Source organism: Aquibacillus sediminis (genome assembly GCF_005870085.1).
Classification (GTDB): Bacteria; Bacillota; Bacilli; order Bacillales; family Amphibacillaceae; genus Aquibacillus_E; species Aquibacillus_E sediminis.
Map to the genome: position 1 here is coordinate 57,672 of NZ_SZNM01000004.1, position 57,671 is coordinate 115,342.

The 57,671-nt window shown below is 37.5% G+C and carries 53 protein-coding genes and 4 pseudogenes (1 of these 57 only partly in view); 39 read left to right on the forward strand and 18 right to left on the reverse strand.

The features are described from left to right. Positions 1–705, reverse strand: the 5' portion of a protein-coding gene (locus FCI53_RS05510) for a CAP domain-containing protein (RefSeq protein WP_138416657.1). 426 nt of this gene lie to the left of the window's left edge; the window shows 705 of its 1,131 coding nt (coding positions 1–705); its start codon is at positions 703–705; its stop codon lies off the left edge, out of view. A 372-nt stretch (positions 706–1,077) separates the two neighbouring features. Between FCI53_RS05510 and FCI53_RS05515 the strand changes: the two genes are divergently transcribed. Continuing rightward, complete coding sequence (locus FCI53_RS05515; RefSeq protein WP_138416659.1) at positions 1,078–1,449, forward strand: putative zinc-binding protein; 372 nt, start codon at positions 1,078–1,080, stop codon at positions 1,447–1,449. A gap of 148 nt (positions 1,450–1,597) precedes the next feature. Here the strand turns inward: FCI53_RS05515 and FCI53_RS05520 are convergent, their stop codons facing one another. Together FCI53_RS05520 and adh are read right to left on the reverse strand one after the other, a co-directional pair. Next, positions 1,598–1,963: a DUF779 domain-containing protein gene (locus tag FCI53_RS05520; RefSeq protein WP_138416661.1), complete on the reverse strand. Its 366-nt coding sequence runs from the start codon at positions 1,961–1,963 to the stop codon at positions 1,598–1,600. 64 nt (positions 1,964–2,027) lie between these two features. Continuing rightward, entirely contained in the window at positions 2,028–3,548 is a 1,521-nt protein-coding gene (gene adh, locus FCI53_RS05525; RefSeq protein WP_138416664.1) for an aldehyde dehydrogenase, read from the reverse strand. 372 nt (positions 3,549–3,920) lie between these two features. On the opposite strand from adh, the gene FCI53_RS05530 reads away from it, so the two are divergent. Beyond that, positions 3,921–6,656 (forward strand): GTP-binding protein, encoded by a 2,736-nt coding sequence (locus tag FCI53_RS05530; protein WP_138416666.1) that lies wholly within the window; start codon positions 3,921–3,923, stop codon positions 6,654–6,656. A gap of 54 nt (positions 6,657–6,710) precedes the next feature. Here FCI53_RS05530 and FCI53_RS05535 read toward each other — a convergent pair whose 3' ends face one another. Both FCI53_RS05535 and FCI53_RS22290 read right to left on the reverse strand, forming a co-directional pair. Then, the gene (locus tag FCI53_RS05535; RefSeq protein WP_138416668.1) at positions 6,711–6,965 is read right to left on the reverse strand and encodes a DUF6198 family protein; all 255 of its coding nucleotides are present in this window, start codon (positions 6,963–6,965) and stop codon (positions 6,711–6,713) included. 131 nt (positions 6,966–7,096) lie between these two features. Beyond that, positions 7,097–7,463 (reverse strand): annotated as a pseudogene (locus FCI53_RS22290) (DUF6198 family protein). 184 nt (positions 7,464–7,647) lie between these two features. Here FCI53_RS22290 and FCI53_RS05540 point away from each other — a divergent pair. The 8 genes from FCI53_RS05540 to FCI53_RS05575 all read left to right on the forward strand — a co-directional run bounded on the left by FCI53_RS05540 (position 7,648) and on the right by FCI53_RS05575 (position 13,172). Next, entirely contained in the window at positions 7,648–8,595 is a 948-nt protein-coding gene (locus FCI53_RS05540; RefSeq protein WP_171038073.1) for an alpha/beta hydrolase, read from the forward strand. A 116-nt stretch (positions 8,596–8,711) separates the two neighbouring features. Next, on the forward strand, positions 8,712–9,050 hold the full coding sequence (locus FCI53_RS05545) for a DUF3139 domain-containing protein (RefSeq protein WP_138416672.1): 339 nt from the start codon (positions 8,712–8,714) through the stop codon (positions 9,048–9,050). Positions 9,051–9,174: 124 nt separating this feature from the next. Beyond that, positions 9,175–9,357 carry a hypothetical protein gene (locus FCI53_RS05550; protein WP_138416674.1) on the forward strand — a complete coding sequence of 61 codons (183 nt, stop codon included), beginning with the start codon at positions 9,175–9,177 and terminating at the stop codon, positions 9,355–9,357. An 82-nt stretch (positions 9,358–9,439) separates the two neighbouring features. Then, positions 9,440–10,360: a TIGR01777 family oxidoreductase gene (locus FCI53_RS05555; RefSeq protein WP_138416676.1), complete on the forward strand. Its 921-nt coding sequence runs from the start codon at positions 9,440–9,442 to the stop codon at positions 10,358–10,360. Between the two features lie 6 nt (positions 10,361–10,366). After that, the gene (gene kynB, locus FCI53_RS05560; protein ID WP_138416678.1) at positions 10,367–10,999 is read left to right on the forward strand and encodes an arylformamidase; all 633 of its coding nucleotides are present in this window, start codon (positions 10,367–10,369) and stop codon (positions 10,997–10,999) included. A gap of 44 nt (positions 11,000–11,043) precedes the next feature. Then, on the forward strand, positions 11,044–11,328 hold the full coding sequence (locus FCI53_RS05565) for a hypothetical protein (RefSeq protein WP_138416680.1): 285 nt from the start codon (positions 11,044–11,046) through the stop codon (positions 11,326–11,328). Between the two features lie 229 nt (positions 11,329–11,557). After that, positions 11,558–12,157, forward strand: a complete 600-nt coding sequence (locus tag FCI53_RS05570) for a hypothetical protein (protein ID WP_138416682.1) — start codon at positions 11,558–11,560, stop codon at positions 12,155–12,157. 106 nt (positions 12,158–12,263) lie between these two features. Then, complete coding sequence (locus FCI53_RS05575; protein ID WP_138416684.1) at positions 12,264–13,172, forward strand: cupin domain-containing protein; 909 nt, start codon at positions 12,264–12,266, stop codon at positions 13,170–13,172. A gap of 640 nt (positions 13,173–13,812) precedes the next feature. Here FCI53_RS05575 and FCI53_RS05580 read toward each other — a convergent pair. After that, positions 13,813–14,934, reverse strand: a complete 1,122-nt coding sequence (locus FCI53_RS05580) for an NADH-dependent flavin oxidoreductase (RefSeq protein WP_138416686.1) — start codon at positions 14,932–14,934, stop codon at positions 13,813–13,815. 171 nt (positions 14,935–15,105) lie between these two features. Between FCI53_RS05580 and FCI53_RS05585 the strand changes: the two genes are divergently transcribed. The 5 genes from FCI53_RS05585 to FCI53_RS05605 all read left to right on the forward strand — a co-directional run bounded on the left by FCI53_RS05585 (position 15,106) and on the right by FCI53_RS05605 (position 20,130). Next, on the forward strand, positions 15,106–16,107 hold the full coding sequence (locus tag FCI53_RS05585; RefSeq protein WP_138416688.1) for an LLM class flavin-dependent oxidoreductase: 1,002 nt from the start codon (positions 15,106–15,108) through the stop codon (positions 16,105–16,107). A 258-nt stretch (positions 16,108–16,365) separates the two neighbouring features. Further along, entirely contained in the window at positions 16,366–16,857 is a 492-nt protein-coding gene (locus FCI53_RS05590) for a MarR family winged helix-turn-helix transcriptional regulator (protein WP_171038074.1), read from the forward strand. A gap of 32 nt (positions 16,858–16,889) precedes the next feature. After that, complete coding sequence (locus FCI53_RS05595; RefSeq protein ID WP_138416691.1) at positions 16,890–17,375, forward strand: CBO0543 family protein; 486 nt, start codon at positions 16,890–16,892, stop codon at positions 17,373–17,375. Positions 17,376–17,486: 111 nt separating this feature from the next. Beyond that, positions 17,487–19,199, forward strand: coding sequence for a methyl-accepting chemotaxis protein (locus tag FCI53_RS05600; RefSeq protein WP_138416693.1), 1,713 nt, complete (start codon positions 17,487–17,489; stop codon positions 19,197–19,199). A 379-nt stretch (positions 19,200–19,578) separates the two neighbouring features. Then, positions 19,579–20,130, forward strand: coding sequence for a nitroreductase family protein (locus FCI53_RS05605; RefSeq protein WP_138416695.1), 552 nt, complete (start codon positions 19,579–19,581; stop codon positions 20,128–20,130). A gap of 156 nt (positions 20,131–20,286) precedes the next feature. Here FCI53_RS05605 and FCI53_RS05610 read toward each other — a convergent pair whose 3' ends face one another. The 3 genes from FCI53_RS05610 to FCI53_RS05620 form a co-directional block, all read right to left on the reverse strand. After that, on the reverse strand, positions 20,287–20,580 hold the full coding sequence (locus tag FCI53_RS05610) for a hypothetical protein (protein ID WP_138416697.1): 294 nt from the start codon (positions 20,578–20,580) through the stop codon (positions 20,287–20,289). A gap of 137 nt (positions 20,581–20,717) precedes the next feature. Continuing rightward, positions 20,718–22,022: a D-serine ammonia-lyase gene (locus tag FCI53_RS05615; protein ID WP_138417217.1), complete on the reverse strand. Its 1,305-nt coding sequence runs from the start codon at positions 22,020–22,022 to the stop codon at positions 20,718–20,720. A 474-nt stretch (positions 22,023–22,496) separates the two neighbouring features. Beyond that, on the reverse strand, positions 22,497–23,924 hold the full coding sequence (locus tag FCI53_RS05620; RefSeq protein WP_138416699.1) for a hypothetical protein: 1,428 nt from the start codon (positions 23,922–23,924) through the stop codon (positions 22,497–22,499). Between the two features lie 349 nt (positions 23,925–24,273). Between FCI53_RS05620 and FCI53_RS05625 the strand changes: the two genes are divergently transcribed. Next, on the forward strand, positions 24,274–25,308 hold the full coding sequence (locus FCI53_RS05625; RefSeq protein WP_138416701.1) for a multicopper oxidase domain-containing protein: 1,035 nt from the start codon (positions 24,274–24,276) through the stop codon (positions 25,306–25,308). Between the two features lie 38 nt (positions 25,309–25,346). Here FCI53_RS05625 and FCI53_RS05630 read toward each other — a convergent pair whose 3' ends face one another. Both FCI53_RS05630 and FCI53_RS05635 read right to left on the reverse strand, forming a co-directional pair. Continuing rightward, positions 25,347–26,843: a sodium:solute symporter family protein gene (locus tag FCI53_RS05630; RefSeq protein WP_138416703.1), complete on the reverse strand. Its 1,497-nt coding sequence runs from the start codon at positions 26,841–26,843 to the stop codon at positions 25,347–25,349. Further along, on the reverse strand, positions 26,840–27,028 hold the full coding sequence (locus FCI53_RS05635; protein WP_138416705.1) for a hypothetical protein: 189 nt from the start codon (positions 27,026–27,028) through the stop codon (positions 26,840–26,842). Before FCI53_RS05635 ends, FCI53_RS05630 begins: the two co-directional genes overlap by 4 nt. Before the next feature lie 277 nt (positions 27,029–27,305). Between FCI53_RS05635 and FCI53_RS05640 the strand changes: the two genes are divergently transcribed. Together FCI53_RS05640 and FCI53_RS05645 are read left to right on the forward strand one after the other, a co-directional pair. Continuing rightward, complete coding sequence (locus FCI53_RS05640; protein ID WP_138416707.1) at positions 27,306–27,773, forward strand: SRPBCC family protein; 468 nt, start codon at positions 27,306–27,308, stop codon at positions 27,771–27,773. A 168-nt stretch (positions 27,774–27,941) separates the two neighbouring features. Then, positions 27,942–28,889, forward strand: a complete 948-nt coding sequence (locus FCI53_RS05645) for an MBL fold metallo-hydrolase (RefSeq protein WP_138416709.1) — start codon at positions 27,942–27,944, stop codon at positions 28,887–28,889. A gap of 107 nt (positions 28,890–28,996) precedes the next feature. Here the strand turns inward: FCI53_RS05645 and FCI53_RS21765 are convergent, their stop codons facing one another. The 3 genes and pseudogenes from FCI53_RS21765 to FCI53_RS21655 form a co-directional block, all read right to left on the reverse strand. Continuing rightward, a complete protein-coding gene (locus FCI53_RS21765) occupies positions 28,997–29,548 on the reverse strand; it encodes a peptidoglycan-binding domain-containing protein (protein ID WP_246050034.1) in 552 nt (183 codons plus the stop codon). Continuing rightward, a pseudogene (locus tag FCI53_RS21770) lies at positions 29,525–30,037 on the reverse strand (peptidoglycan recognition protein family protein); the annotation flags it as partial. The gene FCI53_RS21765 and the pseudogene FCI53_RS21770, both read right to left, overlap by 24 nt. Before the next feature lie 201 nt (positions 30,038–30,238). After that, on the reverse strand, positions 30,239–30,649 hold the full coding sequence (locus FCI53_RS21655) for a hypothetical protein (RefSeq protein WP_210238482.1): 411 nt from the start codon (positions 30,647–30,649) through the stop codon (positions 30,239–30,241). A gap of 108 nt (positions 30,650–30,757) precedes the next feature. On the opposite strand from FCI53_RS21655, the gene FCI53_RS05660 reads away from it, so the two are divergent. Beyond that, on the forward strand, positions 30,758–31,414 hold the full coding sequence (locus FCI53_RS05660; RefSeq protein WP_138416713.1) for a ribonuclease H family protein: 657 nt from the start codon (positions 30,758–30,760) through the stop codon (positions 31,412–31,414). A 495-nt stretch (positions 31,415–31,909) separates the two neighbouring features. Further along, on the forward strand, positions 31,910–33,124 hold the full coding sequence (locus tag FCI53_RS05665; protein ID WP_138416715.1) for an EAL domain-containing protein: 1,215 nt from the start codon (positions 31,910–31,912) through the stop codon (positions 33,122–33,124). Between the two features lie 80 nt (positions 33,125–33,204). On the opposite strand, the gene FCI53_RS05670 is transcribed toward FCI53_RS05665, so the two are convergent. Further along, a complete protein-coding gene (locus tag FCI53_RS05670) occupies positions 33,205–34,653 on the reverse strand; it encodes an MDR family MFS transporter (RefSeq protein ID WP_138416717.1) in 1,449 nt (482 codons plus the stop codon). A gap of 118 nt (positions 34,654–34,771) precedes the next feature. On the opposite strand from FCI53_RS05670, the gene FCI53_RS05675 reads away from it, so the two are divergent. The 3 genes from FCI53_RS05675 (at position 34,772) to FCI53_RS05685 (ending at position 36,815) form a co-directional block, all read left to right on the forward strand. Beyond that, entirely contained in the window at positions 34,772–35,656 is an 885-nt protein-coding gene (locus tag FCI53_RS05675; RefSeq protein WP_138416720.1) for a LysR family transcriptional regulator, read from the forward strand. A gap of 104 nt (positions 35,657–35,760) precedes the next feature. Then, complete coding sequence (locus tag FCI53_RS05680) at positions 35,761–36,129, forward strand: CidA/LrgA family protein (protein ID WP_138416722.1); 369 nt, start codon at positions 35,761–35,763, stop codon at positions 36,127–36,129. Beyond that, positions 36,129–36,815, forward strand: coding sequence for an LrgB family protein (locus FCI53_RS05685; RefSeq protein ID WP_342774171.1), 687 nt, complete (start codon positions 36,129–36,131; stop codon positions 36,813–36,815). Before FCI53_RS05680 ends, FCI53_RS05685 begins: the two co-directional genes overlap by 1 nt. A 68-nt stretch (positions 36,816–36,883) precedes the next feature. Here FCI53_RS05685 and FCI53_RS05690 read toward each other — a convergent pair whose 3' ends face one another. After that, positions 36,884–37,549 carry an FMN-dependent NADH-azoreductase gene (locus tag FCI53_RS05690; protein WP_138416726.1) on the reverse strand — a complete coding sequence of 222 codons (666 nt, stop codon included), beginning with the start codon at positions 37,547–37,549 and terminating at the stop codon, positions 36,884–36,886. 221 nt (positions 37,550–37,770) lie between these two features. Between FCI53_RS05690 and FCI53_RS05695 the strand changes: the two genes are divergently transcribed. Continuing rightward, complete coding sequence (locus FCI53_RS05695; protein WP_138416728.1) at positions 37,771–39,051, forward strand: SpoIID/LytB domain-containing protein; 1,281 nt, start codon at positions 37,771–37,773, stop codon at positions 39,049–39,051. Positions 39,052–39,258: 207 nt separating this feature from the next. On the opposite strand, the gene FCI53_RS05700 is transcribed toward FCI53_RS05695, so the two are convergent. Beyond that, the gene (locus FCI53_RS05700; RefSeq protein WP_171038075.1) at positions 39,259–39,645 is read right to left on the reverse strand and encodes an SLAP domain-containing protein; all 387 of its coding nucleotides are present in this window, start codon (positions 39,643–39,645) and stop codon (positions 39,259–39,261) included. Between the two features lie 424 nt (positions 39,646–40,069). Here FCI53_RS05700 and fabI point away from each other — a divergent pair, with 424 nt between their 5' ends. From fabI to FCI53_RS05730, 6 genes are all read left to right on the forward strand, one after another. After that, positions 40,070–40,849, forward strand: coding sequence for an enoyl-ACP reductase FabI (gene fabI, locus FCI53_RS05705; RefSeq protein WP_138416732.1), 780 nt, complete (start codon positions 40,070–40,072; stop codon positions 40,847–40,849). A 240-nt stretch (positions 40,850–41,089) separates the two neighbouring features. Then, positions 41,090–41,512 carry a DUF1801 domain-containing protein gene (locus FCI53_RS05710; protein ID WP_138416734.1) on the forward strand — a complete coding sequence of 141 codons (423 nt, stop codon included), beginning with the start codon at positions 41,090–41,092 and terminating at the stop codon, positions 41,510–41,512. Between the two features lie 107 nt (positions 41,513–41,619). Then, entirely contained in the window at positions 41,620–42,537 is a 918-nt protein-coding gene (locus FCI53_RS05715; protein WP_171038076.1) for a ketopantoate reductase family protein, read from the forward strand. A gap of 191 nt (positions 42,538–42,728) precedes the next feature. Continuing rightward, positions 42,729–43,163: an S-Ena type endospore appendage gene (locus tag FCI53_RS05720; protein ID WP_171038077.1), complete on the forward strand. Its 435-nt coding sequence runs from the start codon at positions 42,729–42,731 to the stop codon at positions 43,161–43,163. 113 nt (positions 43,164–43,276) lie between these two features. Continuing rightward, the gene (locus tag FCI53_RS21775; RefSeq protein WP_246050027.1) at positions 43,277–44,476 is read left to right on the forward strand and encodes a hypothetical protein; all 1,200 of its coding nucleotides are present in this window, start codon (positions 43,277–43,279) and stop codon (positions 44,474–44,476) included. A gap of 172 nt (positions 44,477–44,648) precedes the next feature. Further along, a complete protein-coding gene (locus tag FCI53_RS05730; protein WP_138416740.1) occupies positions 44,649–45,311 on the forward strand; it encodes a hypothetical protein in 663 nt (220 codons plus the stop codon). Positions 45,312–45,366: 55 nt separating this feature from the next. On the opposite strand, the gene FCI53_RS05735 is transcribed toward FCI53_RS05730, so the two are convergent. Beyond that, the gene (locus FCI53_RS05735; protein WP_171038078.1) at positions 45,367–47,097 is read right to left on the reverse strand and encodes a glycosyltransferase family 4 protein; all 1,731 of its coding nucleotides are present in this window, start codon (positions 47,095–47,097) and stop codon (positions 45,367–45,369) included. Between the two features lie 159 nt (positions 47,098–47,256). Between FCI53_RS05735 and FCI53_RS21780 the strand changes: the two are divergent. From FCI53_RS21780 to FCI53_RS05770, 9 genes and pseudogenes are all read left to right on the forward strand, one after another. Further along, positions 47,257–48,333, forward strand: a pseudogene (locus tag FCI53_RS21780) (tetratricopeptide repeat-containing glycosyltransferase family 2 protein); the annotation flags it as partial. Positions 48,334–48,405: 72 nt separating this feature from the next. Further along, positions 48,406–49,443, forward strand: a pseudogene (locus tag FCI53_RS21785) (polysaccharide pyruvyl transferase family protein); the annotation flags it as partial. 18 nt (positions 49,444–49,461) lie between these two features. Then, positions 49,462–50,643 (forward strand): GT-D fold domain-containing protein, encoded by a 1,182-nt coding sequence (locus tag FCI53_RS05745; RefSeq protein ID WP_138416743.1) that lies wholly within the window; start codon positions 49,462–49,464, stop codon positions 50,641–50,643. Positions 50,644–50,872: 229 nt separating this feature from the next. Continuing rightward, a complete protein-coding gene (locus FCI53_RS05750; protein ID WP_138416745.1) occupies positions 50,873–51,928 on the forward strand; it encodes a M42 family metallopeptidase in 1,056 nt (351 codons plus the stop codon). Between the two features lie 632 nt (positions 51,929–52,560). Continuing rightward, a complete protein-coding gene (locus FCI53_RS05755; protein ID WP_138416747.1) occupies positions 52,561–53,895 on the forward strand; it encodes a cytochrome ubiquinol oxidase subunit I in 1,335 nt (444 codons plus the stop codon). A 10-nt stretch (positions 53,896–53,905) separates the two neighbouring features. Then, positions 53,906–54,919, forward strand: a complete 1,014-nt coding sequence (locus tag FCI53_RS05760; RefSeq protein ID WP_138416749.1) for a cytochrome d ubiquinol oxidase subunit II — start codon at positions 53,906–53,908, stop codon at positions 54,917–54,919. 30 nt (positions 54,920–54,949) lie between these two features. Further along, entirely contained in the window at positions 54,950–55,036 is an 87-nt protein-coding gene (cydS, locus tag FCI53_RS22175) for a cytochrome bd oxidase small subunit CydS family protein (RefSeq protein WP_425457157.1), read from the forward strand. A gap of 66 nt (positions 55,037–55,102) precedes the next feature. Beyond that, positions 55,103–56,089, forward strand: a complete 987-nt coding sequence (locus tag FCI53_RS05765; RefSeq protein ID WP_171038080.1) for a DUF4003 family protein — start codon at positions 55,103–55,105, stop codon at positions 56,087–56,089. Between the two features lie 123 nt (positions 56,090–56,212). Continuing rightward, on the forward strand, positions 56,213–57,433 hold the full coding sequence (locus tag FCI53_RS05770) for an MDR family MFS transporter (RefSeq protein ID WP_138416753.1): 1,221 nt from the start codon (positions 56,213–56,215) through the stop codon (positions 57,431–57,433). The last annotated feature ends 238 nt before the right edge of the window (positions 57,434–57,671 follow it).

Sequence of the window (57,671 nt, forward strand, 5' to 3'; positions counted from 1 at the left end):
CGTTTCGAGATCACCACTAATAATTTGCAGAGCTGTTACAGTGTTATTTTCGTGTTTATCATAAAAAATGGTCACATAATCTTCATCAACGAGATAGGTGTCATGTTCTTGATTGTTTTCAATTTGATAGTTAACAAGCCCTTTACGGATACTAGTTAAAGGTTCTCCTAGTGCATCACGAACGGATGCTTTTGAGCTACCATATTCAATTTCGTTTGTGGCTGTGACCAGATCTTGATTGGTGTACATTCCCGCCACTTGGTTTTGCTCATTATACGCTACCATGAAAAAATTTTGATAATCTTCGTGATAGCTCACCCAATTGACGCCATACTCATTCAAACTAGAGCGATTGGGACTACCGACCGATTGTTCCACCTCTGACCTGTCATCACCAAGTTCGATATTATAGACAGAAAAAACTTGGTTACTTGGAGCATCAAGTGTTGGTTGTTCGGGCTCCGTTTGTTCGGTTTGTTGTTCGTCTTCGAATGTTTCGTCCAACTTGGATAGGAGGCCTTGTAGTTCATGGTGGAGATAATTGGCCACTTGGGCTACTTTCGGATGTTCCTTGATGGCATTGACATCATCGCCAATTTCTGACACGACTCCCCGTGCACCTTGTTGTTGAAACGTATTACCATAAATGAGCCAAAAAACCCCAACAATAAAAATGATCCCAATGAATTTACGGATTTTTGACAAAAAAGACACTCCTGTCTTGTGTTTCTATTTATCCCGCATGTAACCGGCTTGTCTCCCTCACTTCAATCTACGTGAAACCAAACAAGATAAGTGGAGGGCGGGATGCCAGTAAATGTTCGATTTTATTCAAGGCCTGCGGGTTTCTACTTGCGGTACTAACAACCAACGGGAGTTGGAAGGAAATCCCACTGATTGAAGTTTCACTTAATTGTAGCAAGTTTTACCTCAGGAGGCAAAATGATCATTCGTTATGTTATGAATATGGATAAAAAGCTTCAGAAGTGATCCTGATCACTGAATTTTCTAAATTTATAAACTATAGTGGTATTACTTCGTAAATGGAAGCTAAATAGGGAGAGGAGAAAAAAACAGATGCGAAAAAAAGACCTACCTATCGTTTATTCATGTTCGGGCTGTTCATCAGCTGCCCAAACAGCAAATCAAGTAGCGATCAAAATGGACCGAGCAGACATTGCCGAAATGTCTTGTATTGCAGGGGTGGGGGGCGATGTGAAACCACTCGTTCGAACGGCAACTTCTGGCCGTGAAATTATTGCCATTGATGGTTGCCCATTGTCTTGTTGTAAACATTCATTAGCAAGACATGAGGTGGAACCAACCCATCATTTTGATTTATCAAAATTTAATGTACCCAAGCGAAAGGGTGTCGATCCGGATCCAACATTGGTAGAAGATGCTTATGAACGAATAGTCGAATTTTCAAATAGGAAAGCACAAGTATGATTCATTAGTAGTTGTAAAAGAATCGTCATCATGGATAAGTTTTTATACATCAACGACTTCTATTACAATTACTAGATGTATGTAATCAATTAAAAACTCCCATTCTAGTAATATTATACGAATATACTGGAATGGGAGTTTACCCTAGCTACTTAGATCGCAACTGCCGGATTTCCTCATCCGAAAAGGCGCGAGATCTAGTTAAGAACCTTTTTCCCTCAACACCTTCAAGTGAAAACATACCACCTCGACCATCAACGACATCAATAATCAGTTGGGTATGTTTCCAGTACTCATATTGGTTCGCATGTATATAAAATGGGGCACCACCAATTTCGCCAAGATGAATATCTTGTTCCCCAATGAATAAATCATCTATTGGATAACACATTGGCGAACTACCGTCACAACAACCGCCTGATTGATGAAAGAGTATGTCTCCATGCTTGTTTTGTAAATACTTGATTAATTCCAGTGCAGCATTTGTTGCGGTGACACGTTTGACTGTCAACACGATCACCTCTTTTTACAAACTAAGTGATATGGTTGGCCTTCAACTTCAAATTAAGGCATCTGTTTTAGAAAAAGCCAAGTTTTTGCGGGCTGTAACTAACAAGTAAATTTTTAGTTTGTTGGTAGTGCTCAAGCATCATTTTATGGTTTTCACGGCCAATACCGGACATTTTATAACCACCAAATGCTGCGTGTGCTGGATAAGCATGATAGCAATTTGTCCATACGCGTCCAGCTTCAATTGCTCTACCAAACCGATAGGCTTTATTAATATTTCGCGTCCAAACACCTGCACCTAAGCCATACAAGGTGTCATTAGCAATATCTAATGCTTCTTCGTCTGTTTTAAATGTTGTGACAGATAATACCGGACCGAAGATTTCTTCTTGGAAAATTCGCATCTTGTTGTTTCCTTTAAAAATAGTAGGCTGAACGTAATACCCGTCGGCATAGTCGCCACCGAGTTTATTCTGCTCACCACCAATTAAGCATTCAGCACCTTCTTGTTTACCGATATCTAAGTAAGATAAAATTTTCTCTAACTGCTCACTGGATGCTTGGGCCCCCATCATCGAGTTAGGGTCTAACGGATTCCCCGTTTGAATGGCTTTTACCCGCTCGATTACACGTTCCATAAAAGCATCGTAGATATCTTCGTGAATTAATGCTCTTGAAGGACATGTACATACTTCGCCTTGATTTAAGGCAAACATGACAAGTCCTTCAATTGCCTTATCGAGAAAATCATCGTCTTCATCCATCACATCTTTGAAGAAAATGTTCGGTGATTTACCACCTAATTCTAATGTTACCGGGATTATGTTTTGAGAAGCATACTGCATGATCATCCGACCTGTTGTTGTCTCCCCAGTAAAGGCAATTTTTCCAATTCGAGGATTGGAGGCAAGCGGTTTGCCGGCTTCTAAGCCAAACCCATTCACAATGTTGAGAACACCTGGTGGAAGTAAATCTTCAATTAATTCCATGAATAGTAAAATCGAAGTCGGTGTTTGTTCTGCTGGTTTTAAGACGACACAGTTACCAGTTGCAAGTGCTGGAGCTAATTTCCACGTTGCCATTAATAATGGGAAATTCCACGGGATAATTTGTCCCACAACACCAATTGGTTCATGGAAATGATATGCAATCGTATCTTCATCCACTTCTCCAATAGAGCCTTCTTGCGCGCGAATGGCCCCAGCAAAATAGCGAAAATGATCGATCGCTAGAGGTAAGTCGGCATTTAATGTTTCACGAACAGCTTTCCCATTGTCCCAAGTTTCGGCAACGGCTAACGTTTCTATGTTTTCTTCGATTCGATCGGCGATTTTATTTAAAATGTTTGCACGATCTGCAACAGAAGTTTTGCCCCAAGCGTCTTTTGCTGCATGGGCAGCATCAAGAGCAAGTTCAATATCTTCCTTGGTGGAACGCGGGACTTCACAGAATACTTTTCCCGTAACTGGAGTGATGTTCTCGAAATATTCACCATTTATTGGTGCTTTCCATTCGCCGTTAATATAATTGCCATAACGTTGTTTAAATTGTACCTTTGATCCTTCTGTGTTCGGAAATGCATAAACCATTCTACGATTCCTCCCTGAATATAAACTGACATGGACTTATCCGATGTCGATCATGTAGTTAGTTGATCAGTGATGTCTAACTAATAGGTATGCCTTAATCTAGTTGAATATGAAAAAACTATGAAAACTTATGGAGGGAAATCTATTTTTTTCTGAGCAGGGAAGTTTTCCCATTTGTAGCCTTGTAAACGAAGACGTATAAGTTTGACTAGTATTTACGTGTACTATAATTATGATAGAAAAAAAGAAGGGATATGACTCATGTCCCACAATTGATAGAAAAATGAAATATTATGTAAAACAAAATTTTGATACAATAGATAATAGATATGACTATTTTGAAATGGTATAAAATGACTGTGGGGGATGAAGATGACGATCGAACAACAATTAATTCATAAAGGATATTATGAACTGTATACAAATGGGATCGACAACATGCATCCTATTGAAATATTAGCGCAACAATTGATAGAGGAAAAAGAGTGGGATGAGGGAGACTTGTCTACCATTCGCTTTGCCCAAGGTGAGGTATATTTTCAATTCAAAGACTATGAATCTGCTATGTTTAAATGGGAGCAAGTGACTGGTCAGTTAAAACCATGGGCACAGAAAAATATAGCCGATGCCTATTTAGAACTTAAACAGTTTGACAAAGCAGAGCAAGTATACCAGCAAGTACAAATGGATGGCGATGTTTTACAAATAGAAGTGCTTTTACAACAATTCTCATTATACATACAAATGGACAGACAGGAACAAGCGATCGAGTCGATTAAACAAGCTGTTGCATTAAACCCTGATTATCCTGATGTAACAGAGATGGCTCGTGCCTTTTTTGAAAAGATACAAGCGGATGACCATGCAATAGAATTGGCCGTAAAAGAGGCAGTTCGTACGGAACAAAAAGAATGGTTTGCAGTGCTTGAATCCTATGTCAACCAGGGGATTACCGCAACATGGGAACCACGAGCTTTTACAGACGTGCTTACAACATTACAAACATTGAACCCGACTCGATTTGAAAGATTAGCGGTTGCTATGTGGAAGAGTTATCAACCAACGCCTTTTTATTTTTCCTGGTTAGAAGAGATCAATCAGCATGCCTTTGATTTACCGAAAGGAAACGCTTATGCATGGAAGGAATTATCTTCCCAATACAAACAAGCTTATTTCCATTTAATTGATGGTCGGTATTTGCTTAAAGATTTTACCTATATTATTCCGGAGCTTTTAGCTAATTGGTTACAACTAGCAACAACAATGGACCGAGCGATTGTGTCCACAGCCATCTTGGCATGGAACGACATGTTCCCATCACAACTTCAAGCATCGTTAATAGAAGAAGCAGAGCACATGTTAGATGACGCTATCTCTTATCCAACGATTATGGAAGATGGACTGAAACTATTTGAGTCAATTAAAAAGTGGGCAACGGCTAACGGGGTGCCAATTAGTGAACGTTTGCAGGCGATGGTTTATGAATTAATGGATTTAAATTATTATCATTTACTGATTGCAGGAACAGCGACGAGTAGTAAATCTTCGTTTGTCAACACGTTACTAAATCAAGAACTTTTAGAAGGTCCAACATCCGCAACAGTGCTTTTCAAGGATAGCTCAACTACAGATATGAACGTGGTCACGGATAAAGAAAGTCTACCAATTGATGATTTTCATGAATTTCAAGATTATGCGAAAAACCAGAAAAGCTTGATTCGGTGCCAACACCCATTTTCCTTTTTGAGAGACAATCAACTGGCACTAATTGAAACATCGGGCTTTGCCGGTCAAAGTCAACATGTGTTTGAATCTCTATATCTAGCTGATGGCGTGCTATTTGTGTTAAGTGCTGAATCCATTCTTACTGGTAAAGAGCTAGACATGGCAGTGAAAATAAAGGAACAAGCACCATCTATTCCAATTCACTTTTTATTAAGCAATGTTGATCGAATTGCCAGTAGCCAAGAGACGACTGAGTTAGTGGACAAAACGACAGATCGAATTGCTTCCTATTTTCCAAATGCAAAAGTATTTACTTTCTCAAAGAATGATCAGAGCAATCAACTTCTAGAGGAGTTGGCAACATTATTAAGATCCGTTCATGGAGAACACTTACAACAAGTGCGCACAACAAGTATGCTTCATTATATAAAAGAATCGATTACTTTCTTATTAGAACAGCGTGTGGAATATGAACAATCGTTAATTGATACGATTGAGTGGAATGATGAGATGGTGACCAAGTTGCAAGGAACGATTTACCAACTTCGAGACATTGAAGAGGAAAAAACAAGAGAAATCAAGCAAGACTTTATGGATAGGAAAGAAGAAGTTAGACAAGAATTACTTGAAGCGATCCCACAAGTTTTACGGGATAGTGCCGACATTATTACGGAAGATAGTGATTTTGCATCGATCAATCGTTCGATAAATCAAGAGATGAATCATCGACTAACAACGTATATAAATGAAATGGTATTACCGAATTTCCGAAACAGTATGCACCGTTGGATTGAAGATAGCCGACAGACATTAGGGGAAAGCAAAACCTTTTTACAAGAAATGAGTGAAAGTTTCCACCAATTATATGGAGATGAAAACATCTTGTTACGCTGTGATGAGCGAATGTTTGCTGATTGGAATCGGGATGTCGATCGATTAACGTTAGGGACTGTACAACTACCGGAAGTGAATGTTCTCATGCATTTTAATCCTTCACAATTTTTATTGCAAAGCGTTGGAAAACTAGCCGGTTCGATTAAACAGAATACCAACATGCTGAAACAAAAATATAAGCAGTATGTTAACAAAAAAGATTATCACCCTATTGCAGAATCTGTCGCGGACTCGTTTATGCACCAGTTTGAATTATTTGAAAATGGGTTGGAACGTGACATTCATTTATTTTTTGCTGATTCGTTTGATTCGTTAGAACAATTGGTAGAAGAATCGCAGGAAGCAATTGGAAATTATCAAGAAGTGTTAGCCAATATGCATGAAAGTCCTGAGCTGTATCGTGATCCATTGACATTGTTTGAGTTAAATTTACGCCAGTATCAATGGATGGCACAAACAAAGGGCCGTGCTGTGAAATCTTCATCATGATCGTAATCTTATTAAAACAAGGCTACCAAACAGGTAGCCTTGTTTAGTAAATCTTTACGCTGTAAAGCCTTTTTCCATGTTCATATGTTTGCTAAATAATTGGTTAAATTGTTTGACCATATAGCCGACAAGAAATGCGGAAAGGAGTGTTCTTTCTCGTACACCTTCCACTGTATGAAAGGCAATAACTGAAAGGATGACCGCACTAAGTACTAAGCTCCAATCAAAGACTATTTTAACAATCCCAAACTCTTTCCTTAACTTCAGGGCAATGACTTTGACTACCCCTTCGCCATCGATACATCGCATGAAGAAAAGTGTGCTTTATTTTTGAGGATCTTAATACTTACATTCGATATTTAAATTTGATTATCTCCCAAAATTCTCAAAGCATAATGCCAGCGAAGGAAAAACACGGAGACTCCTATGGGAGGAATGGCCTAGGTGAGACCCCGCAGTGAGGGACGAACGAGGCTCATCAGCCACCCATGGAAAGCGTAGTGTATTTCCGTAGCGGTAATAATACCACTCATTATAGTAAGAATGGTAGGAATCTTGACAAAAGCAAAAATAAACATCCCTAAATCAGTAGACAGACCGAAAAAAGAACCGACGATGATCTGTAAATAATCAAATCGGCGAAAATCCTTTCTTAACAAAGCGTTTTGTATGACTACCCACAATATAGCTAATCCAAGTGAGTTGCTCAAAGCTAAGTGGTGTTAATAAACTGACGACATAGGGTAAACTAGAAATGGGAGAGGTACCTAAATCTGACTTTACGGTTAAGGCAATCCCTAACCCCATAAAAAAATAATCCAGTCAAAAAAATAAGGTAACGCTTTGTGGTTTCTGCAGTAATGATGATCATCTCTTTCATCGATTTTTTAATAGCATAAGTATATCATATTTTTTGAAATAGATTAAATTTTCTAAAAATTATAATTCGGCCGCTTTATAATCATGTAGTATGAGAAGGAGTCGTTTAACAATGGTGCAATCAGAAAAAATGCAAAACGTGATCAATCGTTTAGCTCGCAATAATCCAAACCTAGATTTTCAAACACCGGTTACAATTGATGAAGATCTACAACGCTATTTGCAATTTTATGAGTTGGATCATGAGCAAGTCGACCTTTACTTTGGAAAAATAGAAAGGGATCAAACGGAGATTACCGTTCAGACATTTGCTCCCAAACAGAGTAAAGGAACGGTTATATTGTTGCATGGCTACTTAGATCATGTTGGGAGCTTAAAACATATTATTCGGTATTTAAATGATCATCACTATACGGTAGTTAGCTATGATTTACAAGGGCACGGGTTATCAGGAGGAGAAATTGCTTCGATTGACCAGTTTGCAGACTATGTCTCAACATTGGAATTTTTGATGGAAAAAGTAAAGCAGGAAATGCCAAGTCCTCTTTATGCGATCGGACACAGTACAGGTGGGGCGATTGTAGCTAATTATGTGTTAAAACATACGAACCATGCCTTTGAAAAAGTGATCTTGGTTGCCCCGGTCGTTCGGTCCAATTTTTGGTGGTTAACGAAGCTTGGTGTATTTCTGGTTCAAGCTTTTCCATTTATTCGCAAAGTAAAGCGTCAATTTCGACAAAACTCTTCCAATCGTGACTATTTGGATTGGGTACGGAACGATCCATTGCAACCTGAAAAAATTCCTCTAGATTGGACCAAAGCATTGATTGCTTGGAATAAAACAATGCAAACATTTCACCCTGTAGCAACTAAAACTTGTATCATTCAAGGAACTGCTGATGATACAGTTGATTGGAAATATAATGTATCATTCTTAACGAAGAAATTTCCTGATTCAAAAGTTGTATATATTGAACAGGGTAGACATGCGTTATTTAATGAATCAAAACCAATTCGGAATCAAGTATGTGGGTATATACATGAATTTCTAAATGAGTAATCCTTTGACCGACGTGTATTTAATAGAAAACAGTTTCGATAAGGATTGATTATACATTCACTTTATGCGAACCTATATTGAAGGAGACGTAATGATTAGTAGGAGTGGCGAGTAGAATGAAAAAAAGGACGATTGTGTATATCTTAACCATCATCGCTTTATTATTTGTTGGATTAAGTCAAATCTACATAAAAAAGCAGCAAGATCAAGCGTTAATAGATGATACATTATCCTATTTAACAGAAAAAGGTTATGAGGTAAACTCTGAAATTGCCGATATCTCGGTTGTTGATGTCGGTGGTGAAGCTCGAGATGTACCTGCAACAGTTGTTACATTTACGGATGAGCCGAGTGTGACCTATTTTTATAGCTATAAGCAAGATTCAAATCAAGTGATGCAAGTAGATGTTGTAAATGAAGAAGGCAATCAAACGCCTAAACATCAAGAATTTTAACAAACCTTAACGATCTAAACTCCTCTTTCTTAACTGTTTAGTACCGAACTTGAAGGCACACTTTGGGCGCATATCGAATAGGATGTACTGTAACAACATAATGAAGGAGGGAGTTACTTCGATAATGGGTGCCAGCGAAAGAGGTGTCTCCAAACTTTACCGGAAACTTGTTACCTCAAGTGATGTCAAAGCATTTTTGATTTTTGAAAAATGTGATGAATCAACCAAACAAATACTTAAAGAAAAATTAGCGAAAGCAAACTCCACCAATGCACAAGACATATTAAAAAAAATACAAAATGTATAAGACGGCCGCTATGACCGTCTTTTTTCTTCAAATAAATGGACATGCCCCTTTGTGCGCATGTCATTCAAGGGGAGCGATTTAAGTGAGGATTGTGATTGCTGGTGGTTCTGGTTTTATTGGTAGAGAACTGTCGGATTATTTACTGAATCAAGGGCATGACGTGGTGGTTTTGACACGAAAACAGAGGCAAGCATCAAGGGAAGGTGTTACCTATGTACGATGGTTACAGCAAGATGCTGTGCCGGAGAAGCAACTTGGTCAGGTGGATGTGTTTATTAACTTGTCAGGAGTTTCGATTAATAAAGGGAGATGGACGGCTAAACATCAGAAGCAAATCTATCAAAGTCGGATGGAAGCGACCGATGAATTGATTCGATTAATACGTGCAATGCCTAATAAACCATCTGTCTTCATTAATGCGAGTGCAATTGGTGTTTATCCTGCATCTCATGAAATGGTTTATACTGAGTCTTCGAAGCAAGTAGCAAAGGATTTTCTTGGTAAAACAGTAGTAGATTGGGAACAAAAAGCAAACAGCTTACAAGCAGATGGTATCCATGTTGCCTTGATGCGGTTTGGTGTGGTATTAGGACAAGAAGATGGCGCCCTACCATTAATGGCGTTACCTTATAAACTGTTTGTTGGTGGTACGGTTGGTTCGGGGAAACAGTGGGTATCTTGGATTCATGTGACAGATGTTGTGCGTGCGATTACATTTGCTATTGAAACAGATGAATTACAAGGACCTGTTAATCTGACCGCGCCAACTCCAGTAACAATGGAGACGTTCGGAAAAACCATAGCTAATGTTTTACATCGCCCTCACTGGTTTCCAGCTCCTGCTTTGGCAATGAAGCTAGCACTTGGACAAAAAAGTAAACTAGTACTAGAAGGTCAACACGTATTACCAGTTAAATTGCAGCAAGCAGGATTTGAATTTTTATTTCCTAGTCTCGAACAAGCTCTATCTAATCTATTTCAAAACAACAAAAAAAGTAGGTGATCATACATGCAACAGAACAGGTGGATCGATATCACCATGCCTCTTACCAATGATATGGGCGTATGGCCTGGTGATACTTCTTTTACATATCAATTAACGTATAGTTATCAACATAATGGACTCGCAAATGTTGGGGAGTTCACAACAAGTGTTCATGCTGGAACCCATCTTGATGCCCCGTACCATTATGATCCGAATGGCACAACGATTGATCAAATGGATGTATCTTTGTTTATTGGTCCAGCTCTCGTAGTCGATGTACGAGGGCATAAAACGATTGGACGAAGTGAGCTCGAAACATTTGATCTTGATGGCGTAACTCGTTTGTTATTACGTTCCTTTGACCGTGTTGACCAGCAATTTCCTGAGTGGTATCCCGTTTTAAGGGAAGATATAGGTCCCTTTTTACAAGAGAAGGGTATCCATTTAATTGGTACGGATTGTCCGTCAGTTGATCCCGTAGAAAGTGAGTCATTAAGTGCCCATCATTCTTTACATCATCATGGTATTTATATTATGGAAAATTTGATACTAAAAGATGTGGAGGCGGGCAACTACCAGTTGATTGCTTTGCCATTATCAATTGCTGGTGGGGATGCTAGTCCTGTTCGAGCAGTGCTTAAAAAGACTGACGAATAGCTCACTTGGGAGTAACTGGCGAGCAAATGAGAGGAGTTGATGGTTTGAGTTCGGTAAGAAAGATTATTTTTTACTTAGGAAACATCTTAATTGGAGTACTATCCTTTTATGCATATATTTATTTATGGGTATTGATAAGTTGGGGGGAACCATTTCGGTTTCAATGGTTAGAAGCATTGATTACGATCGCATTTACTAGTCTTATATATAGTGGGTTTAACTTCATCCTTCTAAAAAACAACCCAAAAGCAAAACAAAAATGGTGGACTGGTGGGATCTTAGTTTTATTAACGTATGTCGTTATAGTGCTCATTGTTGAGTTATCATGAGTTTGCACCAGTTACGATTGTGTTCAACACCACATCCTATGGCTTTTAATCATTGACAATTCTTCCGTTCTATGGATGTACTTACTTTAACAATCAATCGAAAGGATGACACAACTCAATCAAGTAGGCTGTAGAGAGTAAGAAAATAATAGTTATTCCATTTTCTGTAACTTTTTTCATCTGTTTTCGTCAAGTTTAATGACTGATGAAGCAGAAAGGGATGACCGATATGAAAATAATTTGGTATGTTATCATTGCCCTAGCTATTCTTTTAGCAGGCTGTGGAAGCAATGAAATGACAACGAACGAAAACACGGAAACCGATGACTATGAAGAACAAGGACAACAAACGGATACGACCAACGAAGAAGAATCAGATTTGCAAAAGAACAAGCTTATGGAGATGGAGATTGAGGGGACAAAGGAAGAGATAAAAGTTCATCTTCATCATCATGACGAGTTAGAATTTTCAACCTATGTACCAGAAGACATGCTTGTGGAATCCGATCCAACATCCTTTATCGCATATACGAATTTTGCGGACCAGCCAAACCGAAAAGCTCGATTGTTTATCACGAAACAGGACAAACAAACAATCATGGATGATCTAAAAGCAGAAGGATTCACCGTTACGGAACTTGATTCAAATAGCTATGATTTTTCTGAAGAGGAGTTACAAGTGAGTAAAGATGGTTTTACTGGACGTTTCATTAGATTTTCAAAAAATAATGATAGTTACTCGATCGGCTATTATTATCCTAGTGAATATGCGGATGGTTTTAGTGCTCGAGCGGCTGTCATCATCGATGAAATCGTGTGGCATCATTAAACTATGTACTGTAGGTGATTTTTTATTTGGGCTTGGTATTCCACTTACACTTTAAAGTTGTAGGCATATGATAGGTCTATAGGAAACTAGAAAGGAAGGATTTATCATGTACTACGATCCAAATATGTATCAACAACCTTATTATGCCGGGCAATCCATGTATCCACCACCATTTATACCAAGAGGTGGGCATGACACTACGCAACAATTAATCGAAGAACTTTTGATTGGATTACAGCATCAAGCATCTGCGTTTGACTCTTATAGTAGATTAGTAGCAATAGCCCCAAATGAAGAACATCAGGAAGAATTAAAAACAACGTTACAAGATAAGCAATTACACTTACAACAATTAACAGAAGCGTATATAACACTGACAGGACGTCAACCTGTCTATCAATATGAACAACGAGCATACCAAACGTATAAACAAGGATTGCAAGATGTATGTAAACTAGAACAAGAGATGAATGAAGTCTATCAAAATCATTGCATGCGTTCCCAATACCCGATGGTTCGAGATATATTTTTACAAATAACAGACAAAGCTAATGAGCATATGACACGAGCCGAAAAGTTAAATCAAGATGTTCTAGAATTAACAGATTATGGGAAACAACCATTTGTAGTTAATATAGAAAAAGCAACTAAACAGAATAAAAACTTTCGTACGGCACTATGGACAGGAGATCATTTACAAGTAACCTTGATGAGCATTGGTGTAGGGGAGGACATTGGCTTAGAATTACATTCTGATGTAGATCAATTCTTAAGAATTGAACAAGGAAAAGGGAAAGTGCAGATGGGAGATCAACAAGATCAATTAGATTTTGAAAAACATGTAGAAGATGATGATGCGATTATGGTACCTGCAGGTAAATGGCATAATTTAACCAATGTAGGTGATGTTCCGTTAAAACTGTACTCCATTTATGCGCCACCTGAACATCCATTTGGAACGGTTCATGAAACTAAAGAGATTGCGATGGAGGCGGAAGAACATCACGACCATTAAGTAAGAAAAGCATGTTAGTGGCATTGAGCCATATAACATGCTTTTCTTATTAAGGGGTATCCCGTAAAATTTTTCTTGTTAGTGCTGGATAATTCGAGGAAAAGCCGTAAATAAGCAGGATCCATCGAAAAAGTGCTGGATCATGTAAGAAAAAGCTGTAAATAAGCAGGATCTAGAGAAGAAGCGCTGGATCATGCAAGAAAAAGCCATAAATAAGCAAATCTAGAGAAGAAGCGGCTGGATCATGCGAGAAAAAGCCGTAAATAAGCAGAATCTAGAGAAGAAGCGGCTGGATCATGCGAGAAAAAGCCGTAAATAAGCAGAATCTAGAGAAAAAACGCTGGATCATGTGAGAAAAAGCTATAAATAAGCAGGATCTAGAGAAAAAACGCTGGATCATGCGAGAAAAAGCCGTAAATAAGCAGGATCTAGAGAAAAAATGCTGGATCATGCGAGAAAAAGCCATAAATAAGCAGGATCTATAGAAAAAACGCTGGATCATGCAAGAAAAAGCTATAAATGCCATCCTATCGACAAAATTTCTAAATACACATTATCTCGACTAAGCATCAATCAAAAAACTATTATAAATGATAGTGCACATAATACAAATTATGTGCACTACCAACAAACTTATGAATTATATCCCCGGAAACCATCCTGGTGTACTGGTAATGATGTTCCATAATGGATCAGGGACAACGAGTTGTTGTTGTTTTGTTTTATCTAGTTCGGTAACAATTTCGTCATCTTTTCCTTCTGCTACTTTTTGTACCCAGTCTGGATCAATAATTAACTCACGACCTAGCGCAAGTAGGGGGATGCCTGTTGCAAATGCTTGGTGTGCATCATCCGCAGTATAAATCGAACCTACTCCAATTAAAGGTACACGGTTGTTAATTGTTTCCATTAAGTATTCGATACGGGTTTTTTCAGTATTCTCTACTCCCCGTCTAGGTTTTGCGTAAAAGTCGCTCAGTGACACGTGTAAATAATCTAACCCTTTATCAGCAAGTGTATCAACTAGGGAAAGTGTCTCGTCCATCGTTATGCCTGGTGTTTCTGGTTCCTCTGGTGAAAAACGATAGCCAACAATAAACTCATCGTGACCGTGTTTATCCGCGACTCGTTTTACTTCATCGACAATTGCAAGAGGGAAAGTCATCCGATTTTCCAGACTACCTCCAAAACGATCTTCTCGTCGGTTGGAATGTGGAGAGAAAAACTGTTGGATTAAGTAGCCGTTTGCTCCATGTATTTCTACCCCGTCGAAACCAGCCTCAATGGCTCTACGTGTTGTTTCACCAAAAGCAACTATAATATCGTTAACTTCTGACTCCGTTAAGGCTCTTGGAACTGTGCTTCCATCTTGCTCTGCAGGTACATTACTAGCACTCACGACTTCCCCGTTAGGAATTTGATCTGGTGGACACATTCTACCACCATGAAAGATTTGTAAGATAGCTTTAGCACCTTGTTCTTTAATGGTAGTAGCTAATCTAGTTAAGCTAGGAATCATCTCATCAGTATCAGCACCAAATTCACCAGGAAATCCTTTTCCATTTGCTGTTACATACGCACAAGCAGTGATCACCATGCTGACACCAGCAGAACGTCTAGCGTAATAAGCTAATTCAGCATCACTTACAGTACCATCTGGATTTGATGAAAAGTTGGTCATCGGTGCCATCACCATTCGATTCTTTAACGTAACACCGTTTGAAAATGTATATGAAGAAAATAAGGCTTGATTGTTCGTCATGTTGTGTTAACCTCCTTTTTTAACAGTAGTCATCATACCTAATTGAAAAAACATTGTACATATTTTTGCTCACCGATAGCTAACAATGCATGCATAAGCATTTATGTTTGTTTTGTTTGCGCAAGTTGATACTATAGTATTGTAACTTCAGCAAGAAAGGATAATGCAAAAATGACAAATATAAATATACCTGTGTCAGTATTAAATTTGGCACCAATTCGACAAGGGCAAGGACCAAAAGACGCAATTGACGCAATGGTTGATTTAGCGCAAGCGACTGAAGAGATGGGTTATACCCGCTATTGGATCGCGGAGCATCATAACACACCAACATTAGTCAGCTCGGCGACCTCACTATTAATAAAACATACACTCGAACACACGAACCATATTCGAGTAGGTTCTGGAGGGGTAATGCTTCCAAACCATGCACCATTAGTAGTTGCTGAACAGTTCGGCACAATGGCGACCATATATCCCGATCGACTTGACTTAGGTTTAGGCCGTGCACCTGGAACGGATCAATTAACAGCAAGTGCATTAAGACGTTCGAAAAGTGATACGGTAAATACATTCCCACAAGATGTTCAAACATTACTAACATACTTCGGACCCGAAGAAGATCAAAGTTTTGTAAAAGCATATCCTGGTGTTGGGACAGAAATACCAATTTATATTTTAGGATCGTCTCCAGACTCCGCGCATTTAGCAGCGAAATTAGGCTTACCATATGTATTCGCTTCGCACTTTGCACCGCGCTATATGGAGGATGCGATCTCGATTTACCGTCGAGAATTCCAACCTTCTCAGTATTTAGATAAACCGTATATGATGGTTTGTTTAAATGTGATCGCGGCAGAAACAGATGAAGAGGCTGATTTAGAATCAACAACCATGCAGCAATTTTTCCTAAATGTTGTCCGTGGATCACAAACACCGTTAAGTCCGCCGGTAGAAGATATGGATCAGCTATGGGGCTTACAAGAAAAAATGGCTGCACAATCAATGTCGAGTGTAACCTTGCAAGGAAGCAAAGATTCCATCCGTGAGCAATTAACAAGCTTCCAAGAAAAGTATAATGTGGACGAATTGATGGCAGTATCTTACATTTATGATCCCGCTAAACAAAAACGTTCCTATCAAATATTAAAAGACGTTGTGGATGGGAAGTAAAATTTTTTCTGAAAACAAAAGATGATTTCTCGATACAATCAATAAATTGAAGAAAGAGGCTGGGACATATATCTTTGTCCTAGCCTTTTTATAATGTAGCGTTCAGTACCGACTAGGATGTTGGACGTCTGTTCTTAATTATATCCAGTACAATGTCCTCGTAACATTTATTTAAATACTTGGATGTATAAGTTGCTTAATCCTTGTTAATCCTAGCAATTGTATATGCAATTGTACTTACAAGTGAGGAGGGTTCATATGGATGTTAAGATCAGACAGGAATTAACATTGATGATAAGAGCACTGTACTTTTGTGTGGAAAATCGATGGGGGGAAATTGGTAAAGCCGTAGAACTTTCCACGGCACAACAGCATTTGCTTTTTTTATTATCAACAAATGAAAATGCACTGACGCCTACAGAAATCGGGAAACTAGGCTGTTGGCATGTGTCAACCGTTACAAGGTTAGTGAAAACTCTACAAAGTAGAGGGATTGTTGAGGTGAACAATCATCCTAATAAATCACGGTTTAAACTGGTTTCAATGACAGATGATGGGAAAGATGTACTTCGCCAAATACATCGATCCTTTAGACAGATGGATCAAGTTCCATTTGAATTAGAAAGTCTGTCTGAACAACAAATCAAAGCTTTTATACAAACTGGTCAAAAATTATTAGATGTACATAAGGGAGAAGAGTATCGATCCAAGGTAATAAATGCACACATTAAAGAATCTGATCTTGCTTAGATAACAAGTTATGAGGATGAAAAGGTGGTTTTATGTCTAGGAATAAAGGCATCCTATTAATAATTTGGACAATCACGGCGTGTCTTCTTGTCATTTTAGTACCTAAATCTAAAGTACGACACGCAGTAGTAGCATTTTTGTTTAAACAAGCAATAACCTGGCTTTTTGGCTTATTAGTTTCTGAAAAAGGGTTGATTAAATACCCTGTTCGATTCTTTAAGAAGGCCAACAAATCAAGTTTTTCATTCGAATATTTCATCTATCCTTCCATGTGCGTCGTCTTTAATTTGTATTACCCAACATATAAACATCGAGCTGTCAAACTTCTCTATTATGTTTGCCATGCTGGGTTTATCACGATCTCAGAAATCTTGGCGATGCGGTATACGAATTTAATTAAATATGTGAAATGGAAATGGTATTGGAGTTTTATCACGATTAGTATGACGTATTACTCCTCGCATTTGTTTTACCGATGGTTTTTTAAAAAGGTACAAGTTGTTAATGATAAAGTCTAATTGACATTTTTGGTTGAATTTTACTCATTTGCCACATATACTCGAATTATGTATCGTTTAGTCGAATCATTTTGACTGAAGATAGAGAGAGAAGAAAAGAGGGGGAGTTATGTGAAGAAAAAAGGATTTACAACTACATTTATTTTATTTTTTTCTATTGTTATCTTAGTTTTTATGGGGATCTTGTACACAATTAATCAGCAATCAACAGAGAAAAATGTTAAAACCGCAGCTGGAATGGAGTTAATAGGGTGTGCCAATATCACAACCGGTATTATTAATCCAGAAAATTTGGAAAGCGCTTTAAACGGAAACGGGACAGCTGTGTCAGAATTAAGTGAGACAATTGATTGGACCATTTCAAAAAAATCTATTTTTGAAAGGCATTACGTCCTACATACAGATGGATCCATGTTTATTCCTGATCAGAATACGAATGCTAGTTCTGGCGAGGAATACCCACATAATGAGGCGATTTTGCAAAGTGTGTTAGAAACAGGGGAAGCACAATATACCGATCTTTATCAAGCAGGTGATCAAGTGGTCATGACAGGATATGCTCCGATTTATGAGGATCATGATCCATCAAAAGAAATCATTGCCATTAATGCAATTGATTTTGAGGAATCTATCATAACAGAAAGAACATGGGAAATGATGAAACCAACTGTATTAGCACTCATTTTCTTACCATTTTTAACTGGATTGTTTGCATTTATCTTTGTTAAGAAGGTGATTAACCCAAGGTTGATTCAACCAGTAGCTGATATGAACGAACGTGTTCATAAAGTTGCAAACGGAGATTTTACGGTGGAACAGGTTAAAGTGAAATCAAATGATGAAATGGGACAATTATCTAATAATTTTCATGCGATGATTGAGAAGTTAAGGGAAACGTTAGAAAACGTCCGGAAACACACGGATGAAGTTAGTTCCACTAGCCGTGATGTAACGGTCCATACAGAAGAAAGTAAGCAAGTAAATACGGAGATGGAGACTGCGATTCAAGAAATAGCTGCAGGAACTCAAAGCCAAACAGGAAAATTAACGTCATCGACCCAAACAACAACAAAAATCTCTAATGAGATGAATGAAATGGAAAGTACAATAATGGTGATCAATGACAAAGCGAAACATGCAACAGACATTGCCAATCAAGGGGAAGAGGTAATCTCGAAATCGGTCACTTATATGAATCAAGTAGGAAATCAAGCATCAGAAATGGCCAATGTGGTAGGTTCTTTGAACAATCGTTCGAGTGAGATTGGCCGAATTATTTCTATGATTCAAGATGTGACAGATCAAACCAATTTACTTGCTTTAAATGCATCCATCGAAGCAGCGCGAGCAGGTGAACATGGTAAAGGATTTGCTGTAGTAGCAGAAGAAGTGCGTAAATTAGCAGAACAATCAGGACAAGCTGCATCTGAGATCGATCAACTCATTCATGAAGTCCAAAACGAGACAGCACAAGCGGTTCAAGTTATGGAAACAACCGAAGAAGTAATCAAGGATGGTGTTTCGTCTGTGAAAGAAGCAGGAAACTCATTTGAACAAATTCACCAATCGGTAGGGGAGGTAGAAAAACAACTGAATGATATGACGGATTGGGTGAAAGGGATAAACCAGGAAGTACAATCTGTTACCGATGCGTTTGCCGAAATTAATATTATTTCGGAAACAACCGATAGTCAAACACAGGAAATGGCGAGTGCAACAGAACAACAAAGTGCATCGACCGAAGAAATTTATCAGTCGATGAAAAAACTATCAAGTATGACTGAGGAATTAAAACAAATAATTAATTATTTCCAATTAAAGTGATCCATGCAAGGTCCACTTCTTAGAGAAGTGGACCTTGATTTTTTGTCTCCTGTAGGATTTATTAAAAGATTGTTGTTACTCAGAAGCTATATGAATAGTAAACTTGCTTTCACAATAAATACTGAAAATTTTAATAACTAACTTGACAGCTTTTTCAAAGGATAGTAATCTATAAATAATCTATATGAGAATGATTATCATTTTTAACAAAAGTCATTACTAAGAAATAATAATGCGTTCAAACTAGGATAAGGTAGGCCATTACGTGTTAAAAGTTCATTTGTTAGCTAAATACTAGGATTGACTCCAACTAATATATATCTATTACGTTAAATAAATATAAAACCCATAAAGTTGTAAGAAAGCGAGGAGAATTAGGATGAAAAAAATAACTACTCCCGTAGCTAAAGTGATCCGTGAGCGACGATCAATTAAGGATGGCTATTTAGATAAACCTGTGTCACAGGAACTTATCATTGAATTATTAAATGATGCAAAATGGGCTCCAAATCATGGAGTGAGAGAACCATGGCGGTTTATTTTTGTTCCTACAGATAAAAAGGAAAAGTTTGTTGAAGATATCGTGCAAACGTACCCAGAAAATATGCATGATAATCGAAGGGAATATTTGAGTAAACCAGCAGCATTTCTCATAGTGGTGATGAAGGAAGAATCTATACCGAAAAAATGGGAAGAAAACTTTGGGGCGGTTAGCTCACTCATTCAAAATTTCCAATTACTCGCTTGGGAACAAGAATTAGGGGTTGTTTGGAAGACGAATCCACATATTTATGACACGAACGTACATCAGCTTCTAGACTTAGAATCGGATGAGAAAATTATCGGATTTTTACATCTAGGTTATTTCGAACATCAACCAGAATCGAAACCACGTACCCCGATAAAGGAAAAATTTACCGTTTACTCCTAAATCGACAAGGGGCTAAACATAATAGGCCCCATTCTTATGTTATTGTATTTTGTTTAGTGACTAATAAAGTAGTCAGTATAGTGAAGGTTAGCGTTAACGCATTACCAGTATCAAAGTCTGTTTACAATGTTCCAGTTTTATTTTACGAACGGATCTTTATGCAACAGGATTGATTGAAATCGTTTGTATATAAGTCGTTTTAACTTTAGAAGGCAACCTTTTCTTCAGTTCATCATAGGCATAACTATTATAATCAAGTAATGTTTTACATTGATATTTTTCTTGCATGCGAAGCGAAAACTTGATTTTCATTTGATGTTGATCACAATGGCTCTGATGTTCAAGGATTTGATACTGCTTAAAATTGCGTTTGAAATGATAGTTTATATCAGAAATAAATGTGTTTTGACTATTAAAATAAATATCGGTTACCCCATCGATTTGTATCATGTTTTCATCACCCTGTGTAAGTATAGCATGCCAAAACATTCATGTGTATGTGTTTGCACAAGAATTTAAACAAATTTGAAAAACCAGGTAAACTGTCTTTGTTGGACAGTATCCTGGTTTGTGTTTAGTAAATGCGGTTAAGTGTTTTCAATGGACAAGTATTTTTTTCCTTTTTGTAGGTCCTCAAAGAAATAGTTAGCAGGTACAATCCCGCCTCCAGTTGACCAAGCGATATGGGTGGCTTGATCAGAAAGCTCCACTGTTTTAGGTAACATAGTAGGTCCAAGTAATGAAGCGGAAGCGGAAAGTTCAAGCCTATCATCTAAACCACTTTTAGTTAATAGTGCAACTAGTTTGTATAACTCTTTATCTTCAATAGTGTAAATACCATCGACAAGGTGATCGGCTACGTTTGAAGCGAATCGGGACGCTCTACCAACTGCGAGACCGTCTGCTGCTGTGATACCGTCAATTCCAAAATCGTTGACATGTACTTGATGATGGGCACCTGTTAATAAACCTAATAACATGGATGGTGCATGGGTTGGTTCGGCAAAATAACAATGAACATGCGGACCGAATACTGATTTTAATCCAAACGTAATCCCACCGGGAGCTCCACCAACACCACACGGTAAATACACATATAACGGGTTTTCCTCATCAACACGAATCCCTTGTTCAGTTAATTGTTCCTTTAGTTGTAAAGCAGCTGTACTGTAACCTAAGAATAGATCGATAGAATTTTCATCATCAACAAAGTAACCATTCGGATCTTGGTTTGTCAATTTCCTTCCTTCGGCAACTGCTTCATTATAATCCCCGGCAGATTCAACGACATTCACTCCCTGTTTGCGAAGTGAGTCTTTTTTCCATTGTTTTGCATCCTTTGACATGTAGACATTTACACGAAAGCCTATTTTTGCACTTATGTATCCTATACTAAGTGCAAGATTTCCGGTTGAACCAACACCTATCGTGTACTTACTAAATAAATCTTTGAATCGAGCTTCGTTTAAGACTTGGTAATTGTCATGTTTGGTCAAAAGCTCATGTTCAATGGCTATTGTTTCGGCGAATTTCAATATTTCATATATGCCACCTCTAGCTTTAATCGAACCAGTCAAAGGAAGGAAGTGGTCACATTTTAGAAAAAGTCGACCAGGAAAATCTTGTTTATAATGGTGGATCAGTGCTGTTTTCATTTTTGCAATTTCTTTTAATGATGAATCAATTTTCCCAGCTGTCTTTTTAACGTCTTGAGAAATGGTGCTTAAAAAAGGGGCAAATCGTTCCCACCTGGCCATAGCATCCGTTATATCGTCTTGTTTTACTGGTATATCATGTAAACTTTCAACGGTTGTATGAGGATTCGCCCATGTCACTTGATGATAGGAGAGAATCTCTTTCAAAATTGGGTAGTCAGACACCCATTGTGCCATCTCTTTCTGAAGCGGCTTCAAGTTTGTGTTCACCTGTTCATGCACCACCTTTTATCTTTATTGTGAAGGGAGTAGGATGACTTGTAAAGAGGGGGCTTGGTCATTTACAAACATAAATTTTAAATACGGTTTTTGTAAATTGAACAATATCATTTTTAAAGCTGTTTACTGCAAAGATTTTGTTTTTTCCTAAATAAGATAGGCTGTTCGTATTTCCAATGTACTGGAGTGGGTAGATAGTAGAATGTTTTTTCTTACATGGTCGAGGAAAATTTACACTAGATAACGTATATTAAAGGGCTTTTCTTACATAATCGGAGCGTCATAACTCTAGTTCACCATAATCGTTTGGTGGTTAACAGTATAATCCGCACATAGAGCTTCTGTGCAACATCTTACAGGTGCGAATCACATATAGAAGTTATTTCTAAAAACCGGCACCCTCCAAATGAGAATGTGCCGGGGTTTTTAGGTTTAAAATAGCAACAATGCACAAACAGTAGTGATGACTAGACCGATAACGACAGGTATGAAACTTCTACGAACGAGGTCAAGGACGGAAATTTTAGCAAAACCAGCAATCGCAATAATTGGTGACCAAGCGACTAATGTACCGCCACCAACCCAAATGGCACCAATTTGCCCGATCGATGCAAGTGTAACAGGGTCTATACTAGTGGAATTTGCTAGGGCTTCTGATAACGAACCGATCAAGGGTAAAGCAGAGAACCCTGAACCATCAAGCCCGGAAACCATGCCAAGTAGTAACACACCAAAAGCCGTAATAAAAGCATTGTTAGGGATAAACGATTCACTTGCTTTCACTAAATCAAATAGAAATGCTGGGGTGTGATCAGGGTCAGTTCCAAAGATTTGTCCTGCTAATTCGCCACTACCAATGAAGAAGAAACTTGCAACCGGAATGACTAGCCCCATCACTTTAAAAGCAAACACAAATCCATTGACGATATGATCGCTGACTTCTTGCAGTGTTTTACGATAGTTTCGGAAGACCGAAATAATCATGATAAGAATTAACGCTGTTCCACCGACTAAAGAAGAGCCTGCTCCATCTTCTATCGACGGCACGAGATTTGAGAAGGTAGCAATGACCACATAAGCAACAATGGTCGCAAAAATGGTCGGTACAAGAATCGCAAAGATAGGGCTGAATTTACCTGTTCGTACATCTGTTTTCTCTGTATTTAATTTCATGTCATCGGAACCACTGTTTTCCCAGTCTGTTAAGTTTTTAGCTGCCGGTTGTTTAATTGATTTTCGTATTGTTAGATAAGCAATGACAAGGGAAATAGCACCTGCAATCAGTGATAATATTAACGTTTGCTCACCAATTGCACTAGCTGTTAACACGCTGCTACTAGATGCTGTTAACTCTGGTGCAACCTTTAAAATGAAGTCTGACGATAGTGCCATCCCATGCCCTGCAAGTGAGATTGCCAAAGCTGTTCCAATTGGCGGTAAACCCGCCCGAATCGCAACAGGAATGAGCAGTGCACCAATAAGTGGAACAGCAGGTGCTGGCCAAAAGAATAGCGATAAAAAGTAGGTAATAACAACAAGAACCCAAAAGGCAATATGTCCATTTTTCATTACTTTTTGAAAGGGCATCACCATTAATTCGTCCGCGCCAATCGATTTAATTGAACGTAATAGTGAAGTCATAATCGCAATAATTAAAAAGATATTAAAAAGCTCCGTTGCAGCAGTTAAATTTGCGTTAAACATAACCTGAATGCCTGCGATAAATGAATCAGTAAATGCCCATCCAACAAAAAAGCTCATGACTAATGCTGGTACGACAACATTTTGTCTGAATAGCATCGTTAAAATAATCAGGATCGTTCCTGTAAGATACAACCAATGTGCTAAGCCTAGTTCCATCTCTTCATTCTCCTTTTTTAAGAGAGTGTGGAATTCAATTGCTATTGTATGTCGAATGATAGGCTGGTGTGTAAGAGGGGTAATAAAATGATTGCGAACTTAGCGGATGTAGTAACTGGCAATTAACAACTGACAAAATCCAGTGTCGGAATAGTCATAAAATCGCCTTTTTTGAAGGGGGTAAACAATTGGCGATCTACTGCGCTTTTTTTATCAGTGTCATGAGTTGTTCAAAAACAAAAGAAATAAAGTGATTTGAATCACTATTGTAAACGCTTACCCAAAATATGATAACAGTGAAACAACCTGATTTAAAATATGTTCGCAAAAAAAGGATGAGGTGAATGTTATGAAGAGGACAAAATATGTGTTTTTAAAAGTTATGTTAGTTGTAATGGTGACACTGATTTTATCTGCTTGTAATAATGAAAAGAATCAACCAAACGAAACAGAAACCTCCACTCCAAAGAATACAGTTCATGCAGAGGAAAATGAAGTGATTGAGGCCCACCAGGGATTAAACCAAGAACCTATCCCAATTCAAATCGAACGTGACGGTAATGACGTCTATGTAGAAATGACTTCGCAAATCACTGATATAGAGGTGGAAGAGGGGCAAATGTATAAAGCTTGGACGTTTAATGGAGAAGCACCTGGACCGCTTGTTGTTGTGGATCAAGGAGATACGATACATTTTACATTAAAGAATATCGACCCTGCGATTCCCCATAGTATGGATTTTCATGCAGTCCATGCAGCCCCAGACAAAAAATTTGCTGATGTGATGCCAGATGAAGAGGAGACATTTGTTTATGAAGCAGCTTCACCAGGTGTTTTCATGTATCACTGTGGAACTTCTTCTGTTTTAGCTCATATCGCCAATGGAATGCATGGAACGATTATTGTAAGACCAACCGATGGTTATCCTACAGATGATGAAATCGATAAGGAACATGTGTTGATCCAAAATGAATGGTATAAATATAATGATTTAGACGATATGACAAACGGTGAACCTTCGCAGGTTGTCTTTTCAACGAAAGCTATGGAAGAAGGACAGCTTAATACGAACGGAGTCGTAGGTGCGATTAAAGAAAAGCCACTTGAAGCAAATGTTGGTGACAAAGTGAGGCTTTATGTGAATAATGTAGGACCAAATGAAATTAGTTCATTTCATGTGGTTGGAACTATTTTTGATGATGTATATATCGATGGGAATCCTGCGAATCGCATGAAAGGTCTCCAAACAGTCATCTTACCAGCAAGTGGGGGAGCGGTTGTAGAATTTACTGTGAAGGAAGAGGGTATGTACAAAATGGTTACTCATCAGTTTAACCATGTAGAAAAGGGAGCTGCTGCTTTGCTAAACGTTACAGAAAATTAGTGAAGGAGGGGACAGATTTATCTGTCCCCAATCCAATTCTATGATACGTTACGTTTTGACTTGCTTTTCTTTAAGGTATTCATTTCTGTCTTAAGATAGTTTAAAAATTCATTTGCTTTTTGTTTAGGAGCTGTCGTAGCAAAACTAACACTGACAAATAGAAGTGATGCTAGGAGGATTCCCCAAATTCCTGATCCAAGTCCTAAAGGAGTCGTTTGGGTGAATTCTAATAAGATAACCATTACCCCACTGATGCTCACGCTCGCCCACACAGCTGGTGCGGTTCCTCGTCGCCAGAAAAATGCCCCAATAATGGACGGAACAACGACAATCAATCCCGCCGAAGCAGATACAGATAAAACTGCAATTAAATCTAACTCTAATTGTGCAAACAGATAAGAAAGAACGGCAATGATTGGAATGATCACTTTACCTACAGTTAATTGTTTTCGATCGTTTGAACCTTTTTTAATGTTTCCATATACATCTCGTGCAAATAGAGATGATAATGTTAGTAAAATCGAATCGATCGTGGAGATTGCAGCTGCCATAATCCCCACCATGACAATCGCACCTAAAATAGGTGGGACTAGTTCAGATGACAATAATTTCGGTGTAGCAAGGTCTGCGTTTTCAAGTCCTGGAAACATAATAGATGCTGAAAATCCCCATACAACTGAAACAACGGTATAAATAAAACCAAAAATTAAGAATCCCATTAACATTTGTCTTAGACTCTTCAATGATGCAGGCATAAACAAGCGTTGACTAACTTGTGGATTCGAAATACTAAAGAAAAACCAAGGGATCGTTAAGCTTAGAAAGGAAGTAAAGCTAAAGAACCCATTTCCTGGTACGGTTAATGATTCGGGTTGGTTCGTCTCTAAAGCCCCAAAAAAGCCTCCAAGTCCTCCTAATCCACGGATGATAAGAATGACAACTACTGTTGAGGTTAGTACCATCATCAAGGATTGTAGAGAATCTGTCCATGCAACAGAGCGCATTCCTGCAATATAGGAGAATACGATCGCAAGCACGGTTGCAATGATCACCCCAGTTGTAAACGGGATTGCATCATTCGTAACTCCTTGTAATAGATACCCAACCCCAGCAAGTTGAACAGCACTGTACGGTATCAAGAACACGCAACTAGAAATCGATACAACAATTGCAACTGCTTTGCTGTTATATCGATCCCCCAACATTTCAGATGGCGTGACATAGCCGTATTTTTTTCCAACTAACCAAAATCGTGGTCCAAACAAAGCGACTAAGGATACACCCATAAAATAAATAATTTCAAAACCAAATGCACCGACACCGCCATTATAAGTTAAACCGGCTAAGCCAACTAACATAAAAGCACTATATGTAGTGGCACTATAGCTCAGTGCTGATACAAATCCATTTAATTTTCGATCTCCAAGAAAATAACTAGCCATATTTGTCTGTTTTCCACTTCTTGATAGATAGGCAATCACTAATGCGATTACGATATATATACTAATAATTGTCCAAACCATGGTTGTGCTCACTCGTTATCCCCCCAATCCCTCGTTAATAAATAATTAATTATTATAATGACAATTGCTGCTATTGACCAAAACAAGAAACTCCCGTACCATGACGCAACATGCGAAAGCATCATATAAGGGATGATATAGCTTAGTAAAACAATAATAAGAAGAACTATTCCTAATTTTTTTTCATGTGATGTCAAATGAATCACCTCCTAATATAGGTTTTGTCAAGAAACAATCAGTATGCAGTTTGTTTAGATTACACCGATTTTAAGTAAATTACTTCCATCCCTATTATACACAAGAATTAACAACTGTAAAGACAGGTGATTTCACATTTTGAAAAGGATTCCTTAACAAAGAAAAACATATAGTTTTTCAAAAGGAGACTTTTCAACTGTACCTGCATTGCTAGGCATATTTTCTGTCTATGTACGTATGTTTATATAGATGTGGATTAAATGAGGAGGGGTTTTTGTGCCAAGTGGAACACATACAGTTGAACTAGAACTTCCAAACCGTACGATATGGAATTTTGTTGCTGATATGGATCGCTGGGCTCCATTAGTACCAGGGTATATTGAGCATGAAATTATTACCGATAGACAGTCAACATGGAAGTTTAAAGGGGATGTTGGCAAATTCCAAAAAACGATCCACCTAAAAATTGATATCACCAAGTGGCAAGAACCTAACAAGGTGACATTTGATTTGACAGGATTAAACGAAAAGGTGTTTGGTAATGGTTATTTTGAAGCTGTAGCTGTATCTGATCATAAAACAAAAATGACTGGATACCTTGACATTACAGCTTCTGGCCTAATCAAACCGATGGCAAATCCCATCCTTAAAAAGCTCGTCCCAGAAAATGTCCAACAATTAACCGAAGCAGTTGCAGACACAGTAACGGAAATAAATTCAGTGTTTAAAGTGAAAGCAAAATAAATACTTAAAAAATCAGACATACGGTACCGTATGTCTGATTTTCTTTTGTCCGCCTTAGAAGTTAGTAAGCTCTCCGTTGATGGAAGTTTTCACTTAATATTGAATAAATAAAGATAGCGCTGTATAGTTGAATTATCATAGTCTCGAATAAAATAAGGAGTGTAGTGGATGAGTCAATTATTGGATTTAGGAAAAAATATACAGTTAATTGATGTGATGGATTTACGGTTACCTAAGCGAACAGGTTCTTATATTTTGCCAGAACAAGAAGTAACGATTATTGAAACAAGTGCAAGCCCATCCATTCCATATTTATTAAAAGGTTTAGAGCAATTACATATAAATCCAGAACAGGTGGCATACATCATTGTGACACACATTCATTTAGATCATGCTGGAGGTGTTGGACTTTTACTAGAAAAGTGTCCAAATGCTAAGGTGATTGTTCATCCAAGAGGCAAACGTCATTTGGCTGATCCTACTAAATTGATCCAAGGGGCAAAAGCAGTGTATGGGGATACGTTTGGTACTTTATTTGATCCGATTATACCGGTGCCAGAAGAACGGTTGCTAGAAAAGGCTGATGGAGAAACATTAAAAATAGGAGAAAATCGTACCTTAACCTTTTATGACACACCAGGGCATGCCAAGCATCATTTTTCCATTCATGATTCTTATAGTAATGGTATTTTCACTGGAGATACGATTGGGGTGTTGTATCCACAAATAAAGGCAATCGAATTTGTGCTTCCATCAACATCACCAAATCAATTTGACCCAGAGGCAATGTTGGCGTCGTTAGAACGGATCGAACAGATGAATGTCGATCATATCTATTTTGGACATTTCGGTAAATCCGATCACCCAAGTGCTGTTTATCAGCAAATAAAGGATTGGTTACCTAAATTTGTAGCAGTAGGGGAACAGGTAATCAAAGAAAACGAACAAGCAACGGCAAATGAACTAACTGTTGCAGTGACAGAAGGTTTGTTAGAAAGCATTCGTGAATTTTTAGAAAAACAAGGGGTTCATGCAAATGATGATGTCTATCAGTATATTAAACTAGATGCAAATATTTGTGCACAAGGAATAATAGATTATTTAATGAAAAAGTGATGAAGACTTAAGGGATATTCAATAAAGTAATCGTTGACTTGTGTTTTTTAAACAAAAATAGGATCAAGCCACTACATTATGAGTAGTCTTGATCCTTTATAATTCGTTTAATTATCTAATTCCAGTTGAATATATCTCCGTGTATTTGGACCATATATACCATCATTTTCCAAGGCATAATACATAGATTGAAACCTTGTTACGGCATCTTCTGTTAATGGTCCATAACTTCCATCAATCATTTGTGGATCAAAATTAATTTCTTTTAAAGCACGCTGCAATTGACTTACTTCAGGCCCTGTATCTCCACGTTGTAGAGTCGTATTCGGAAGGGGGAATTCATCTACACGACTACTACTATTAACGGCTTCTTTTAGTTTATCAAGTGTTTGTGGTCCTACAAGTCCATCAATAGTTAGGTTGTATGCCCGTTGGAATCGCATTACAGCACGCTCTGTTTCAGGACCAAAGCTTCCGTCAGCGCCATGAATTGGAAAATTGAAGCCAGCTTTAATGAAGTCTTGTTGGATTTCCTTAACAAATTGTCCAGTGTCACCTCGTTGAACAGGTAAATCTACAGAAGCTCCTTTAACAGCAGGTTCTGAAATATCTTCGTTTCCATTAAAATATCGTTCATAAGCAGTTTGGACGTCATCAATAAAATCATTCCAAGAAATTCCATGCCGATTTAGTGCATTTTGAGGATCGCTTCGACGGGAGGGGTCCAGTGTACTGTGTGCGACAATGTCCTCACTTGGATTTAAATCAAAACGATCAACTAGGTATGCGTGGTACCAAACATACCGTTTATATGATTCTTCAAAATCGATATTTCCACCGTAGCACAACTCCACACCAATCGCCGCATCGTTAGCATCTTCCCCGTATCGTTGGTTATCAGCATCAACATTGTAGCGAACATGCCATGCTTTTTCATTTAAAGGGATGATTTCTAAAACATGCCGATCATCAATAAAGGTGTGTGCTGATGCAGTCGGGTCAGTATTTTCAAAGTAGTTACGGTTGGCATAAGCCGTTGAACCAGGATTGCCCGTATCGTGACTAACGATAAATTGTATATTTTGTATTTCCTGACCAGGTCGCGCATTACCAACTGTAATATAATCTTGAGTAATATCGTATTCCATGCTTTCACCTCATTTGTTGTTTGTCACCCAGATTGAAGTAGGGATTAACACGGATGATGAAAAGCGAAAAAGGTAAACATAAAAAAAGATAATGAATTGTATTTTACTGAATATAAATTAATTTTTAAAAACAATATAATCCGGATAAAATAGGAATAATATTTACCCTGAAAACTGAATCAAAACCACCTGTATGGTTGTTTATGATTTCCTAGCACTAATACGTTGTTCGGTGGTATTGTCAGTGTTTGTATTGGTCGTGTTTATTTGTTCATTTGCCCTAGTAGTATGTCGTTGATTCCTATTGGAAGCATCTGTAGTTTGATCATTTGTGTTGTTGTTGTTTGACGTATCAACTGCAGCTTCGACCGCTTTTCTTGGCTTTACTTGACTGTACACACCACTTGCAGTTAATCCAATAATCAATGCGGTAAGAATATTATTCAATAAAAAATCTGGAAGGAATACTAGGATGAAAGCTACAAGAATGGCTAGTAATGATCGATAATTGGTTGGTAAATTAAAAGCGTTTCCTACAACAGTTACTAAGGCGGCAACAATAGCTGATACGGTTGCTAAGTTACCAGGATCTAATTGAGTCATATCAATCATGGTCATTCTCCTTTTTCAAGAGATGATTTAAGATATGCGTAAAATGTCGATTTAGTTTGAAGGGAATTCTTTACCCTAACACTATATAATGCAGAAGGTGGCGATCATGTGAATGTTCGAATGGAATGGGAATATCGAACTAAAAAGGGGACGGGAACAACTTTTCGTTCTGATATCATGCAAGTGGAGCAGGCTTTACTTTTGGTAGAAGACATGGAAAAGACTGGCCGGATGAAACAAATAGTATTTATCGATGATCGCGATACAGTGTGGAGTATGAAAGAGTTAAAGGAATGGAAAAAGGGGATCGAAACAGAGCCGCACAACGTTACAGTATATTTTGATGGAGGGTTTGATCATCATACGAATACCTCTGGCCTAGGTTGCGCGATATACTTTGAGCAGAATCAACAATCATACCGAATTCGAAAAAATGCTTTAGTGGAAGAACTAAATACGAATAACGAAGCCGAATATGCTGCCTTTCATTTAGCCTTACAGGAGTTAGAATTGCTAGGTGTTCATCATTTGCCTGTAACATTTATAGGAGACTCACAAGTTGTGATTAATCAGTTGAAGGGGGAGTGGCCATGTATCGAGGTGGAGTTAAACAGGTGGGCCGATCGAATTGAAGCAAAAATGGATGAATTAGGCATTACACCAGATTATCAAGCCGTGTCACGAAAAAAGAACCGAGAAGCGGATCAACTTGCCTCACAGGCTTTGAAGAAAATTGAAATATCAAGCACGATTGAATTGGATTAATCGAATTGGATTTGGTATTTCTATTGACCTAAAGTGAAATCAACACTTGTAGCGGATAAGTGTTGATTTTTTTAACATAAGAAAGCATGAATTATTGTTTATCCACATGTAACTGGCTGTAAGCCCCCACTCCTACGAGGTAAAAGCAAATAAGATAAGTGGGGAAGAGCGTGCGGTTCTTTCCTTAAGGTACTAACAAATCATTAGGAAATGAAAGAGGACCTCACTGATTGAAGTTTCACTTAGGGAACAATGTTCACTATGGGGGGTGCACAGAACTTTAGATGCGTCTAAACAGACACAATCTTACAAAACTTTCAGGGAACTTATGACTTTAAATTCCAAATTTCTCCAAATAAATGCATTAACATACGTAAAAGACATGGTATAGTAATAGTATAGCTTTTTCTTTAAAAGGAATTTTTGTTATATAGTAAACTTTTATAAGAATTAGTAAATCAATAAATAATTGAAACTGAAGCAAGGGTGATACGAATGGATCCATTAGATATTGTCAGTAATTTACATAACATTAAGCCTGTTTATCAACCAGTTGTTAGTGCAATAACACACGATGTAACGGGATACGAAGTGTTGGGACGTTACTATACGGGAAAGGAATGGATTAGTTTAGGTCCATTTTTTCATGATGATGATGTCCCAGAAGAATTTAAGGTAGAAGTTGACCAACATTTACTAGAAATTGCCTTGACAGACATGGTTGCTAGTAATCAAGAAACCTATTTATTTATTAACCGTAATGCAAAACAATTGATGGTAAACGATGGACAAGATTTACTAGATACATTAATACGCTTTGAGCAAAAAGGTGTCTCGATGGGGCGCATCATTTTAGAAGTTACAGAACATGACTTTGATGAAGCTTTCGATTCTCTGCACCATCTCCTACTTTACTATAAAACGTATGGAATACAAATTGCAGTCGATAATGTAGGAGCGAAGAGTTCCAATATAGATCGTATCAGGCAATTAAAACCACATATTTTAAAAATCGATACTAAACTAATCCGCCGTCATAATGAGGATGGATTTCAAGATATTATGTATTCGTTGTCGATGCTAGCTCGTCGCATTGGTGCTGCATTGTTATTTGAAAATATTGAGGATAGCTATCAACTGTATGTTGCTTGGAAACATGGTGGACGTTTCTATCAAGGATATTATCTTGCCCAACCTGCTTTCAAAGGTACACCCCAATCTCCACTGCAAGTAGATGTTGCTGAAAGAGTGGAAGGGTATGTAAGGCGGGAAAAGGTATTAGTAGAAAAGCGTCTAAGGTTTATTTTGTCATGGGAGGATAAATTGAAAAAACTCTTACCACAATGGCAAGGACCGAAAAAAGTGGACGCATTTATACATGCTGTTACGAGATATTTTAATGAAGAAAGCTTTAGAATGTATATTTGTAATAGTGATGGTCAACAAATATCTTCCAACTTTCGTAAACGGAAAGATGAGTGGGTGTTAGAAGAAAACAAACGTGGCTCGAATTGGTCGTTTCGTCCCTATTTTTTAGAGAATATGATGCATATGAAAACATGGAAAAAAGCAATGCTTTCTGATGTCTATTCCGATATTGATACAAGGGAAACAATTCGTACCTTTAGTTATCCTTTATCCGATCAACACTTTTTATTTATCGATATTCGCTATGCTTTTCTTTATGAAAATGAGTGTTTGTTGATTTAATCTATTCGTTTCGTTTCGTAATAAAAAATCAAAAAGCCATCTCCAAGGAGTTATTCCATAGAGATGGCTCATTAAGTGTTCTATCCGTTTTGTTTGGTCATAGCTTTTTCTTCTTTTGGTGAACGTAAGAACAAGCTTAATATTAGCGCGATAAAAGCTAATAATGTACTACCAATGAATGCCCATTTAAACCCATTCATACTTGCAAGCATCGCATTCATAGAAGGGTTAAAGTCAGGGATAGGTGTAAATAAATTGGTTCCTACTGCAACAAAGGCAATTAGGATCGCTGTTCCGATCGAAGCAGATATTTGTTGTAAGGTATTCGCCATTGCCGAACCATGGGCATACCATTTTTTAGGTAATTGGTTTAATGCTGCTGTCATAACAGGCATTAAGGCAAACGATAACCCAAACATACGGACAGCATAAATGGTGGTTAAGTACGTAAAGGACATATCTAACGATAATCTAGTAAATAAATATGTCGTGATCGTTACAATTGTTAATCCGATGATTGCCAACCATTTTGCACCATATTGGTCAAACAAACGACCCGTAATTGGTGACATAATCCCAATCACAATCGCACCAGGTAGAAGCATAAGTCCTGATTGAAGTGGGGAGTATCCCAATACATTTTGGACAAATAACGGTAACATCGTTTCTAGTCCAATCAGTGAAATGATTGCCACTAAGGTAATGACAATCGATAAAGTAAATACGTGGAATTTAAAAATACGAAATTCTAAGATAGGTGTTTCTAATCGTAATTGCCTCCATATAAACAGACCAATAATAACGGCTCCTATAATAATACTAATTACTACTGTTGTGCTGGTAAAGCCATGTTCGGAAGCAATACCAAATCCATATAAGAAGGAACCAAATCCAAATGACGATAACAAGATCGACAAGACATCAATTTTTGGTTTCGTTAATTGGGTGACATCTCGCATAAACAACATTGCGACAATGATCGCGACAATGACTAGTGGAATAACGGTAATGAATAGCGCACGCCAAGAAAAATAGTTTAACAATACCCCTGATAGCGTTGGACCGATGGCAGGACCAAATGCAATCACAATACCGATTAATCCCATCGCTGTTCCACGACGTTCAACTGGTATAATTAATAATAAGACGGTCATTAGTAAAGGTAACATAATGCCCGATCCCATTGCCTGTATCACCCTTCCAATTATTAATACATAAAAGCTTGGGGCAATCGCCGCAAGTGTCGTTCCGATTCCAAATAATATGATTGCTGTTAAAAACAAACGTCTTGTTGTAAAACGTTCAATCAAAAAAGCGGAAATAGGGATCATAATCCCATTCACCATTAGAAAAACAGTGGTTAGCCACTGCACTTCACCTTGGGTAATGGAAAAAGCATGTTGGATCGTTGGAAGTGCGGTTGCGAGTAAGGTTTCATTGATGATCCCCATAAATGCCCCAGCAAGAAGCGCAGCAATCATTGCCAATTTTTGCTTTCTAGGTATATTTATTGGATTTATATCGTTCATACTATTTCTCCTTTCATGTCGTCCATAGCACAAGCAGGACGCAGCAAAGAAGAATATTACCATAGTTTAGTGTTTAATACAATTACTATTTTAGAGGGAAAAGGAGAGTGATAAAAAAGTGGAATTACGTCAACTGAACTATTTTCTTGAAATAGCAAGGCATCAAAGTATTACGAAAGCAGCGGAAGTATTACATATCTCACAACCTGCATTAAGTAAAATGATTAAAAGTTTAGAACAAGAACTTCAAATGACTCTAATGGTAAGATCGAATAAGACAAGTGAAATCACCGATGCAGGTATGGTAGTGATGCAATATGCGAAAAAAATCAACGAACAACTAGCAGACATGTCGACCGTTCTAAATGAATTGACAGAATTGGAGCGAGGGGAAATACATATTGGGTTACCACCGATCATAGGGAGTTTATTTTTTCCTAATGTATTGTCGACCTTTCATAATTACTACCCAAATATAAAAATAACAATTACAGAATATGGTGGCGCAAAAGTGGTCAAAAGTGTTGAAGAAGGAGAATTAGATGTTGGGGTCGCAGTTTTACCGGTTGATCGTACACTATTTCATACGTATCCATTGGTGCAAGAGGCGATGAAAGTAGTCGTACACTATGAACATCATCTAGCAAGTCGCAGTACCGTCGATCTTAGTGAATTAGAACAAGAAGAATTTATTTTTTACCATGAGGATTTTGCGCTACATGATATTATGTGGGAACAATTTATCAAGGCAGGTTATGAACCACAGATTCTGTTTAAAAGTTCGCATTGGGATTTAATGACGGAAATGGTTGCAGCGAATTTAGGGATTACGATTCTCCCTGAATCAATTTGTAAGAAAGCGAATAATCCTAATGTGAAGATCATTGAACTTACCCCCTATATCCCATGGGATCTTGCGGTTATTACGAAAAAAGATAAATATATATCTTACGCAAGTAGGGCGTTTATTGAATTCGTGAAACAGGTCTCGGACGATGCATAACTAAAAGTTATACAAATCATAATTATTATGTATTTTACGAATGTTCATAAAGACAGTATGATAATAATTATTCTAAAAACGTTGATGGATAGGAGGAACCGTTTTTGAAAATTATTACCATATTACTGCAAATTGTCTTTATTCATATTTTTCTATTTTTGGGTGCTACTGTTCAGACATTATTCCATCTTCCTATTCCAGCTTCGATGATCGGGTTAGTATTATTGTTTTTGGCATTATCGTTACATATCATCAAACTAGAATGGGTAGAAAAAGGTGGAAATTGGTTGTTAGCAGAACTATTACTATTTTTTGTTCCTTCTGCAGTAGGGGTTGTGAATTATAATGAAATGTTTAGTTTACAAGGATTAACGACTGTTATCATTATTGGTGTAAGTACATTTATTGTGATGGCAACAACTGCTTTTATTGCTGATCGAATCTATTTCTATAAAGAACGTGATGTACAATGATGATCATCGTTGTAGTATGCATGACAATAGCTTTGTACGCCATTGCCAAAATCGGATATAAGAAACTTCCACTACCGATTTTTCATCCACTTTTGCTTAGTCCGATATTAATCATTGCGGTCATAATTATTTTTCATGTTTCTGCAAATCAATACTTGATTCAGGCCCAACCGTTAACGCACATGCTTGGTCCGGCAACAGTTGCATTTGCGATACCGATTTACAAACATCTAGCTGTTGTAAAAAAATATATTGGTATTATTGTAACGAGCATCACAATTGGATCGTTAGTTGCTATTTTTTCTTCTTTATTACTAGCTTTAATGGTCCACTTAAATAATAATTTTTTAGTAAGTGTATTGCCACGATCGGTTACCACACCAATTGCAATGGAAGTATCCAAAGATATTGGGGGAATCCCAACACTAACGACTGTATTTGTCATTTTGACGGGAATCATTGGTGGGATCATTGGGCCAAGTGTCATCAATGGATTGTCGATTAAATCCCCGGTTGCCAAGGGTTTGGCGCTTGGTATGAGTGCTCATGGAGTAGGAACAAACAAAGCAATGGAATACGGCGAGCAAGCTGCTACTTTTTCCACGTTAGCTATGATTTTTGCTGCTAGTATCACGATGGTATGGGGGAAAGTGCTTATTCCATTCATTATAACCTACCTTGGCTAAATTTATAGAGTATTTGTGACATGATAAAGGAGGGAATAATTCTTGTGTGATTATTTCCTCCTTTATTATTAGTTATGTGTGACAGTATCGTTAGCCATTTCAATCGCAGCCTTTTCCGCCTCTTGTTTTGCATGTGCCATAATTTCAGGGACTTGTTTAGGTAAATGATCCAAACCCTCCGCGATAATTGGCTTCATCACTTCCATCCCTAGGAAAGATAGAGTCTTGTCTAGGTAATGATCCCCCATCTCATATTCCTTCATTGGTCCTTCAGCATAAATCCCACCACGTGTTTGAATGTGAACTGCTTTACGATTTGTTAATAAACCTTTCGTTCCTTCTTCTGTTCTTGTAAAGGTTTCGCCGAATTTAAACATGTTATCCATATAATCTTTCATAATAGCAGGTGTACCAAAATTCCAGAGTGGAGTAACAAATACATAATAATCTGCATTGATAAATTGATCTAGAAGTGTTTGCATCTTAGAATACTGGTTTTGTTCTGCTTCAGAAAGTTGTTCAAATGAATAGCCCATAAATGATAATTTGGCACGAGCGTACAGTAAATCTTCATCAATTCTTCCAATGTCCATACTATATAAATGTAGCCGTTCAACTTCTACATCCGGACGTGATTGTTGAAACGTTTCTAAAAACACTTCACCGATTTGAGCTCCTTTTGAGCGTTTTACCTCTGTTTTTGGATTTGCTGTTATGTACAATAGTTTTGACATATAAACATCCTTTCTCCAAATTAAAAACCTGTTAATACCATCATAATATAATTTACTATGTTATTCATTGAACATATTGTGAATTATTATATAAATGAATAGCTTCTTTTGATTAGGTTGCTTTTTCTTTGCACATAATACAGCATTTGTGAAAGGAATGATTGCGAGAAGATTACTTTAATAAGTGTATAAAGAAGCGCGTCTTTGAAAAAATAACCGATATGAAATACTTATTGCAACTATTTATTTTTATAGTATGTATCACAGTCATTTTTCCACAAACAATTAATGCTAATGAAGATGAACTTGTACGTGTTCGTTTAGAAAATCATATAGGAAATCCGTCACAACTAGACATTCATATTAAAGGAGAATATGTAACACTAGATCCAACATTGCCAATTAAAAAAGGAGGAATTTATACACTCACGGCAACTGACGGATCGATGCATTTAAATCATTTAGATGAGACGTACCAATTACAAGATTCCTTGGTACTTATACCAAAAGAATATGATCGAGAACATGTTATTTATATTAACGAACGACCGTATTTAGGTGCAATTGAATTCCGCCTTGAAGGGAATAATACAATACGCCCGGTCAATCAACTACCATTAGAGGATTATTTAAAAGGTGTTGTTCCATTTGAAGTATACCCTAGCTGGGGACTAGAAACTTTAAAAGCCCAAGCATTAGCAGCTAGAACCTATGCCACCACACATATCAATGAAGAAATAGATGATACAATCAAATATCAAGTTTACGGAGGTTATACGTGGAAGGAGAATACAACAAAAGCGGTTGAGCAAACAAAAGGGGAAGTGATTACGTATAACAATCGTTTAATCAGTGCCTTTTATTCAGCAAGTAATGGAGGAGTTACCGAAAGTAATGCCAATGTTTGGGGTGGGAAAAGACTAAGCTATTTCCCAATAAAAAAAGATCCCTATGATCCAGTACATTCATGGGAATTTAAGCTTCATGAAACACAAATTGATCTAGAACAAATAGAGTGGGATGACCCTAATTGGTGGGAGAATCTTGAAGAGAAGAACAAGGACATCATAGCATCTGTTAAACAACGGATAGCCAAGAACAGTTCACTTGATCAAATAAAAATTTTATCGGTACCTAAGTTTGAACTGTCTAATCAGAGACTAGCTTCTGAACGTAGAACGAAGGGATCGATAACGATTGACTATTTACAACGATTATTTGACGGTACCGTGCTATTTCGTCAATTTAAAATGGAAGATATTCCATTAAATAAAATTCGACCAATGATTGGCGGGACTAGATTTAAAAGTTATTTGATTGACTCTCTTGAAAAACAAGCTGGCATATACACGATGAAAGGTCGTGGATATGGCCATGGTGTTGGCATGAGTCAATGGGGGGCACAAGTTATGGGAGAAAATGGCCACTCCTACCGAGATATTATTGACTTTTATTATCCAGGAACTGAAGTCTCTTCCTATAAGGATATACAAGGCGGGTAGCGGACAGTGCTACCCGTTTTACATGGAACAGATAAGAAGGAATACAGGAAAAGCCAAGCCAACTCAACTCCACACCTAGCTTCGATAATCCTCTTTTGGGGAACAAGCGCTACACCGGGACTTGTCGAAAACTTGTCGGAGGTGACAACCAACGCTTTATCCTTATGTTTAATAATACAACAGTTGCAACAAAGACATATTGAATTATTAACTGTTTTCAACAATCACAAGTGTTCCTTTGTTTGTCATGTTAACCTTTGTTATACTGTCAGTCGGGAAAATAAATGTCCATGGCATTGATGTCTGTGGTGCAATGTGTAGTGTTGGCAGACTAAAGGAATACTCCGCTACCATGTTGTTATTTACGCTGTATTGAATGGTTGCATCATCAAAACGAACCATTTCTGTTGTTGTATTATGTACAAGCGTTGTCACTAAAAGATCCCCGCTATGATTGACAGCGTGCCATAATACGGTGAATTGTATTGGTATATCTTCTTGAAGCATAACTTCTAAAAAAGTCTTTTCTATTTGTTCTCGGTCCTGCTTACTTATCGTTTTATTCCATGAATTTTCAAATTGTAGTTTCTGCATGGTTTCCCCCTTATAATCTACATTCGCTTTAAAATATTCAAGCGTCTCTCGTAAATGAACGCCAGTGGTGTGCATATAACTCCGGACAATCGTCAATAATGTTAGCTAATAGAAAATTCAATTTGTGATCGTTACTAGCTTCTGCAACCGAATTATATTCGTTTAACTGTTTTTCCAGCTGTACAATTTGATCGATGTTGTTTCCTTCTTAATGTTTCTCAATGTTACTTATGACCGAATGTATAATAGTATCAAATAATTGTTCCATAATTTTCTCCTAATAACGGCGTTAGTTGGACTACAGACGTTATTTACGGTATGATGCTGGTAGTATTTGAAAAAATAGTACAGTTTGTCCAAATATGGTAAGAAGTTTAACAAATGAATAAACATTGGGCAAATTTATGTTGGAGGTTATGGACAGATGGAAGATTTACTACAATTGAAAAATAAACCGATTGTGATCATGGGGGTTGCTAACCAGCGAAGTTTAGCTTGGGGCGTAGCGAGATCCCTACACAAAGCAGGAGCTAAATTAATTTTTACATATCGAAAAGAACGTTCACTAAGTAAACTGAACAAATTATTAGAAGAAGCTTCAATTAACGCAGAGCTTGTCGTTCAATGTGATGTCAATGATGACGAGAGTATCCATGGCGCCTTTCAACAGATTGGCGAAAAAGTTGGCAAAATTCATGGTGTCATTCACTCGATTGCTTTTGCGCATGGGGAGGATTTAAAAGCGTCTTTTGCTGAGACATCTAGAAGTGGGTACGCATTTGCTCAAGACACAAGTGCCTATTCGTTGATCGCGGTCGCTAGAGAAGCGAAGCCATTTTTAACTGATGGAAGTTCAATCGTAACGATGAGCGCACTTGGAGCAGAACGTGCGCTTGATGGCTATAAAGTAATGGGAGTAGCCAAAGCTGCACTTGAATCCTCTATGAAGTATTTAGCTCTGGATTTAGGAGAGGATAATATCCGAGTCAATGCGATTTCGGCTGGTCCGATTCGAACACTTGCAGCAAAAGGAATTCCATCTTTTAACCAAATGCTAAAAGAAATTGAAGAAAAAGCACCATTGAAACGTAATGTGACTCAAGAAGAGGTTGGGGACATGACGGTTACCCTACTTAGTCCGCTATCACGTGCGGTAACTGGTGAAGTGGTTCATGTGGATTGTGGGTATAGTATTGTTGGGTGATTCTCGTTCGATTGGTCCCATCCATGAATAAAGGTTAAACTAAAAAACAGTCATCGCACTATGTTGCGATGACTGTTTTTATATAGGTTTATCGTCAACCAAAAGTTATTAAGCAATAAATAACAATGAATCCATCATCTAAAAATATGAAAGGATATGAAGGTTAGTTATAGAATAGTATTTTAAAGAAATGAGGAAGATTCTAGAGTGAAGGAAATATTAGAGTATGGAGGGGATTTGATGGTTTACGAACAAAAAATAAAAGAAAATGACGGTGATGTGACCGCATTAATTGAACAAGTAGAAAGTCCGAAAAAACGGGAGGATGCCTATAAACTGTTAGAAATTTTTACAGAAACAACTGGTTATCAAGCCAGAGTGTGGGGGAGTACTATCATTGGATTTGGCTCCTATCATTATAAATATAAAACGGGCCATGAGGGAGTTGCACCACTCGTCGGTTTTTCTCCAAAGAAAGCTAGGTTCAGCCTGTATTTCGCAACTGGAGATACAGAACGTGAGGAGTTATTAAAACAATTGGGTAAGCATAAAGCTGGGGCAGCTTGTGTTTATGTGAATAAACTTGCAGATATTGATGTTGATATACTAAAAGCATTAATTAAACAATCAATTGTTTTTTTGCGTGAAACCTATCCAGAATAAATGACTTTCTCCTCTTACATCAAAGGCCGTATCTAAAGTCATATGAACCATATGATTAAGAAAATTATGATAAAATAATCAGAAAGTAGAGAAAGGATTGGTTAGTGATGGAGATTAGTAGAGTATCAATTATTGGATTAGGTGCATTAGGTATTTTGTTTGGATATCAATTATCCAAACAAATGCCCAAACAAAATTTACGAATCGTTGCTGATCAAAATCGCATACATAAATATACTAGTCATGGGGTCTATTGCAATGGAGAGTTATGTGAATTTAACTATATGACACCTGAACAGCCTTGCGAACCTGCAGATTTAATTATTTTTGCTGTTAAAGAAAATGGATTAGATGACGCAATAGAAGCAATGAAGAAACATGTCGGAGAAAACACAATTATTTTATCTGCATTAAATGGGATATCTAGTGAGGAGATCATTGGTCGGACATTTGGACATGATAAAGTGTTATATAGTGTTGCGCAGGGAATGGATGCTGTGAAAGTCGGTAATCAACTGACATATGAGAATAAAGGGATGCTTTGTTTTGGGGAACGTGAAGCAGGTGTTGATTCTGAAAAAATGCAGCGGGTAGCTAATTTTTTTGATCAGGTAGATTTTCCTTATGAAGTGGATGTGAATATGATGAAACGTCAATGGGGAAAGTTTATGCTTAATGTTGGGGTTAATCAAACGGTTGCTGTTTATGAAACGAATTATGGCGGAGTGCAACGACAAGGAAAAGCAAGGGATACGATGGTTGCCGCAATGAAAGAAGTCATTGCTTTATCTAAAAAAGAAGGGGTTGATTTATCCGAAGATGATTTGACTTATTGGCTTCAAATACTGGCTACGCTTAGTCCTGAAGGCAAGCCTTCTATGCGTCAAGATTTGGAAGCTAAACGTTATAGTGAAGTGGAATTGTTTTCTGGAACGGTTTTAGAGTTAAGTAGAAAACATGGCATTCAAACACCTGTGAATAGATATTTATACGATTCTATTAAGAGAATCGAGAGTCAGTATTAGAAGGTGAAAAAATCAGTATTTCTAGTAGTCAGTTTAACTATTGAAGATCGGGTCCTGTAGTGGATTCGGTCTTTTTTAATGGAGTTTGTAGATTAAATAGTTATTTTCTTAGTAATAGAGCAAGTGCCGTTTCCGTATTTGCTTAGTGAAATATAAATATAATGAGAACTTTTAGAAAGGAGGAAATGAAAATGAGTAGTAAGTTGGATGATTTTAAAAACTCTTGTCAGTGCCATCGTAAAAAACGTAAATGTGAGTGTAAAGAGAAAGAAGTTCATTGTAAAGTTCAGAAACAGTTAGTGAAAGATTGTATTTGCTGTGAATGGTCTGTTCCTGAAGGGGAATCTCAGGTTGTTTTCCAAACTGGAGGGTTTAAACAACTGTTTGGATCTGGTTTTGTTAGCTATGACAGTGGTGATGCTCCGTTTATTGTTGTTAGATTTTTTGCAAATGGACAGCAGTCAGGACCTGCGATCAAAGTATTTGAAGATAGTTGTGTAACTTTCACTTATACGAAATTTGATAGTATTACAGTTACGTGTCCGGAAGATGAAGTGGAATATGATACGGTTGATGAATCGGAGTGTGAAGGTGAAATTAGTATTACGTCTCGTTTTCCAGTATAAAAACTAATTATAAATTAAGTTTAGGCCTAAATTTTTAGGGGTGAGATTTTCGCCGTTTCTTATTAATTTAACAGGAATATTTTAATAGAAACAAGGAAAGTGAGGTGAATAATTTGAGCTGTAATAAATGTGAAAAGGACCATTGTGAGTGTAAAGATCATAGTGTTCATGATGAGCATTGTATAGTTAGACGTAGAAAAAAGCATAAATGTCCTATTTGTCCTACTGGTCCAACAGGGCCGACGGGGCCGGAAGGGCCAACGGGACCGGAAGGACCGACGGGGCCAGAAGGGCCGACGGGACCGGAAGGACCAACAGGGCCAGAGGGACCGACGGGACCAGAAGGACCGACAGGACCAGAAGGACCGACAGGGCCGGAAGGGCCAACGGGGCCAGAAGGACCGACAGGACCAGAAGGACCGACAGGACCAGAAGGGCCAACGGGGCCAGAAGGACCGACGGGACCAGAAGGACCGACAGGACCGGAAGGGCCGACGGGGCCAGAAGGACCGACAGGACCAGAAGGGCCGACAGGGCCGGAAGGACCGACAGGACCAGAAGGGCCAACGGGGCCAGAAGGACCGACAGGACCAGAAGGACCGACAGGACCAGAAGGGCCAACGGGGCCAGAAGGACCGACAGGACCAGAGGGGCCAACGGGGCCGGAAGGGCCAACGGGACCGGAAGGACCGACGGGGCCAGAAGGACCGACAGGACCAGAAGGGCCAACGGGGCCAGAAGGACCGACAGGACCGGAAGGGCCGACGGGGCCAGAAGGACCGACAGGACCAGAAGGGCCGACAGGGCCACAGGGACCAACTGGAGAGTGTGATTGTGAGGATATTAGCTGTACTTGTACGGATCAGATTAGAAACGTATTGGAAGAAATAGCAGCAGCTGAAGGCACAGTAAACGTTCAAATTAATACAGAAAACGGCGGAACAACTACTGGTGGATTAACGGATCCGACTCAAGTGGGTACAGGAATTGTTACACTCGATAACGGTGATATAATTTCACTATGTAAGATTGCTTGGGTAAGAACAACACAAAATGTAACCTTCCAAGATCTCGGTATTCAGCCGTTAGACTTACCAGAGCCTGAGTTGGTAACATGTGAAGATGAATGTGAAGAAGCAATTAGAGATAGCCTTGACATCGGAACAATCTATAATATTGAAGCTGGTGGTACAACGACTGGTAACAGACGTATTAATGACAAAGCTGTTGGTGTAGTATTTGTAGGTGGAAATGCGAATAGTACTGATACTGCAATTTCTACTTGTCATATTGAAATCGCAGACCCACAATAGACGTAGCAAACAAATAAGAAGACTGTGACAAGCATATATATACCTTGTTACAGTCTTTTTTGTTAACTATTAAAAATGAAATATGTGATGTGCCACTATTTTAAAACAAAATGGAGTCGGAGTGGTAAAGGTCTGCATACACTATAATAATACTAGATTAGGAATGATCATGATGGGAATGATAGATAACAATGTTAGTAAATTGATGGTCAACCATGTAAAACCAATCCTTATCTACTCCAAAAAAGGCAAGGTTGTAGAGGCATATGGTTGTGACCATGGTCAATTGTTTTGTACTACGTATTTTCTTTTCCTCGGAAAAGATCAGGACTGTATAACTTTACGATTATTAGTACCGATGTCCATTTGTGGTTATCAGTTCTTCAAACCTTCTGAATCAACAATTACGATCAGTAAAACTTGTTTAATGGGGATTCAAAACTTATCAAGCGTTGGGATTCATTCAAATCTTATCATTCGCTACCCATTTTCTGATTGTTTAAAGGGAGAATTTTCAATTTCAGAAGGGTATTCAGAAACCACAATCTGGCAATCAAACGTAAAATACCCATTTAAAGGTAATGCAACGATTGTTTACAGAAATGGAACTGATCCATTTATATACGTTGCGTTATATAGTCTGAATAATAAACTTAAAACATTATATAAAGTTTATAAAAACGTACCTTTTTCTTTTGATTTTACGAAGAAGTCAAAAATTGTGGTCTCAAAAAATGACTTAGATAAAAAAATAACAGGTGACTTTCGATTTGATTTGAGTGGTGAACTAAAAGAGAAGATTCACTTAAACAGCGCTGAGAATCAATTATATTAACCCCCAATAATAATGATAAACAATTATTATTGGGGGTATTTTGTTAGCATTGGATTTAAATTCGTGTAGATAAACGATTTAACTGATATTTAATGTCGAAAAGATATTCGGGGTAGGTTGTTGCATCCCTTAAAATAGACAACTTAGCGAAATCGTCCGCCTGATAATTTGGAAGAATAAGGCGAAGGAAATAAAGTTCTGATAAGTAAGGAAGATGATGCAGTTCTTCCCATTCCAGTAATCTTTTTTTAGCTTCAAATCTTCTCTGCAACCGGAATAAACATAAAATAATCCAACGAAAGTAGATAAATTGTTCCATCTCCTCGTTCACTTTTTTATAAAGAATTTCAAATTGTTCTAACGCAAGTTCATATTCTTTCTTATAAAAGAGGCGATAGGCTTTTTGGTTGAGAAGGGAAAATGGATTTGTTGGTGTGATAGGGCAATAACATCTTTCGACCTCCGTATTGGCTGAGTCTTTGCGATTTGCAACTATTTCCCATCGAGCAATTTTAAAGGCGTTATCAAGTTTATAAACTACAGGCACTTCTATCAAATCGGCGGTTGTATAGGATAACAACTTCCAAAATTTAGTGTAGTCATCTTGCTCTATAAAGTGATCCTTTGTTAGAGTAACGTCCCACTCGTCGATATCAACTGATGGTTTAACTTGATAGGTAGCGATGCCTTGATAATAATCAATAAGTTCTTCTGTAATTGTTTCCCAATTAAATTTATTTGCTGTTACATAACCATGGTCAATTAGTTTTGCTTTTAGTTGGGGATTCCCAAGTACTTGTTCAATTTTTGTTGCCGTGTCCAAAGGATCAGCAATTCTAGTTATTAGTGCATTTTCTTGGTCGAATGCATATTCGCGAACACCTCTGTTCCCAGATGTAACAACTGGACAGCCACAAGCCATCGCTTCTAGTGGTGGTAGAGAAAAACTTTCGTAGTGGGAGCCAGACACATAGATAGTAGCTCCTCTGTATAATTTTGCGATTAGTTCTTGGTTAGGTTGAACAAACACTTTTGAAACTTTACTCTTCATTTTTTCTGAAGGTGCCTCAGGTGTAATCCAAAACAAATCTAGTTGTTTATTTGTTTTGGTTAAGATGTCGTAAGCTTTCGTGATATCTTGTATCCCTTTGAAAGTAGCTGATTCTGCTCCTATCATTAATAGATAAGGATCCGTTGCAGGATACTTATCTTGCTTATTAGAAAAAATTTTGGGATCGATTGCGTTCGGAATTACTTTTGCTTTTCTATTATAATATTTTTGAATATATTCAGCTGTACTAGAAGATACAGTAAAGATAAATGAAGGCAATTGAAATTGTGTTTGGATATATTTTTTAAGAGAGTTGTTCATCGATTCGTATTCAAATAAATGAAAGTCACCTTGCTCAAAATAGACCACTGGTGCAATTCCCGTTTCGATGCAAGCTTGGATATGATCCCAATAGGTTGCTACAATAACATCACAATTAGGGACGCCCTTAGCTAATTCAAGGTCAAAAGGAACTTGACTATAGTTTGCTTCAATTGGGTACCATTTCGGTTTTTCGAAGTGAGAAACAATGGTGACTCTCACACCAGCTTGGGTTAATCGGTTTGCATGCTCAAGTATTATCTTCACTCCTCCACTGACAGCTACATTGCTCATCACATAAACAACATGAAGATCTGTTCCTTTTGTACTTTTGTTACATAATAATTGTTTTCTAGCTAGATAAAGACGATCCATTCTTGCATGAAATTCTTTACGTTTCAGTTCTCGTATCATCATGAATCCCCCAGAACAGTTTTGTTTCTTCTAGTTTATTAAGCAGTCATGAACAAGTGAATAGATGATGGAAAAGTAGACATTGTCCCACACTCGATGACAACTAACGCATAAATTATATTAATGGTAAATTTTGTTTGATATTGGAGGAAAATAACGGTGGTGACAATTAGTTTATGCATGATCGTAAAAGATGAAGAAGAAGTATTGGCTAGTTGTTTGGATAGTGTGAAAGAAGCATGTGACGAAATCGTCATTGTTGATACAGGTTCTACCGATAAAACAAAAGAAATTGCAGCTTCTTTTACAGATAAAGTAGTTGATTTTGAATGGGTTGATGATTTTTCAGCAGCAAGAAATTTTGCTTTTAGTCATGCGACAATGGATTTTATTCTTTGGTTAGATGCAGATGATGTTTTGTTAAAAGAAGATCTTAGTAAATTATTAACGTTAAAGAAGACTTTAGACGATACGGTGGATGTCGTTTCAATGTATTACAATATAGCATTTGACGAATATGGAAACCCAACATTTAGCTACCGCCGTAACCGACTAGTAAAGCGTACAAATCACTTCAAATGGCATGGCGTTGTTCATGAGTATTTAGCTGTTTCAGGTAATATCATTAAATCTGACATCGCAGTGACACATCAAAAGCATTTGAAAGAAAATAGTGGGGATACAAAAGGGAGAAATCTACAAATCTATGAAGCGAAGTTAAAAAGAGGAGAGAAATTTTCCCCTAGGGACCTTTATTATTACGCTAATGAACTTCGGGAAAATCAAAAATATAAAAAGGCGATCCTATATTACAATGAATTTTTAGCAACAAAAAAAGGTTGGGTAGAAGATGAAATAATGGCTTGCACATTTCTAGCAGACTGTTATGCCTACCTCGGGGAGCATGAAAAAGAAATAGATTCTTTATTACGATCGTTAAAATATGATTTGCCACGACCACAAATATGTTGTCGTTTAGGAGATTACTTTAAAAATAAAAAGAACATAAAAACTGCTGTCTTTTGGTATGAAACAGCCATTAATGACGGACTAGTTGATCATGGTGGGTTCACTATGCCAGCTTTTTCTACATGGTATCCTCACTTACAATTATGTGTTTGCTATTGGAAACTTGGAAATATGGAAAAAGCGTATCATCATAATAAAATGGCAGAAAACTATCGGCCTAACGATCCGAGTGTTCAATTTAACAAGAGGTTTTTCGATAAAGAAACTGCCAAACCTTTGAAAGGCAATAAAAGAAAGATCCTATATATTGGATGGATTGGCCATAACAATCTCGGAGACGAGTTAATGTGGCACATTTTTAAGGAGAAATTTGATACGTTGTTTGGAGATGAAAATTGGGAAGTTGAGGGGACGATCCGTAAGCCATCAACAGCATTTAATATAGATGCATATGATCTCGTTGTATTGGGTGGAGGATCGATTATTTGTGAAAACAACACACCAGTACTTTATAAGGCGATAAAGAAAGGAAAAAAAGTAATGATTTGGGGAGCGGGTATGGATTTGATTCAACAGGAAGATGTCTCATTGTTGCAAGCTGAAAAATCCATTAATATTGATCGTTATTTTTCAAGAAATATCCAACAAAAGCTTGTGGAAGTAATTGATCATGCTGAATTCGTCGGTGTAAGAGGACCGTTAACTTATGAAATATTAAGGCAAATGGGAGCAAAAGAAAACAAAATAATGGTTAGCGGCGACCCTGGATTACTGTTACCAAAAGAAAATGAAGAAGTGGATTTTGTAGAAAAGTTAATCTTGCCGTTTAAAGGACAAAAGATAGTTGGAATAAATTGGGGTACGTCATTTAATCATGTCTTCGGAGGCAATGAATCACATGTTGAATTACAATTAGTTGACTCCATTCAAGAACTAATCGAGAAAGGATATAAAATTTATTTATACACCGTTTGGGATCAAGATATTCCTGCAATTAAACGATTATATGAACAACTTAATGATCCAGGAAATGTGATCATGGATACGAATTTATACGATCAAAATATATTGGTACAATTAATGTCTCACTTTGATTTTACGATAAATTTCAAATTACATGCGAATATCATCTCATATGTTGCAGGAACTCCGTTTATTGCTCTTGCTTATCGATTTAAAGTGTTTGATTTTACTAGTTCTATAAATTTAGAACCTTTCGCAGTAGCAACCGATGATAGAAATATTAAAAGTAAGATATTAAAACTAGAAAATAGAATTAGTATGGACCGATTAAAATTTAAAGCGCAAAGGGATGAACAACTATCTTTCTATACTCAACGGTTAGATGAACCATTTGACAAACATCTATTTCTTTAAAACAAAGGAGGAACGATTTTGCATAACTTTTCAAGTGAAGAATGGGAAAAGTTGAAGAAGTTTGGACATGTTGAGTGTGGGAATACAAAGAATATTGCAGCAGAGGGGTTATATTACGGCGGAGATAAGCTAGTAGAGGACAATTTAAATAGGCACCAGTTTTTACCATACAATATTGAAGAAATTATCACTGCTGGAATAGATGCATTGAAAGACCACAAAATAAATTTAAAAAATGCGCAAGAAGTGGCTGAAGAAATTGAGACAGCAGTAACACAAAAAAATGGATATTCAGTGGTTCGTCTTGGTGATGGCGAACTTTTATTCCTATCACATGATGTCCTCCATTCAAGTGAAGTAATAAACGATGAACCACGACTTAAATTTTTATCTTATGCAGGTGTTCAAGTACCAAATCACCAAGCACGTGATCAACTATTAAATAAATTACGACAAGCAGATGTGATAGGTATACCAAAAGCCCGATTTCCCACCTTCCAAAATCTTTTTACCAAATTAGCCAATTATCATCAATGGGATTTGTCTAAAATGCCTTTAACAAGTTCTATTATTAATTTTGAATTAGTGAAATATACTACGATCTTAAATAAACTCTTGCAAAATTACAAGGTTTTGTTAATAGGTAACCGGATGGAAGAAGCGCAACGTCATTTTCAGCAATATGGTTATAAAAATATTGTTGGAAATATCCCTGTTCAAGGGATTGAGCAAGTGTCAAATGTGATCGAACAAGCGGAATCATATCAATATGATGTTGCCCTAGTGTCAGCGGGTATTCCAGCGACTTTAATATGTCCAATGCTTGCAAAAAAACAAAAAGTTGCGATTGATTTCGGACATTCAATAGATGTTTTATTAGATGGTAATCACCCGATTATGTCTTTGGAAAAAAACAATATGGATATCGATACTTGTTGTCAAGTTGGCTATTATTACTTTATTCGTCAAGATTTTGAGACAGCAATATATTGGTATAAACAGGCACTTAATCATACGATTACAAATCAACTTACTACAAAGGTTATCGCTCACCTTCGACTTTCACTTTGTTATTGGGAATTGGGAAATGTTGAAAGGGCAAGCTACCATAACGAAAAAGCTGGTCAGATTGATCCTAATAACAAAAGTGTTCAACAAAATAGAGTATTTTTTAATAAGATATATCGTGATCAAAAGTAGGAAAATAGTTCAAAAGAGCTGAAGACCGCGGGAAATTACTGAATTAAAAAGCTAAGTATTTGTGATAATGTGGCACATTTGCTTAGCTTTTTGATTACTTTGAAGAATGAAGTTGATCAATTAATCAAGTGCTTATTACTTGTTCTTAAATAAATAGGCACTATCTTTGTACCACCAATTATTTAGCGATAAAATAAAACAGATAGTGCAAAGAAAGGGAGTAATAACCATGAATACATATCCAAATGTAACCGAAACAAAAGAAGTACTAAAACAACTTGTATCGATTCCAAGCCCATCTGGAAATACGGGAAAGGTCATTCAATTTGTGGAAGACCATTTAGCAAATCTTGGTGTGGAAACAAAGCGTAATCGTAAGGGGGGATTGATTGCAACCATCCCTGGAGAGAATGCCCAAGAGCACCGTATGCTAACAGCACATGTTGATACACTTGGTGCAATGGTAAAAGAAGTGAAATCCAATGGCCGTCTTCGAATAGATTTGATTGGCGGTTTTAAATACAACTCCATTGAAGGCGAATATTGTGAAATTCAAACTTCCAATGGGGATGTCGTTACCGGAACAATCTTGATGCATCAGACATCTGTCCATGTGTATAAAGACGCGGGTAAAGCGGAGCGAAATCAACAAAACATGGAAGTTCGAATTGATGCAAAAGTGGAAAATGCTAAAGATGTTCGTGCACTTGGAATTGAAGTTGGTGACTTTGTCTCGTTTGATCCACGTGTAAAATTAACAGAAAACGGTTTTATTAAATCACGTCACCTGGATGACAAAGCAAGTGTTGCAATTCTTTTGCAACTAATTAAACGTATCAAAGAAGAAGAGATTACATTACCATACACGACGCATTTCCTCATTTCGAATAATGAAGAAATAGGCTATGGCGGTAACTCCAATATTACACCAGAGACCGTGGAATATTTAGCGGTTGATATGGGAGCGATGGGTGATGGTCAATCGACCGATGAATATACGGTCTCCATTTGTGTGAAAGATGCGAGTGGACCATATCATTACGAACTAAGAAAAAATCTTGTCAATCTAGCACAGAAAAATGATATCGGTTATCAACTTGATATCTACCCATACTATGGTTCTGATGCATCGGCAGCAATTCGTGCGGGCAATGATATTATCCATGGCCTGATTGGCCCTGGAATTGATTCGTCTCATGCGTTTGAACGCACACACGAAAAATCTTTAGAACAAACCGAGCAGCTACTCTATCATTATGTGCAATCTGAACTTGTTTCTTATTAAAACCATAAAAAAAGATGCTATTCCATATTGTTGGAATAGCATCTTTTTTGCGTTGTTGTTCTGTGAATGATTGTCCGATGTTACAGGTAGCCGAGTGAGGGCCTACTTCGAGAGATGAAACGGTTTGTGGTTCCGTTATTTCAACAAAGAGTGCTTCAATATAGGGGGAAACGGTTCGTGATTCCACTAATAGAACTAAAAGTAGGTAAATAGCTGAAAAATTGGCACATAGAGGAATGAGAATCCGCTTCGTCTCACAAATCCAAGGAATTTTGCTAATTAGCGGAATGAGAATCCGCCTTCAATCGCCAGTGATAACCCCGAAACGTCTATCCTACAAAGCTAACTTCTGAATTGGCTTATTAATAAGTCACAAAATAATCATAAATACTACTTTTTTGTACTTATGATTGGCTTTACTTTGGGAAAGATAAAATGTGTATTCATGAACATGTTTTAATTCATTACATGATGGAATAGACATAGTACCAGTGTTTCATAAAAAAGGAGGAGCGAAGGTTGTGTATCGAAAACATGAAAAAGGATTGATGTGGTTAACTTTTGCCGTTGCGATTATTATGGGGCTATCATTAATCGGTCGTATTTTTTCAGGTTAAAAAGGAGTATATATTATGGGAAATGAACAATCGGTATTTTTTAGTCGTGTATTAACAGAATTAACGTTATCGTTTCATATTATTTATGCAACCATTGGCGTCGGAATTCCGCTCATGATTTTTATTGCCCAATGGATCGGAATTAAGAAGCAAGATGAACATTACATATTACTAGCTAGAAGATGGACAAGAGGTTTTGTCATAACAGTCGCGGTTGGGGTAGTAACAGGAACTGCTATCGGTTTGCAGCTTTCCTTGTTATGGCCAAATTTTATGGAGTTAGCCGGCAACGTCATCGCTTTGCCGTTATTTATGGAAACATTCGCATTCTTTTTTGAAGCAATTTTTTTGGGTATTTATTTATATACGTGGGACAGATTTGAAAATCAGAAGAAACATCTATTATTACTTGTACCAGTTGCAATTGGTGCGTCTTTCTCAGCAGTGTTTATTACAATTGTAAATGCATTTATGAATACGCCACAGGGCTTTGAATTTGCTGGCGGGGAACTAATTAATGTACAACCAATTGTGGCAATGTTAAATCCAGCAATGCCTACCAAAGTAGCGCACGTATTGGCTACCGCATACATGACATCAGCATTTATACTTGCTTCGATTGGTGCGTTTCGTCTTCTGAAAGGGTCTGATCATCAGTATCACAAAAAGGCATTATTTCTAACGATGAAAATTGCACTTGTCTTCTCGATTGCTGCAGCGGTTATCGGTGACTTCTCTGGTAAGTATTTAGCCGAATATCAACCAGAAAAACTAGCGGCATATGAATGGCATTTTGAGACAGAGGAAGGCGCATCGCTTCTATTATATGGTGTGTTAGAAGATGGAAATGAAGTCAAGTATGCCATTGAGATACCATATGGGTTAAGTATATTAGCTCATGGCAACCCCAACGCGGAAGTAATTGGGTTGGATCAATTTCCTGAAGATGAAATACCCCCACTTTATATACACTATTTATTTGATTTAATGGTGACCATTGGCATGGGGCTAGCAGTGCTTGCGCTAATCTATGTTGTTGGCGTGTGGACGAAACGTCAGTTCATCCATTCGAGAGGTTTCCGCTGGTTGATAGTGGCTAGTGGGCCGTTAGCGATGTTAGCGATTGAAGCAGGTTGGTGGCTAACCGAAGTAGGACGTCAACCGTGGGTACTCCGTGGGTTATTGAGGACGTCTGAGGCAGCAACAACCAATGATCAAGTTGATACGATGTTAGTGTTGTTTGCTGGTCTATATTTGGTACTAGGAATAGGTAGTGTGATTGTTCTTAAGAGGATGTTTCGAAATAATCCAGTAGAACAAGAACTTCAAGATCGACAGGAGAAAAGGTAGGTGAAAAGGGATGACGTATGAAATTATTGGGATAGCTGTATTGTGGTTATTTTTATTTGGTTATGTCATTGTCGCTTCAATTGATTTCGGTGCAGGTTTTTTCAATGCATATAGTGTTTGGACAAACAAACAACATATCCTAAGTCGTATTATTCAACGATATCTGTCCCCGGTTTGGGAAGTGACCAATGTCTTTTTAGTATTCTTCTTTGTTGGGATCGTTGGTTTCTTTCCTAAAACAGCATATTATTATGGAACGGCATTATTAGTACCTGCTAGTATTGCGATTGTCCTACTAGCGATACGTGGTTCGTATTATGCGTTTACGACATACGGGTCACTACGTCATAATGGTTGGACCTATTTATACGGCTTATCAGGATTATTTATCCCTGCATCCTTATCGATTGTCCTAACGATTTCAGAAGGTGGTTTTGTCAACGAACTTCCATCGGGGATCTCCCTTGATTACTGGAAACTGTTCACAAGCCCGTTAACCTGGAGTATCGTCGTATTAAGTCTAACATCTGTTTTGTATATTTCTGCGGTATTTTTGACTTGGTATGCTAACAAAGCAGGTGACCACCTAGCTACTAATTTATTAAGAAAATATGCACTTATTTGGTCTGTACCCGCAATTATTACAGCAACTGGGATCATCGTCGAGATGCGTACACATAACCCTATTCATTTCCAGCGGTTGGTAGATTTGTGGCCATTGTTTGGTATATCTTTTTTACTATTTATTAGTACCGTTTATTTAGTAGCAAAGCGCATGCGTTATGGGTTGGCATTCATTATGTTAGTAGGCCAATTTTTTGTTGCTTTTTTTGCTTACGGAATTTCTCATTATCCTTATTTGTTGTATCCGTATTTAACCATTTATGATAGCTTCACGAGTGAAGGGATGGCGGTTGCTTTAATTGTAGCATTCATAGCTGGTTTTTGTTTATTAGTCCCTTCCTTATATTTATTACTGAGATTATTTTTATTTAACAAAGATTATGTTCAAGGGAATCGCTAATGAAGATTATTAAAGGAGGAGGACTCCCTCATGAATGATTTTCTACATTTTTACGCACCATTTCTTGTCCTTTTTGCGTCAATTGCTGCGGCATTTTGGTTAGCATTAAAGGATTAATTGAAACGTTTATGATCACTTGCTCGTATAGTTGACAAATGGCAAAAAACCAGAGGAGAAATGGTTATGAATGAGTTGCAAAATAAAATAAAGGATTATGTCAGTTTATTCCATCAGTTAAGACGAGAACTAAAATGGAAATTGATGGATGATAACGTCAAAATGATGATTGCTGCCAGTTATGTAATTAATAAAAAAGGTTTTGACTTTCAACGGTTTAATCAGTTGAGTAATCATATTAAGGGAGAAGTAGGGATGTTTTCAACCTTAAAATCACATCAGCGTTTCACAACAGCTGCAATGTTAGATGTTCGCTATCAAGATCCAAAGAATAAGTTTTCTGAAATGATGGAGTTATATGATTTGTTAGTAAGTCACCGATTTAGTCGGGGTGCATTTACGTATATAGCAGCACTTGTACTACTTTCAAATCAAGAAATGGATCCTCAGACAGCTGTGAAAAAGGCGATGGAGATTTATAAGGCAATGAAAAAAGAACATGGAATTCTTACATCAAGTAGTGATTATCCATTAGTGGCGATGCTTGCAAATCACGAAAAAGGAGTGGAGGAATTAATTGAAAGGATGGAGTATTTCTATCATCAATTGCACGACAAAGGGTTGCGGAAAGGGAATGATCTACAGTTTTTAAGTCATATCTTATCGCTGGATACTTCAAACAATTCACAAGTATTAATGGATCGCTGCCAACAGATGATAGATGCATTCCGCATGCAGGGTGAAAAAATTAAACCGAAATTTTATCCTGAAGTAGGGATGCTTAGTTTGGTGAATCCTAGTGACGATGTTATCCGTGACATACTACAGGTGAAAGACCAATTGGATCAAGAGAAAAAATTAAAATGGCATAAAGATATGAATTTCAGAATGGCAGTTAATTTTGTTATTAGTACACACACAGAAGATAGTCAGTTGTTGGAAACAGGTATGGCTACAACAATCGAGACAATCCTCCAAGCACAACAGGCCGCACTTATTGCAACAATGGCCGGAACAACAGCTGCAGCATCGTCAAGTAGTGGGGGATCATGACCTTTTACATCCTAGCATTTGAATAAAATGAAAATTCCAACTTTCACTTAAAGTATTGTACTTTATCTAAAAATCGCTTATTATTTTTCCTTGCACATTTACCTGAAAGCGAGATGAAGTACAATGCCAAAGCATATTTGGTTATTAGTCATAGGTACCGCGATTAATGTCACGGCCGCCTCCTTTATTTGGCCATTAAATACCATTTACATGCACAATGAACTAGGAAAATCATTGGCTTTTGCAGGGTTGATTTTAATGTTTAATCAAGGGTTAGCGATTGTTGGTAATTTAATTGGTGGTACGTTATTTGATAAATTAGGCGGTTACAAAACGATTATAAGTGGTGCGCTTATTACAATGCTATCGGCCATTTTTCTTGCCGTATTTAATGATATTGTTTCTTATGCGATTGCTCTAATGTTTATTGGATTTGGCTCGGGTGTAACGATCCCTGCAGTTTATGCCATGGCGAGTTCGGTGTGGCCAGAAGGTGGCAGGCGAGCGTTCAATGCTATTTATGTAGCACAAAATCTAGGTGTTGCACTAGGAGCATCACTCGGTGGGTTTATTGCTGCATATTCCTTTTCCTATATTTTTATTGCTAATGGGGTATTATTTATTGTTTTCTTTTTATTTGCGTTTTTTGGTTACAAACAACTTGGAAAGAAAACCAATGCCCAAACTTATTCAACAGTTTTAGACCAAACCAAACCTATTAAAGATAAATCATCGTTTATTGCATTAATGATACTTAGTGTTGGTTTTTTGATTTGTTGGATTAGTTATGTCCAGTGGCAATCAACCATCGCACCATATACACAAGATTTAGGTATACCAATTAATCAGTATAGTTTACTTTGGACCGTGAACGGTGCACTAATTGTGTTAGGGCAACCATTATTAAAAATGGTAACCAAACGAATTGATCAACCAAAAATCCAAATTTATGTTGGAAATACGATTTTTATATTTGCATTTATTCAGTTATTATCGGCTGAAGTATTTACGGACTTTATGCTAGCAATGATCACGTTAACGATTGGGGAAATGTTTGTATGGCCGGCAGTTCCTACGCTCGCAAATGCTCTGGCACCAAAAGGTCGGGCAGGCTTTTACCAAGGATTTATTAATAGTGTTTCAACAGCAGGGAAAATGCTTGGACCGGTTTTTGGTGGGTTTATCGTAGACCAATATAATATCCATTTACTATTTATGATCATCATTGGCTTGTATATCATTCCTTATGTGTCGACCTACTTTTATACATGGCCAGTGACATCTAGAGTCACCGCAAAAAAACTAGCAAACTCACATTCTCCTTCTTGGTGGAAGGGAATGTGAGTTTTTTCATTCTAAATTTTGTGAATTGGATGTGATTAGCAAATCTTATTGACTTGACTTATTGACAATGCTAAATTATTTTTACCTATTATTGTAAGATGAGAATAAAATTATGAACAATCATATCGTTTTTTATTTCTTGTGATGGTAACGATATCATCCGCTCATCCTTTATTAGGGTGAGTTTTTTTGTTCATACTAATGATTGTCTATAAAGATAATAAAACAAAAAGGACGT

Bases quoted from the DNA above. Each gene is read 5' to 3' on its own strand.
- FCI53_RS05770 (WP_138416753.1), top strand. From the start codon at position 56,213: ATGCCAAAGCATATTTGGTTATTAGTCATAGGTACCGCGATTAATGTC.
- FCI53_RS05685 (WP_342774171.1), top strand. From the start codon at position 36,129: ATGATCATCGTTGTAGTATGCATGACAATAGCTTTGTACGCCATTGCC.
- FCI53_RS05605 (WP_138416695.1), top strand. From the start codon at position 19,579: ATGAAAAAAATAACTACTCCCGTAGCTAAAGTGATCCGTGAGCGACGA.
- FCI53_RS05755 (WP_138416747.1), top strand. From the start codon at position 52,561: ATGGGAAATGAACAATCGGTATTTTTTAGTCGTGTATTAACAGAATTA.
- FCI53_RS05720 (WP_171038077.1), top strand. From the start codon at position 42,729: ATGAGTAGTAAGTTGGATGATTTTAAAAACTCTTGTCAGTGCCATCGT.
- FCI53_RS05540 (WP_171038073.1), top strand. From the start codon at position 7,648: ATGGTGCAATCAGAAAAAATGCAAAACGTGATCAATCGTTTAGCTCGC.
- FCI53_RS05710 (WP_138416734.1), top strand. From the start codon at position 41,090: ATGGTTTACGAACAAAAAATAAAAGAAAATGACGGTGATGTGACCGCA.
- FCI53_RS05765 (WP_171038080.1), top strand. From the start codon at position 55,103: ATGAATGAGTTGCAAAATAAAATAAAGGATTATGTCAGTTTATTCCAT.
- FCI53_RS21655 (WP_210238482.1), bottom strand. From the start codon at position 30,649: ATGATTGATATGACTCAATTAGATCCTGGTAACTTAGCAACCGTATCA.
- FCI53_RS05670 (WP_138416717.1), bottom strand. From the start codon at position 34,653: ATGAACGATATAAATCCAATAAATATACCTAGAAAGCAAAAATTGGCA.
- FCI53_RS05585 (WP_138416688.1), top strand. From the start codon at position 15,106: ATGACAAATATAAATATACCTGTGTCAGTATTAAATTTGGCACCAATT.
- adh (WP_138416664.1), bottom strand. From the start codon at position 3,548: ATGGTTTATGCATTTCCGAACACAGAAGGATCAAAGGTACAATTTAAA.
- fabI (WP_138416732.1), top strand. From the start codon at position 40,070: ATGGAAGATTTACTACAATTGAAAAATAAACCGATTGTGATCATGGGG.
- FCI53_RS05730 (WP_138416740.1), top strand. From the start codon at position 44,649: ATGGGAATGATAGATAACAATGTTAGTAAATTGATGGTCAACCATGTA.
- FCI53_RS05735 (WP_171038078.1), bottom strand. From the start codon at position 47,097: ATGATACGAGAACTGAAACGTAAAGAATTTCATGCAAGAATGGATCGT.
- FCI53_RS05550 (WP_138416674.1), top strand. From the start codon at position 9,175: ATGGGTGCCAGCGAAAGAGGTGTCTCCAAACTTTACCGGAAACTTGTT.
- FCI53_RS05575 (WP_138416684.1), top strand. From the start codon at position 12,264: ATGTACTACGATCCAAATATGTATCAACAACCTTATTATGCCGGGCAA.
- FCI53_RS05610 (WP_138416697.1), bottom strand. From the start codon at position 20,580: ATGATACAAATCGATGGGGTAACCGATATTTATTTTAATAGTCAAAAC.
- FCI53_RS05515 (WP_138416659.1), top strand. From the start codon at position 1,078: ATGCGAAAAAAAGACCTACCTATCGTTTATTCATGTTCGGGCTGTTCA.
- FCI53_RS05580 (WP_138416686.1), bottom strand. From the start codon at position 14,934: ATGACGAACAATCAAGCCTTATTTTCTTCATATACATTTTCAAACGGT.
- FCI53_RS05750 (WP_138416745.1), top strand. From the start codon at position 50,873: ATGAATACATATCCAAATGTAACCGAAACAAAAGAAGTACTAAAACAA.
- FCI53_RS05595 (WP_138416691.1), top strand. From the start codon at position 16,890: ATGTCTAGGAATAAAGGCATCCTATTAATAATTTGGACAATCACGGCG.
- FCI53_RS05695 (WP_138416728.1), top strand. From the start codon at position 37,771: ATGAAATACTTATTGCAACTATTTATTTTTATAGTATGTATCACAGTC.
- FCI53_RS05590 (WP_171038074.1), top strand. From the start codon at position 16,366: ATGGATGTTAAGATCAGACAGGAATTAACATTGATGATAAGAGCACTG.
- kynB (WP_138416678.1), top strand. From the start codon at position 10,367: ATGCAACAGAACAGGTGGATCGATATCACCATGCCTCTTACCAATGAT.
- FCI53_RS05620 (WP_138416699.1), bottom strand. From the start codon at position 23,924: ATGGAACTAGGCTTAGCACATTGGTTGTATCTTACAGGAACGATCCTG.
- FCI53_RS05625 (WP_138416701.1), top strand. From the start codon at position 24,274: ATGAAGAGGACAAAATATGTGTTTTTAAAAGTTATGTTAGTTGTAATG.
- cydS (WP_425457157.1), top strand. From the start codon at position 54,950: ATGAATGATTTTCTACATTTTTACGCACCATTTCTTGTCCTTTTTGCG.
- FCI53_RS05535 (WP_138416668.1), bottom strand. From the start codon at position 6,965: ATGCGATGTATCGATGGCGAAGGGGTAGTCAAAGTCATTGCCCTGAAG.
- FCI53_RS05645 (WP_138416709.1), top strand. From the start codon at position 27,942: ATGAGTCAATTATTGGATTTAGGAAAAAATATACAGTTAATTGATGTG.
- FCI53_RS05665 (WP_138416715.1), top strand. From the start codon at position 31,910: ATGGATCCATTAGATATTGTCAGTAATTTACATAACATTAAGCCTGTT.
- FCI53_RS05700 (WP_171038075.1), bottom strand. From the start codon at position 39,645: ATGCAGAAACTACAATTTGAAAATTCATGGAATAAAACGATAAGTAAG.
- FCI53_RS05715 (WP_171038076.1), top strand. From the start codon at position 41,620: ATGGAGATTAGTAGAGTATCAATTATTGGATTAGGTGCATTAGGTATT.
- FCI53_RS05570 (WP_138416682.1), top strand. From the start codon at position 11,558: ATGAAAATAATTTGGTATGTTATCATTGCCCTAGCTATTCTTTTAGCA.
- FCI53_RS05615 (WP_138417217.1), bottom strand. From the start codon at position 22,022: ATGGCACAATGGGTGTCTGACTACCCAATTTTGAAAGAGATTCTCTCC.
- FCI53_RS05690 (WP_138416726.1), bottom strand. From the start codon at position 37,549: ATGTCAAAACTATTGTACATAACAGCAAATCCAAAAACAGAGGTAAAA.
- FCI53_RS05760 (WP_138416749.1), top strand. From the start codon at position 53,906: ATGACGTATGAAATTATTGGGATAGCTGTATTGTGGTTATTTTTATTT.
- FCI53_RS05545 (WP_138416672.1), top strand. From the start codon at position 8,712: ATGAAAAAAAGGACGATTGTGTATATCTTAACCATCATCGCTTTATTA.
- FCI53_RS05530 (WP_138416666.1), top strand. From the start codon at position 3,921: ATGACGATCGAACAACAATTAATTCATAAAGGATATTATGAACTGTAT.